This window comes from Granulicella sp. L60 (assembly GCF_009765825.1).
In the GTDB taxonomy this organism is placed as follows: domain Bacteria; phylum Acidobacteriota; class Terriglobia; order Terriglobales; family Acidobacteriaceae; genus Edaphobacter.
The window spans coordinates 644,141-701,811 of the sequence record NZ_LMUR01000015.1; the positions used below are offsets into that span (position 1 = coordinate 644,141).

Consider the following 57,671-nt stretch of genomic DNA (forward strand, 5'->3'; position numbering starts at 1 on the left):
TCGGTAGAGCCGGAACGCCAAACTCCAGACTTACAGCTGCGTCACACTGGAGACCGCGAGGCGATAGCCTTCATCGCGGACATTCTCGATCAGGTCCTGGATTTGATGCTCTTTGAACTTCAATCGCAACCGATAGAGCAGGCTCTCGAGAGTAGCGGAAGAGCGGCGGATATCACTGCCCCACACCTTCTTCATGATCTCCTCGCCAGAGAAGACTTTGAGCGGGTTTGAGGTTAACATGTCCATTACCTTGGTCTCTCGGACATTCAACTCGATTGAAACATGTCCCACGGAGAGCTTGCGCTCTTCGCGATCAAGCCGAAAGTCTCGCGTGCCAACCCATCGATTGTGGGAAGGTCTCGGGTGGAGGAGCCGCTCGTCTCGCCTGAAATGGGCTTGAATCCGCGCGAGCAGGACTCGGAACGAGGCACTGCGTTTGACGATATATTCATCCGCGCCGGCATCGAGGGAAGCCATCTGAACGAAATCATCGCTGAGTGCGGAATGGATCAAGATCGGGACGTTGATGCCCGCGGCGCGGAACTGCCGTACCAGTCCGGCTCCGTTGGCAGGGTGGGCAGGGGTATCTGCATCTTCTTTGAGGTTCAGCTCTACGATGATTAAGTCAAAATTCGAGGTCTCAACCAGCCGTTGAGCCGAAGCCACATCCTCTACAAGCTCAACATGATAGCGGGACTTCTGTAGAGCCTTCTGTAATTCCGCACTAATCACTGGTTCGTCATCGACCAGGAGTAACGATTTCATAGAACCCCAAACTGGGAGGTGTGCTGTGAATTCAAATGCTCTGAGGGAAGAAAGCGAAACATTGCCAATCTTTGTAGCCAGTATAAACGGATAAGTTGGCAAGTCCTTCAGTAATACTATGCCAGTTTTGCCAGTTTCTTTGCGCCCTTCTCTTTATCATTCATCAGCTTTTCAAATCATTTTTTCACTAAACCGGTTCAACCAGTTCAGAAGTGTTCCGGCAAACGACTTTACTGCCTGAGTGAACAAACATGCAATAAGAAATCTGATGTACATAATCTGACATCCGATACAAGAATTGACCAGATGCCGCCGTGGAGAGAAGGGCAAAAAAGCCGCAGGTTAGCGCTCATCTTTGGTGAACGAATTGGGTCGGTATGCAGATATCGTTCCGTTCCCCAGCGTCCACGTTTGCTGCAGCGAGGATCAAGCCAAACCGATAGGAGATCTTAGCGAAGTAGAACGCAATTGCGGCTCTGAAACGCGGCAATCGTCGACTAGGGGCCAGCCGACAGTCCCGCCCTCAAACGTCCGCAGGCCTAGCCGCAGATCAACGCACACCTCCCAGATCTACGTCAACCAGTGACCGGCCGTACAGATGGTTACAGAAGTTGATCCGCCCTCCCTCGGAACGGAACAACGCATGAAGCACTATAGTGCCTCTCCATGTAGGCACTATAGTGCCTTCATTAAGAGCGGTCAAGTTCAAAGATCGAAGGATGGCTCATCGCATACCCCCGGAGGGCCCCACTCTTGAGCAGGCGATTGGTCAAGTTTTGAGGAAAGAACGATTGAACCGAGGACTCAAGCAGGTCGAAGTCTCTGCTGCAACGAATTTTAGCGTGCGTTCCATCGGAAAGATGGAGAACGGCAGGCAGAGCATGACGATTCGATCGCTGGATGCGCTCGCGATGTTCTACGGCCTCCCAATAGAAGAAGTGATTATTCGAGCGAAACAGCTCCGGGATGATTCTCTTTAGTGTCGTTCGCTTTGGTGGGGCACTATAGTGCCTTATTTTCCCATACATATCCGCAAAGATTATCGTGTGAGTAAAGGCGACAAAAAGAAGCTGGCCACCCTGGAGCAGGCCTGCGGTCAGGTAATAATTCACCACCGCGAACGATTGGGCCTATCCCAGATGGACCTCGCGGTTGCGACGGGCTACAGTCTGCGCTATGTAGGTGACATTGAACGAGGAACAAAGAGCGCAACTTTGCGCACTATGAACGATCTCGCCACACTGTTCAGCGTTCACCTCGGGTCTCTGATAACCGATGCTGAGAAGCTATTGAGCAGTAAGGAAAAGCAAGCTAAGCCGCGTCCAGCCAGCAAAAGAAAATTTTTATTGCGGCACATCTAATGCAAATTGCCACGTCCCTCCGTGGAGAGGTTAGCATTCAGCGGGCGCCTATTTTATTAAACGTGGCGACTCGCGTGCGCTTGATAAGGCCGATCTCTAACTCCTCTTCGGAAATGAACTCAAATCTGGCTTGCTCCTCGACGATACGGACGGCAGCCGAGGGCTGCGGATGCGAAGAATACTGAAGATATTCAAAATTGCTTTGAAGGCGGGGTTCTCTGGAATACACGAGTGGGACCTCTTTGCCGACCACATATCTGAGTGCAACCAATGCGGTGCAATGCAGACATGAGCACCGATGATCGCCAGACACGCGAAAGTGGCGTCTTCCGCAAGATCGCGCATGGGACACGGACGCCTTCTACGCTTCTGTGGGCCTTCATGATCGCGAAGAGCGTTGCGCTTATCATGACTAACCTCGCTGACGTCTCGTCAGATTCGGAATGGAATCCCTGTCAGTCTCTCGGCTTCGGTCCATAGGTGTTCATTGGAGGTCTCTGCGGCTTCGCCAGTTGTTCAGATGGCAAGGTGGCTCCGGGTCGTGTCTCGACAATTCTCGACAAATCGGCTGACCGAATTAGGCTCGAATTTCGTCGCCCGGAGAGTCAAATCCTAAGTAGACAAAAGCTTGATAAATCGAGGGACAATGGAACAGCCTTGTACGATTTGGATCAAAGATTATAGGGGTCGATCCGGCAACTTGGGATCGAGCTGCCGCCCATTTGCACAAAAGAGCCTATTTTTACTCTTTCTAATGCTCCTGTTGATCCCCGTCCTGACGTTTCCAGGAGCGGTTGTACGAGCATGCGGTCAGACTCCATCCCTGATTGCCTCAACCGCCGCTTCCGAGGAACCGGATTTGCCCGATGCTCCATCAGCTATCCCTGATCCTCAGCAGAGCGGTCAGCTAAACATTCCACTGCTACCACTGGGGAACAATCAACCCTTACAGTCAATGGACTTCGGAGGAAAATTCAGATACATCATCGAGCCCAATTTCGGTCCCCGCAGCCTCATATTGAGCGCTTTCAATGCCGGGATCCGCATGGCGAATGTGCCCGACCATTACTCTCATGAGTGGCACTCCGGCGCTCAAGCCTACGGTCGCCTCTATGGAGATAGCTTTGCTCGTAACGGCGCTGACAGCATCGCGCGCTTTTCTACTTCTGTCCTGCTGCACGAGGATCCCCGCTATCACCGTTCCCAAAGCACCTTCTTTCCCCAGCGTTTGGGTCACGCCATTGCCTTTACCTTCGTGGATAGGACGGACGGGGGCCGTCCCACAATCGCCGTGTCGAATTTCGCCGGCGCCGCAGCTGGCGGTTTTATAGGCAATGCATACCTTCCCGCTGGCTTCGATGACCTGACCCACGCGGGTCAGAGGTCTACCGTTCTCTTCGGCGGGAGAGCAGCTCAGAATATCGCTGCTGAATTTGCCCCGGAGCTCGGCCGCTTTCTGATGAAGGTCCATCTGCCCCATTTACCGATGCCTCCAGTCTGGTGGACAGGTGATAAGTAACCCAATTTCGCCTGTTTACTCCCCTCAGCGGGAGGGGTGTGACCAAAACCAGGGTGCCTCTGTTCGGGCTGCTTTGCCGCGCTTGCAAGATTGAACTGGGCGTCTTCAGAAAGTCTGAGATCTGCGATAGGTGAGGATGAGCCCCTATAAGCGCGCATACCGTCAGCTGAGTCAATTACTGACGACAAGCCGACATCCCGGTACTAATCCGACAAACGCCTAGCAGCAGGGTTGGTGAAGAGTTATATCTGACCGCTATGGATTTGCTTCCTGCCTGATTCAGGAGATCCCGGCAAGCGAACTCGAACTTCAGTCCCGATACCGACCTGACTCTTCACAAGCAGGCTTCCGCCGTGACGCTCCACAATCTCGTATGAGATGTAGAGGCCGAGCCCATTGCCGAGGTCGCCCTTCGTGCTGTAGAACGGCTCGAAAAGATGTCGCAACGCTTCGTCGTTCATTCCGTGTCCGTTGTCCCGAACTTTGATCTCCGTCATGTCGCTATCTTGCCTGGCACTGAACGCGATTTGCCCCCCTACAGGCACAGCCTGAATCGCATTCGATACCAAATTTGCCATCACCTGGAGTATTTGGCCGAGCGTTCCGTAAATGGAGACTTCTTCTCCGCCTTCGATTAGAGCGTTGACCTCCCGGTTTCTTATCTGGCCAGCGAAGAGTTGCAATACGTCTTTGAAAATATATCCGGCGGTTCGAGACTCTGGGGTTTGAGCGCTCTCCTTCGACCATCGAAGCGTCTGTTTGGTAATCCCCGAGATTCTCTGCAGCTCGCTTTCTGCCGATTCAATGTACCCGCGAGCGGTTTCATCTTCTTTGACTCGATCGTTTAAGAGATACAAAAGGTTAATGATGGCCTCCAGCGGATTGTTGATTTCGTGTGCGACCACGCTGGTCATTCTTCCTGTAAGGGCGAGTTTTTCTGTCATTCGCAATGCCGCTTCGCGTTGACGTCGGTCGGTAAGGTCTGTGCAGGTGCCTGCCCAACCAGCTCTCGTACCATCGGCGCGAAAGTATGGGACGGCACGAACCAGGTTCCATCGGTCGGCATCCTTTGACGGCGGGTGAAATTGTACTTCCAGCTCGAAGGGAATGCCCTCTGTGACAGCAGCCGTCCAGAGCTTACCAGAGCGCTGTTGATCTTCTAACGCGAGGTTTTGCTGTTCAAACCAACGACCTTGACTGTCAAAACCCTGCTCGCCCCATTTCTGATTTACAAAGGTGAGTTGACCATCATCATCGGAGGTCCAGACGGGATGCGGCAAGGCATTGGTTAATTGCAAGAAGCGTGCCTCACCGAGTTGCACGGCTTCTTCCGCGCGCTTCAGACTGATGGTCATGATCGCCCCGCGAAACTCAGTCGCTGATTCGATCTCAACTTCAGTCCAGGGCTTGCTTCGACCTCGAACAAGTTCGCCCCAGATTTCAAATGATTTTCTGGGGTTGAGCTTTTGATTCTTATTCTGCAGCTTCTCAGGCTCCCCGGCCCACCGCACCGTTTTTATTACCTCAGGCCGAAACCACATGAGGTAGCTTTGACGGACGTGAGAGATTCGAATGGCCAGCAGGCCACTCGCAACCTCGCTGAACTCCGATGCCCAATCGATCTGGCTGCCAAGATGGCGGCTTTCAAAGACTTCGAGATCCGGCCTGCTATCCATCCACTCCGCCAGCCTCTTTAGATCGGAGTCTGATGGCGTGATCCCGGCCACAGTAAATTGCCCATCCATCACGAGCGCCGCACCTTCCGCATCTGTGATCTGGATCAAATCCCTCATCTGATCGGTCATGGCTGCGAGATAGTTGATTTCTGAAGCCATTTGGGTCAACATTCGGCGTTGCACTGCGTGGAAGTGAACCGTCTGGTGCAACCTTGCTGAAGTAGCTAGGCTCATCAATTGCGTAGCAACCAGCCGGGTCAGCAAATCGCACGCGCTGCGCACCAGATAAGGCACCGTACGCGGTTCTGCATGATGCCCGCTGATAAGTCCCCAAAGTTTTCCCTCGCAAATGATTGAGACCGACATCGAAGACATCGTTCCCATATTGCGCATGTACTCAAGATGAACAGGAGAGACACTCCGGAGGATCGACATGGAAAGGTCCAGTGTCCCTAACGGTCGTTTACCGAGCCCATGCAGGGGCGATGGAACATAACTTGCATCCGGAATAATCCGGACTGTATTGAGGATGTAGAGATCGCGGGCCTGTTGCGGAATATCGGAAGCTGGAAATCTAAGATCGAGGTAGCTGGGGAGGGTTCCATCGTTTTGCTCGCAAAGCACGGTGCCGTGGCCGGCCTCATCGAAGCGATAAAGAAGAATGCGATTGAAGCCAGTAAGATCTCCTATCTGTTCTGTGATCGCCTCGCAAAGCTCCGTTTCACCCCGAAGGTTATTGAGCTTGCTCACGAAGTTGGTGAAGACCTGGTTGGTCATCTCCGGGCTGACGAGGCGATCCGTAACCTCAAATTCGAGGATGCGTTCGCCGTTGACACGATGGGTCACGATGCTGAAGAATCGCCCACGCATCTGAAACGAACCCAGGTAGGTAAGGAGCCCTTTGTCACTGCTGGAGTGGAGGAGGGCGCTGAGAGCTCCAAAAATCTCGCGTTCGAGAATGGTCTCGAGCGGCGTACCGAGGATCAATCCTAACGGAACTTCGAGAAACTCTTCAGTGTTTTCACTCGCGCCGACAACATGTTCGGCGCGGTCATCCAGCAGCAAAAGGAAGCCATGACGTTGAATACTTCCTGGGATACGAATTGGCTCGTCGGCGCAGCTCTGACCAATCCGACATAGGCCATCGGTCACACGTTTGTCGCCTGCGCGGCTAACTTCCATCCATGGCCGATTTCCTCTGCATCCACATCCAAAAAGTCCTGAACATCGCTTTGGCAGAGACCACCACGGCGTCTGTCTGTTCGTCCGGTATCCGTAGCTTCAACATCTCACAGAACTCCTTCCACATCGGCCCAGTTTGACTGCCATGGCCGCGAAAATACGAGCTACCCTGACCCTCGCCCAGATGAAGTGCCACCTCGACGTGACGGGCGATAAGCTGTCCGCCCAAAGTCGATCCTTCCATGACATACATAGTCCCAAGAAGGCCGGGCAGACTGTTCATCTCCGGCAGCATGGGACGCCCGTCATTTTTCTCAGCTACACCGAACCACGCCAGATCTAGTTCCAGGAGAGGACGTCTCTGTCTTGTGAGGAGTGACGGCTGGAGCCATTCCGGGCCAATCTCAGCAGCTCGCTCTTCCCAGGTGGCGACCACTCCGTAGAGACGTTGGAGACATTGAACATACTCGGCTAGGTTGAGCCCTTGGTGCATCAAGGGAACGGAGTCTTCTACGTTGTGGTGGTCGGCTTCAGTCTCCTGCCTCAATTTTTGTATGTCCAAGTCGCGACGCTCCTCGAACATACATTTGAAATGTACAGGTGGACTAGTTATACGCCTTTTTACCCTCCGCAGACTTCCAGAGCTTTCGTCGGCATTTGCAAAGGCAATCTTTTGGCTCATCTGCGCGAGAATCGATGAACTTAGATTGATGGGAAAAATCAGTACCGAGAAACGCCGTTCTCGTCAGTTGAGAATTGCTTCCGAGAAGCCGACTTGAACGAAGCCGCTGTGCGGCGGACGCGTTCGCGTGTGGCGAGTTGAGAGTGGTGGCGTTGAGTTAGCGTGTGTCGCAGAGAAGGAGGTTCTCTGTGACCCAACTACGTCAGATCATGCTTGAAGAGCTGGAGCGTCGCAACTACGCCCAGTCCACCATTCGCACCTACATCCGCACGGTTGAGCATTATTCGCAGCACTTCCATCGTTCACCCGAGGAGCTTGGCCTGGAGCATATCCGGGAGTACCAGGCGGCGATGTTCCGCACCTGGAAGCTGGCCCCGAACACGGTGGCGCAGCGACTGGCAGCGTTGCGCTTTCTTTACATCCAGGTCCTCAAGCGCGGCTGGAGTGCCGCCGAGACCCCGTACCCGAAGAAGGTGCTGCATCTCCCCGAGATCCTCACCCAGGCGGAAGTCGCGCGCCTGATCGATGCGACCGAGACTGCGTTTCAGCGCATCCTGGTGATGACGCTTTACGCCACGGGAGCACGCCGGGCAGAGGTCGCGGCCCTGAAGGTGAGCGACATCGACAGCCCGCGGATGGTGGTTCACATCCGCGGCGGCAAGGGCGGCAAGGACCGGGACGTGATGCTGAGTCCGGCGTTGCTCGAAGCTCTGCGCACCTACTGGCGGGGACTTCGGCACAAGCCAACGACGTGGCTGTTTCCGGGTAACCGATGGCATACGTCGAGCCGTCCCGTCACCACCAAGGTGCTGTGGACGGCGTGCCGGCAAGCCGCTGTTCGCGCAGGCCTCGCGCACAAGAACATCCATCCACATACGCTCCGACACTGCTTCGCAACGCATCTTCTCGAAGCCGGTGCCGATCTCCGCACGATCCAGCTCCTGCTCGGTCATCGCGATCTCGAAGAGACCACGATCTATCTGCACCTCTCAAGCAAGCACCTGAGTGCAACCTCCAGCCCGCTCGATGCGCTTGCACTTGCAACACACGGAGAAGCCTTACGAAGCGTCTAAGCCGCTCCTCTGTGGAGATGGCAGACGTCGTTCGTTATGCCGGGCAGGGCTTCGTCGAACGTAGCCGCAGGTGGATCAACGGACAGCATGAGAAGGTGCTGGCTGCGATCGTGCGTTGCCGCACGGCTGCTCTCGGCGGCCATCGCGACCAGTGCTCGGGCTGCGGACATACGGCCATCTCCTATAACTCGTGCCGCAACCGGCACTGCCCGAAGTGCCAGGGCAACGCCCGCATCCGCTGGCTCCAGCAGCGTGAGCGGGAGTTGCTGCCAACCCGCTACGTCCATGCGGTGTTTACGATGCCGCGTGAACTGGCTCCGCTTGCACTCCAGAACAAGCAGGTGATCTACGGCCTGCTGTTCCGGGCAAGCGCCGCCACGCTCCTGGAGGTCGCACGCGATCCTCGGCACCTGGGCGCGGAGATCGGCTTCTTCAGCGTGCTCCATACCTGGAACCAGCGCCTGCAGCATCATCCGCATGTCCACTGCGTCATCGCCTCCGGCGGTCTGGCACCGGATCACGGCAGTTGGATCTCGTCACGCCGCACCTTCTTCCTCCCGGTCAAGGTGCTTGGACGTGTCTTTCGCGGCAAGTTCATCGCCGGCCTCAAGGCCGCGTTTCATCAAGGCAAGCTTGAGTTCCATGGACACCTCGCATCGCTTGCCGAGCCACGCAGCTTCACCGCCTGGCTCAGAGTCCTGTTCCGTCACGACTGGGTCGTCTACTCCAAGCGGCCCTTCGGCGGACCGGAACACGCACTGCGCTACCTTGGCGCCTACACCCATCGCGTCGGCATCTCGAACAGCAGGCTGGTCGCCTTCGCGGAAGGCCAGGCCAGCTTCCGCTGGCGAGACTCAGCCCATGGCAACAGGAAGCGCGTCATGAGCCTGCCGGCAGACGAGTTCCTGCGTCGCTTCCTCCTGCACCTGCTCCCACAAGGCTTCGTCCGCATCCGCAACTTCGGCTTCCTCGCCAACCGGCAACGAGCGAAGCTCCTGCCGCTCTGCTTCAACCTGTTAGCCACCTCGGCCGATCAGACCAGAACTGAAGACACCGCCGACGAACCCAGGCCATCCGTGACCCTGCCCATATGCCCACTCTGCAGCGGAACGATGCGCGTCGTCGAGCGGTTCTCCTCACTTCAACTACTCCCTCGCTCCCCACCGCAGCAGGAAAGAGCCGCCGCATGAACACGCAACTTCAGCCTCGCACTCAAGTCATGCAAAGGCATGCCCGACCCGTCTGCGTCCTAACTGACTCTCACCCTCGGCGGCTGCTCCATCACGCTCCTAAAACCACACGTCGGAGCGCATCGAACTCAGCCCACACCTCTACTCAGCCTCTTCAGCGACTCCGCAGAGCTTCGCTACCAGGACTCCAGGCCAACTAACCCATCCAACTCCCATAAGCAGCGGCCCCGGATAAAGCGGCTTCCTTCAAGTCGCTGCATCCGAACCGCCCACCTAGACCCGTGCCACAACACGCGTTCAACAAAGGGCGGTCCAGATACAGCACTAAGACTTGTGAGGACTAATATCCCTTGCATATTTTAGGCGACGGTCCCGTGCTCCTTAGTGAGCAATGGACTCGATGACCTCGAAGAGATTGCCCCAAGGATCAGCGAAGAACGCGACGCGGAGCCCCATTGCGGGTACATCGTGTGGCTCGCTGGCGATGGTCACGTCGCGGCGTTTCAGTTCGTCGATGACGTCGTCAACGCTGTCGACGCTGAAACCTGGGTGATGCCACCCGGACATGTTGTAGCTGTCATGCAGATCTTTATAGGCGGGGCGTTCCACCGCGCCGGGGCCGGCCATCAACTCGAAATGAAAACCGTCGTCCCCGGCAGGATAAAGAAAGCCGAAGCTGAGCCCGGCTACGGACACTGTTTGCTTCGACCGAAAATCGAGCTTGTCGGCATACCAGGCAATCGCTGCGTCAAAATCCGGCACGCGAATGGCTGCGTGGTTGATCTTCAAAGAAGCAAGAGAGCGGGAGGCTGGTGGCGTGCTCAGTGTGGTCATTATTTTTCCTTGGGAACGTCGTTATCGGCAGATTACAGCGCCTTCGTTTTGAGCCAGGAGCGCATGGCTTCGATCACTTCTACCTTGCGTTCGAGAGGCAGCCAGTGGCCCGAAGGCAGACTGGTCACGGTAATGTCTTCACACGCATGACGCATTGGCTCGCCGGAGCGGTTGTGCGTGATATCGCAGAGGCCGTCGAAGTTGCCGTTGAGAAACAACACCGGCTGGCGCAGCCTGCCGCCATCCGGCGCCTCGTGCGCGTAATCGATGTTGGTGCTGTCGTTCAAATACCAGGAGTTTCCGGGCCGGAATCCGGTGACGCGAAAGGCTTCGAGCAAACTGTCGAAATCAGCCGAAGGCCAGAGCGCGGCGTCAGGCATCACCGTTGGAGCACGATGCGCCGATCCGAACCAGCCTCCATTGCGCGTAATGACGGCAGACCGGTACACCTTGCCTACGGAATCAGGGATCCCACTGCGGTATATCGCCGCGAGGCTCGCCGGGATGTCCGCATCGAAGTCCGTGACCGTTTGGTCGAAGTGGGTCAGGTAGAACCGGTAATAGTCCCACTGTCCGTCTGGATATTGATCGGCGGGATAGAGCTCACGGTCGATGAGCGGCACGTGATTGGGTAGCGCGAAAGCGTCCGGCATATACGGAACGGAGATGAAGACAACGCCGCGGCTTCGCTCGGCGTGATGCGCAGCCAGCGCGCCGACAACGGGACTTCCAAGGTCATGTCCAACCCAGATGGCCGGGCTTGCGCCCAGATAGTCGTGCAGCTCGACCATATCGTCTACGATCTCTTTCAGGGCATAGGCGTCCGAGGCGGTAGGCGCAGACGACCCACCATAGCCACGCATATCCGGCGCAATGCAGTGCCAGCCTTCGGAGGCGAAGGCCTCCATCTGTGCGGCCCAAACCAGGCCAATCTCGGGCCAGCCGTGAAGGAATATCATCAATGGCCCACCGGCAGGTCCAGCCTGCCAGTAGTGCGTTGTGTGACGTGGTGAACTCAACGTGGCGTCAGTGAGTGGGAAGGATGTTGCCATCGCAAGCTCCTTAGGCGGGGTTCACCGTGCGCAGGAACTTCACGAGCTGTTCGCTGACTTCGGCGGACGCCTCGTGTTGTATCCAGTGGCCTACATTGTCGAGTTCCAGATTCCCGACGAGACCCGGAAGCCCGGCACGTAGCTTTTCGGCAGGGGGATAAAGTGCGCTCAGGCCGTCGGCTTTTCCGGAGATGTAGAACGACGGCTGGGTAATCTTTGCGCCTTTCCATGCGGCGGACAGATCGAAATAGAGCTCGGCGGCACGATAGTAATTCAGCGCACCGTGAAAACCGGTGCGCTCAAATTCCGCTACGTTGTGTGCCAGGTAATCGGGTTCTACCCATGAAGGCAGTGGCCCCGGAGCGGGACGATGAAGGCTGCGTGGTGGGTCCAGAGGGTTCCATCGCGTGTCGGCCGGAGCGGAGCCGGATGCCCAGTACAACATCCCTGGAATCGTGACAGCAGCATCGGCCCAAATCCGATCGGCTTCCGGTTTGATCTGTTCAAACATGTAGAAGTCGTTTTCGTGGCCTGTTGTCCGCATTCGCTCGAAGACGCTGACATCACCGCGCGGAAAGTAAGGCACGGCTAGGCAGAACACCGCTTTGAATCGATCGGGACGCATCATGGCAGCATTCCACGCATGGGTTGCGCCCCAGTCGTGGCCCACGATCACGGCGCTGGGAAGCTTTAGAGCATCGAGGAGCCCGACCAGATCGCCCGCAGTGTGCAGCGGCGTGTATACGGCCGGGTCTGAGGGCGCTGAACTGTGTCCGTACCCGCGCATGTCAGGTGCAATCGCTCGATAACCTGATGATGCAACGGCGTGCATCTGTCGGCGCCACGTATACGCGGTGTCTGGAAACCCATGGCAGAAGAGCACAGCTGGACCGTTCCCGAGCTCTGTCACGTGCAAGGAGATGCCATTCGAGGCGATCTGGTAGTCCTTCAGTTCCATCTGTCCTCCGCTCTATGGACTCATCCTAGATATTTGCTTGAACTAAAGCAAATCGTAGTCAATCTGCTTTTGACAGAGCTAACGTCGATACGGTGATATGAGCTATGCAGCTAGACCACGTCGATCGAGTCGTCCAACAATGGAAAGCAGAACGACCCGAGTATGATCTTGCTCCGGTTGAGATCATCGGGCGAGCGGGCCGCATCATGGAGCATGTCGATCGCGCTCTAGAAGCGAAATTCGAAGAGTTTAAGATTTCAAGAGCGTCATTCGATGTGTTGGCCGCACTTCGTCGCAGCGGTAAACCTTACAAACTGACGCAACGCGATCTGATGCGCAGTCTTTTTCGCACATCCGGGAGCATGAGCCTGAGAATCGATGCCTTGCAGAAGCAAGGGCTGGTGAATCGGTCCCCTGACAGTGAAGACCGTCGCTATGTCTTCGTTACTCTGACTGCCAAGGGCGTGGACCTTCTGGAGACTGTGATTCCGGCGCATCTTGAGAATGAAAGCAGCCTTGTCGCGGGGCTTAGTCGAACGGAGCGAGCCCAGCTCATTGCCCTGCTGCGCAAGTGGTTGGTCAGCCTCGAAGAGGAGGTGGCTCACGGTCGTCAGCTTTACCTGGGCATGACTCTGCTCGACTCCCGTGCGTCGACGAAATTGCGACGCGCTGTTGGGCTGCCCGATATCCCAGGCTTGCTTGTCAATAAGGTTGCAGCGGGCAGCCGGGCAGAAGAGCTCGGCTTCCGCAAAGGTGATCTCGTCACTTCCGTTGAGAGACAAGCCGTTACGTCTCTGGTGGACCTTCGCAAGATCCTGAATCACTCCGAATCAAAGACGAAGAAGGTTCAAGTGGTTCGCGGAGTCGAAACGGTGGAATTCAAGCTCACGAGTTCTTCGATATAGAAAGGACGCTAGAGGCGTCATTTCTTTGCTGATCGATGCTCCGCAAGCTCGGCCCACCTTCAAGCCGACATCAAATCCAGCCTTCGTCGCACAACAGATTGTTGACTTGCGTCGAGGTCTGGATCTTTTACTGGCCAGACCCGACGTCGATGCGGCGAGAATCGCCTATGTCGGACACAGCTTGGGATGCGGGTAAGGGAGCGATTCTCGATGCTGTAGATAAGAGATTTGCTGCTTTCGTTTTCATGAGCGGCCCCCAATCGCAAATGGAGTACGTTCTTTCCTCCGATTCGCCACGTATGGCTCTATGCGAAAGACCACCGATGTGGCGAAAGTGGAACAGACGATGAAGACGAACGCATGGGCCGATCCTGAATCGTATGCAGATAGTCTAGGTCCCGCACCAGCGCTGTTCCAGTACGGGCTGCATGATGAAGATTGGGTGCCCTTACAAGATGCGAAAGACTACATTGCCAGGAGCTCCGGGCCGAAGACGGTTCAATTTTACGATGCGGATCATGCGCTGAATTCCAAAGCGACCGTAGATCGGGACGAGTTTCTCCATAAGGCGCTCACGCTGAAGCCCTGACAACATTCTGATTGCGATTCCAGCATCCTCAGGGAAGTCTCTGGAAACGCGCTTCCAGAAAATGGATGATCGATGGCGGTGAAGCCGACATAACATTACTAATCTGGAGTCTGGAAGCGAATTGACGAAGGCGCGCAGATTGAGATCAATGCGAATTCACGTATGTCGGTAGGTCCGCTTTGTTGTTCTCGAGCTGTCTCTGATCTCCGGCAAACACTTGCTGATATGCGCGGCTTGCAATTCTCATTTCCATAAATGAGGCTTTATCTGAGAAATGGGCGGACGACGATAGGTTCACGGTCGAACGGCATCGTCATCTTAACGGCCTATTTACGAGCAACAGCCTTTTCGGATGGAAGTTGCGATGTATCCCAGCCTCCCCCCACGGCTTCAATGAGTTGAACACTGCTCGTCATCTGCTGAACGTACAGGGTGATTCCAGTTTGTTGATTGCTGAGGAGGCTTGTCTCCGCTGTAAAGACATTGAGATAGGTATCCACGCCGGTCGTGTAGCGAATCTTGGACAGATCGTAGTAGCGCTGCGCTGCAGCGATAACTTCCTGTTGCTCTCGTCGTTGCTGTCCTAAAAGCCGGTCTCCGGCGAGATAATCTTCGGTCTGCTGGAACGCTGTCAGAACTGTCTGGCGATAGGCAGCTGCGTCCGCTTCGTACTGAGCTTTGTACTGATCGAGGAGACCCCGGCGAAGACCTCCATCGAAGAGCGTTTCGGATGCGGACGGGCCGACCGAGAAGAACCGGCTAGGCCAGGTGAACAGCTTACCGATATTGGAGCTCTCCAAGCCCACGTCACCCCCGATGCTGAAGGCTGGATAGTAGGCGGCAGTTTCGACTCCGATGAGGGCGTTGGCCTGGGCCATGCTCCGTTCAGCCGCCGCGATGTCGGGCCGGCGCTGTAGGATCTGCGAGGGCACACCGATGGGGATCACAGGCACGCTTGTCGTCAGCGATTGCTTGGGCATGGAGAAGGCGGAGGCGGCCTGCCCAGTGAGCAGGGCGATCGCATGCTCATACTGAGCCCGAGCGATCCGGAGGTTGGTTGTGGCGGCGATGGCAGTCTTGAGGCTGAGCTCGGCTTCGGCGACCGACTGTTCCGTATCGACGCCAGTTCTACTGCGCACCTGTGTGAGTCTGAGATTTTGCTGATACGCCACGACGGTCTTGTCGTACAGCTCGATCAGGGCATCCTGGCCGCGCAACTCGAAGTAATCCTGGGCAAGGCTCGCCTGCTGGCTGAGCCGTTCGTTGGCGAGGTCGGCAGCGCTCACTTGAGCAGCGTTCGCGTATTCCCGGACAGTATTACGAATGCGTCCCCAGACGTCGGGCTCCCATGAAACATCGAATGGCAGGCTGAAATCGTTGCTGTTCAGGTTGACGCCGGGAATGTTTGTCTCTTCATTGCCGGAGGTGCGGGCCCGCGTATACGAAGGCCCGACGCTGACGGTCGGGTAGTAGGAGGCGCGTGCCTGTTTGACCTGGGCCCTGGCTGCCATGAAGTTTTGGAAAGACTGGGCGATGTTCTGGTTGGACGTGTTGAGCTTCTCTTCGAGTGTGTTGAGTTCGGGTTCTTGATAGAGCTCCCACCAGTTGCCGCGCAGGGTGGCATCCTGCGGCGTGGCCGGAATCCACGTGGTGCCGTCGGAGGACTGCTGGGGGACGGTTTCCTTGAAGGCGGGTGGTGCCTGGGTTACAGGTGCGGTGTAGCGCGGGCCAACGACGCATCCCTGCAGGAGCAGCAAAGATGACGTGAGCGCGAGAGCGCTGAAGAAGGCGGGTATTCGAGGCCGGGATGTTGTTGCCTTGAAGAGACTCATGCTGTTTTCCTAACTGGCGGGATGGCTCGCTACGAGGGGGGTTGGGGTATCGGCGAGGCCGCGTCGACGCTTAATCCACTGGCTGAAGTGATCGAAATAAAGGTAAATAACCGGGGTTGTATAGAGAGTCAAAATCTGGCTGAAGAGAAGACCGCCGCAGATTGCGATGCCGAGTGGGCGTCGCAGCTCGGAGCCAGTGCCGGTGCCGAGGGCGAGTGGCAGCGCACCGAAGAAGGCCGCGAGTGTCGTCATGAGAATAGGCCGAAAACGCAGCATGGCGGCCTCGAAGATCGAGTCTTCGGTGCTCATGCCCTGCTCGCGCTCGGCGAGGAGGGCGAAGTCAATCATCAGGATTGCGTTCTTCTTGACGATACCGATCAGCAGAAAGATACCTATGACCGAGATCACGTCCAATTCACTGCGAAAGACCAGCAGAGCAAAGATGGCGCCAACCCCTGCCGACGGAAGCGTCGTGAGGATGGTGATGGGATGGACGAAGCTTTCATACAGCACTCCCAGGACAATATAGATCGAGAGTAGCGCAGCGACGATCAAAATCGGTTCGGTCGAGAGCGAGTCGAGAAAGGCCTGGGCGGTTCCGGCGAACTGTCCTCGCACGGAGGCGGGTGTGCCGATGCGCTGCTGCATCTGGTTGATGGCCGCCGTTGCCTGGCCAAGCGAGGTGCCGGGCGAAAGGTTGAAGGAGATCGTCACCGACGGGAAGAAGGACGAGTGATTCACGGCAAGCGGTGACGTTGCGGCCCGAGCCTTGGTGAAGGCCTGTAGCGGTACGGACTTCGGCCCCGACGAGTGGATGTAGGTGGAGTTGAGAGTCGAAGGATCGCGGTAGAACTGAGGAGCAGCCTCCATGACGACGTAGTACTGATTGAGCGAGGTGTAAATGGTCGAAACTTGAGCCTCCCCAAACTCGTAGTACAGCGACTGATCGATGAGCTGCGGAGTGACGCCGAAGCGTGAGGCAGTAGGTCGATCGTAGTTCAGCAACATCTGGAGACCGCCGTTCTGCTGGTCGGTGGTAACGTCCTTGAGCTCCGGCATCTTCAGCATCTGCTTGTAAGGGGCAGGCCCCCAGGTTCCGAGGTCGTCGACGGTGTCGCCCGACAGCTGGTATTGGTACTGAGCGTTGCTCTGACGGCCGCCTACGCCCAGATCCTGTGCGGCCTGCAGAAACGTCGAAGCTCCGGTCAGGGCAGCGAGCTTGGGGCGGAGCCTGTCGACGACCTGGCTTGCGGTTACATCGCGTTGGGAACGGGGCTTGAGCGAGAGAAAGATAAAGGCGCTGTTGCTGGCACCCCCACCACCACCGGTAAAACCAGCCACGGTCTGGACCGCGGGGTCTGCAACGATGACCCGTTGCACATCAAGCAGCGAGTCGCGCATGGAGGGAAAAGACGCATCCTGCGAGCCCTGAAGACCGCCGAAGATCAGGCCTGTATCCTGCATCGGAAAGAGGCCCTTGGGGACGTAGATCAGAAGAAGTACATTGAGTGCAAGCGTCGCGACCAGGCTCAGGACGACCAGGATTGGATGCTTCAGTGTCCAGCTAAGCGTACGGCGGTAGCCGCCGAGAAGGCTCGTGAATGCGCCTTCGCTGACCCGATAGAAGCGGCCATGTTCCTCCAGACTCGCCGGCTTCAGCAGGTATACGCACATCATGGGCGTTACGGTGAGCGAGATGACCATAGAGACGGCAATCGAGATGCAGAGAGTCATAGCAAACTCGTGGAAGAGACGCCCGATCAGTCCGCCCATAAATAGGAGGGGAACGAAGACGGCGATGAGCGACAGGCTCATCGAGAGCACGGTAAAGCTGACCTCTTGTGCGCCCTTGAGGGAAGCGTCCCATGGCGAGAGACCTTGCTCGATGAAGCGTGTAATGTTCTCCATGACAACGATGGCGTCGTCGACCACGAAGCCAGTGGAGACGGTCAGAGCCATGAGCGAGAGATTGTTGACGCTGTATCCGAGCAGGTACATGCCGGCAAACGTTCCGACCAGCGAGGTAGTGACGGCGACCGCCGGAATCAATGTTGCCTGTGGGCTGCGAAGGAAGATGAAGACCACCGCCACGACGAGGAGAATTGAGAGAACCATGGTGCTCTCGACGTCATGGACCGAGGCTCGAATAGTAGTTGTCGTGTCGATGGCAATCTCGAGCTTGTCGGCGACCGGGATTGAGGCACTGATTCCTGGGAGGGCCTTCTTGATACTGTCGACGACCTTTATGACGTTTGCGTTGGGGAGCCGATAGACGAGTAGCACCACGCATGGCTGACTATTCGCATAGCCAGCGGCACGCGTGGTCTGGGTGGAGTCGGACAGCTGCGCTACGTCGCTGAGATGTACGATCGCTCCTGTATTCGAATTCGTACCGATGACAAGGGGAGCATAATCCTTCGCCTTCATGATCTGATCATTAGCGTTGATGTCGGCAGTGATGAAGTCGTCGCTGATCTGACCCTTGGGCCGATTCGAGTTCTGCAGTGATAGGATCTGCGCGACATCGGTGGTGCCGATGCCGTAGCTATTGAGCTGCTGCGGATTGAGATCTATTCGAACCGCAGGCAGGGAGCCGCCCACGACCTGGACCTGACCAACACCGGAGAGCTGGGAGAGCTTTTGCTGGACGATGGATGAGGCGGTGTCGAACAACTCACCCTTGGTATGGATAGGAGACGTCATGTAGAGCACTGCGGCCGGGAAGGCTGAGGAGTTGACCTTCCTGTAGGTCGGATTCGACGGCAGGTTCGAAGGCAGGTAGGTGCGTGCGGCGTTGATGGCTGCCTGCACGTCGCGTGCCGCTCCATCCACATCCCGGCTGTAGTCGAACTGCAACGTGATGCCCGTGGTGCCGAGGGTGCTGGTCGAGGTCATTTGCGTGACACCGGCGATGTGTCCGAACTGCCGTTCAAGAGGGGTAGCGACAGATGACGCCATGACCTCGGGACTGGCGCCGGGAAGCGTCGATGCCACGGTAATGGTGGCGAAGTCGACCTGCGGCAGCGACGCCACCGGAAGTGCCTGGAAGGCGATAGCACCGGCGAGCGTAATCGCGATCACCATCAGGATGGTGGCGACCGGCCGTCTGATGAAAATTGCTGAAAGATTCATGGCTGCTCCGCCGGCTGGGGATTCGCGAATGTCTGCTTTGGCGTACGAGCGAATCGTTGCGCAAGCCGGTCAAAGAAGACGTAGATGACGGGTGTGGTGTACAGAGTTAGAACCTGGCTGACCAATAGGCCACCGACCATGGCGATGCCAAGAGGGCGTCGTAGCTCGGAACCTATGCCTGAGCCGAATGCCAGGGGAATACCGGCGAACAGGGCGCAAAGCGTGGTCATGAGGATGGGCCTAAAGCGCAGAAGCGATGCCTCGAAGATCGCCTCTTCCGGGCTCATACCACGGTTGCGTTCGGCGTCCAGCGCGAAGTCGACGATCATGATGCCGTTCTTCTTAACGATGCCGATCAACAGGATGATGCCGATGATGGCGATCACATCGAGGTCCTGATGAAAGAGACGTAGAGCTAGCAAAGCACCGACACCTGCGGACGGCAGGGTAGAGAGAATCGTGATGGGATGGATGAAGCTCTCGTAAAGGACACCGAGCACGATGTAGACGGCCACCAGGGCGGCAAGGATGAGCCATGCTTCGTTGCCACCGATGGTTTTATAGGCTGCGGCCGTTCCTTGCAGGCTACCGTCGACGCTCGCTGGCATCTTCAACCGGTCTTTGGTCTTCTCGACGGCGTCGACTGCCTGACTGAGCGAGTAGCCCGGAGCGACATTGAAGGAGATGGTGACGACGGGGAACTGACCCTGATGGCTGATTGTCAGGGGTGAGGACGTTGTCGTGAAGCTGCTGACCGCCGAGAGCGGAACGGGGGTCGCCAGAGAAGCGGACGAGTTGGAGGAAGAGCCGGAGCCGGACGAACCACTACTAGATTGATTGCTTGAAGAGCTCTGACTCGAGGAGAGCGCCGTCGTCGGAGTTGACGAAGAGAGACTGTTGGAGCTTGAATTGGCCGCACCCAGAGTCGTAGTGGTCGAAGAAACAGTAGTGGTGTTCCCAGTCGGGCCGGCCGTGCTATTAGTCAGGGCGCTGATCGGTGAAGATGAACTCAGCCCCCCGTTCGATGAGGGGTTAAGTGTGCCTACGGTACCGCTCGAGCTGGAGGACGTGCGGCCTGAAGTGCTTTGCGCGGCCGAACCTGAGTTGGAGTTGCTGGATCCCTGGATGTAAATATCCTCGAGCTTCTGAGGAGTCCTCTGAAACTCCGGAAGGGTCTCGAGGATGACGTGGTATTGATTCGACTGTGTGTAGAGAGTGCTGATTTGCCGTTGTCCGAACGCGTCGTAGAGAGTGGAGTCGATCTGATCGGGCGTGATGTTGAGACGCGAGGCGGTGGGCCTGTCGTAGCTCAACTGCACGCTGAGGCCGTTGTTCTGTTGATCTGTTGCAACCTCGGTAATCTGCGGCAGCTTGCGCAGCTCCGTCAGCATCTTCGCAGTCATTACATCGAGCTCCGCTGCGTCCGCATCTTCGAGAGCATATTGATACTGCGTCCGGCTCACGCGATCATCTACCGTGAGGTCCTGTACAGGCTGCAGGTAAAGGTGGATTCCAGGAATCTGGTCGAGGCGTTTCTGCAGGCGGTCGATTACTTGAGTCGCTGTGAGGTGACGCTCGGCTACGGGCTTGAGGTTGATCTGAATGCGTCCACTGTTCAAGGTGGTATTTACGCCATCGGCCCCGATGAACGAAGAGAGGCTTGAGACCGCCGGGTCTTTGAGAATGACCTCGGCGAGCTGCTGTTGTTTATGCGACATGGCTGGGAACGAAATGGATTCCGGCGCCTGGGTGATGCCCTGAATGATGCCGGTATCCTGGGCCGGGAAGAATCCCTTGGGGATCTCCACGTACTGGAAGATTGTCAGTGCCAGCAGTGCGGCTGCGACGAACAGTGTAGCGGTTTCGTATTGCAACACCCATTTGAGAGTGCGACCGTAGGCGGCAATAATGCGTTTGAAAAGATCTTCAGTCCAGTGATAGAAGCTGCTTTGCTGGTTTTCGGGAGTATGCTTCAACAGACGCGCACTCATCATTGGCGTAAGCGTGAGCGAGACGACGGCCGAGATCAGAATCGTTATGCTCAGGGTAACGGCAAATTCGCGGAACAGGCGCCCTACCACGTCTCCCATAAAAAGGAGCGGGATGAGTACGGCGATGAGCGAGACGGTCAGTGAGATGATTGTGAAGCCGATCTGCTCCGCGCCCTTGAGCGCCGCTTCCATCGGTCCCATGCCTTCTTCAAGGTAGCGCGAGATGTTTTCGATCATGACGATGGCGTCGTCGACAACGAAGCCGGTGGAGATCGTGAACGCCATTAGCGTAAGGTTGTTCAGGCTATAGCCAAGCAGGTGCATCACGGAGAAGCTTCCGACCAGCGAAAGCGGCACAGCAACGGCAGGAATGAGAGTTGCCTTCAAACTGCGAAGAAAGACAAAGATGACCAACACGACTAATCCGATGGTGAGAATCAGTTCGAATTCCACGTCTGAGACTGAAGCGCGGATTGTATTGCTGCGGTCCGTCAGGACGGTTAGCTTGATCGAGGCTGGGAGCCCTGCCTGAAGTTTCGGAAGGAGCTTCTCAACCGAATCAACAACAGCAATTGTGTTGGCTCCGGGTTGGCGCTGAATGTTGAGGATGACTGCAGGTGTCTGATTCATCCAGCCGGCGAGCTTCGAGTTTTCAATCCCGTCCTGGACCTTCGCGACATCGGTCAACATCACTGGCGCGCCGTTCTTGTAGGCGACAACGACGTCACGGTAGCCTTCGCCGGATAGCAGCTGATCGTTCGCGTTGATCTGGAAGTTCTGCGCCGGCCCATCGAAGCTGCCCTTCGCCGTGTTGGCAGTAGTGCTGGTGAGCGCAGTCCGGAGATCTTCAAGATTGATACCGTACGATGAGAGTGCGACAGGGTTGGCCTGGATGCGTACGGCCGGTTTTTGACCGCCGCTGATCGTGACCAGACCGACACCGCTCAACTGCGAGATCTTGGGCGCGAGCCGCGAGTCGACCAGGTCTTCCACCTTTGAGAGCGGAAGAGTCTTCGACGTAAGAGCGAGGGTGAGGATCGGGGCGTCGGCAGGGTTAGATTTGCTATAAACCGGCGGTACGGGAAGGTCGGTGGGTAGGTATCCCTGCGCGGCGTTGATCGCGGCCTGTACCTCCTGCTCTGCTACGTCGATGTTGAGATCGAGTGAAAACTGCAGCACAATGACTGAGCTTCCGTCCGAACTGGTCGAAGTCATCTGCGTGAGGCCGGCGACTTGACCGAACTGGCGCTCGAGCGGAGCCGTGACAGCGGAGCTCATCACCTGCGGGCTTGCCCCCGGGTAGAACGTCAGCACCTGGATGGTCGGATAGTCAGCCTCGGGAAGCGCGGAGATGGGCAATGTCGTATACGCAACGAGACCGATAATAAGGATCGCCGCCATCAGGAGAATTGTGGCGATCGGCCGAAGAATGAAGATCCGTGAAGGATTCACCGGCTGCTCCCGGACTGACCGCCCAGGGTCTTTCGGTCGGTCGCCGGCTCCTGTGCTGGAGCTGCCTCGATCTTGACGGCGGAGCCGTCCTGCAACTTATCGAAGCCGGTGGTAGGCACGACCTCGCCGGGGTTTATGCCGGTCACGGCTGCGACTTCATTCTCGTTCGTCAGCTCCTCAATGTTGCGAATCTTAACCGCGTTGTCCGAGACGATATAAACGAAAGCCTGGGTGCCATTGCGCTGGACCGCTGCGGTTGGAACAAGCACGGCGTTCTGCAGAGTTTTCACCAGCAGCCGAGCGTTCACAAACTGATTGGGGTAAAGCCTAAGGTCGGTATTGGCGAACTGTCCCCTGAAACGGACAGTGCCGGTCGTTGTGTCGATCTGGTTGTCAAGCGTAAGCAGCTTGCCAGTTGCGATCTTGGTCTGCTGCGAGCGATCAAAGACGTCTACAGCGAGAGCACTTCGATGCAAAATCTCACTTCGCACCTGATCTAAGTCATCTTCTGCGACATTGAAAACGACGGTGATAGGCTCCAGTTGGGTGACCACCACGAGAGGGTTCGAGCCGCCAGAGAAGATGACATTGCCTGGGTCAATCAGACGAAGTCCCACACGGCCGTCGACGGGAGATGAGAGATGGCAGTAGCTCAATTGCACCTCTGCATATTCCACCTGTCCGATATCGTTTTGAACGGTGCCTCGGTTCTGTTCGACGAGTTGTATCTGATCTTCGTAGGTCTGTCGCGAGATGGCTTGTTGGGAAGATGCATCCTTGTATCGGACGAGATCCATCTCGGCCTGCGCGAGTACGCCGCGATCGTGCTGCAGGGTTCCCTGGGCTTGTTTCAACTGCGCTTCATAGGGACGAGGATCAACATCGATGAGTGGATCGCCGCGATGCACCATCTGGCCTTCAATATAGTGCACTGCCATCACACGGCCGTTCACTTGGCTATAAAGGTTGACTGTTGTCAGCGGGGTTACGGTACCAAGAGCCTGAACGTAGTAGCCGATTGGGCCAAGCCGCGAAGTAGCGGTTTTGATCGTGGCGATCTCCGGAGCTTCAATCTTGCTGGCAGCGTCCGCATTCCCTTTCCTGACACCGCTCACTACAGAGGCGACGACGATGGCAATCACGATCAGCGTCAGCAGCCATGGCCAGATGCGCCGTCTCGCAGCGGTTGGTCGCCCCGCGCTCGCGGGCAGCGGCTCAAGATCAGATGGCTGTTGCTGTAAGGGATCGGAGTTGCTCATCGTGTCGTCGCTATGTTCCATCGTTCGTCCTTTTATATTTCGGATAATCGTTCACTGCTCGGGAATGAGACGTTGGCCGGTTCAGACTGCCGACTTCGTCCCGCGCTTTTGCATCTCTTTGTCCATTCGTTTTGCGACGGACTTTGCGATGCTGTCTGCGAGCCCGAGGCTGTCAGAGTCGCTCCGATCACTCTTCTTCATCTGCGCCTCGAAGATGGTCTTTTCCTTCACATCCTGGAAATTGATGTCGAAGGCGAGTGATGTCGTACCTAGGAACATACCCAGCGGGCCGGTCGACGCACGCAAGGCGCGATTGCCTTTTTTGAAACCCCTGACGGTCACGCGCAGTGTCAGGTCGGTACACCCAGGTCCAGAGGAGAGATCTCCTGTCCGCAGAAAGCTGTAGCTCGGGTTACGTGCTTTTAGCTGGTCGTAGAGCTGCTCATAGAGAAGAATGCGGTACTCATCCGGCAGGTCTATCCCACTTACCGAAATTGGGGCGAGGAGAACCGATTTCGCTGTTTCGCCACCCTCAGCACAGGCGGATGCCTCACGCTTTACGGGAGGAACAAGAGTCGCGATCAATTGCTGCCGGATCGCGGCGGCCTTTTGGAAAGGGACGGCGAATACAACACCGTGATACCCGCCATGCTCATCAAGCGATTCGATCGTGAGCAGATCCACCTTACCGCTTGTCATGGCTCCCAGTGCAGCTCCTCCGCCGTAAGGAATAACCTTTCGGACAACTTTGCCGGTTGTACCCCAGGGTTCGGTTCGTTGATCGCCGACAAACACGTTCATAATTCGAGCTCTTGGTATGACTGCCCTAGCATCCTCACTCGAAAAGATCACAGAGTTTGGGCTAAGAACGAGGGTGCCTCGGGCATTGGGCTTGAGCTCAGTAAGACCTGCGACATGAAAGACACCGGGGAGACTTTCTGAAGCGACAACCGGGTCTGTGCTAGGGACTTGTTGAATTCCCTCAGCATGAGCAAGGCTCACACATGCGACAACGAAGGCGATGCAAAAGCTCATTACACGACGTGACATCAGAGTTCTCCACATAGAAACTGCATTGCGAGTTAGACTAAATGCGTACTCGTACGGATTCAATAAAGAATGAACTGATCATTAGGTGGGTCTGTGAAGATGGCTGAGTAGCAGGCGAGAGAACTCGTTTCAACCCCGACTGGGATGGCTCGCGTCGAAGTCGCTTTGCGGAGATAGATTGTTGCAACGGAGGTATTGATGCAAAGTGCCAAGACATCAGGGAAGATAACAAAGCATCAAGTGAAGACTGAAGCGACGTTGCGGGTTCTGCTAGATGCTGCGGAGACAATCTTCGTCCGAGACGGATATGAACGAGCTCAGATCGAGACAATCGCAAGTGAGGCTGGTCGAACAAAGGGCGCAATCTATGCCCACTTCCGAAGCAAGGAGGACATCTTCTTCGCCTTACTCGAACAAAAGGCAGCGAGCCGGGGCGACGAGTTTTTGAAGGCGACGAAGAATGAAACATTTGAGCGAAAGATGGAAGCCATCAAAGAGATCTTTCTGAATGCGGTCGAGGATGAGAATTGGCCCATTCTGATGTTGGAGTTCAAGCTTTTCGCACTACGGAACAAGGATTCCTTGCAGCGGGTTCGGGATCTTTACCAACTCCTCTACGCTAATATTGGTCGGCATCTGCTCGTACAGGCGGAAAGCTCAACGAAAAAAGATAGAGACAAGATGCAGATTGGAATTGCGATCCTAAGAAGTATTCCTAGCTCGATCGCACTCGAGAAACAGTTCAGTTCGGTATTAAACTCCTCGGCTCTGACCCGAGATGTTCTCGGAGACGTGTTCGATTCATTGATGAATATCCGGCATAAGCAACGCAAACTACGATCTGAGAAAAGATCAGTGCCACGGAGGTCTCAGTAAAGGGCAACCAGAGCCGTGGACCAACATCCCTTTGACGTCCAGATTGTCAGATTAGGACGCGGTAGATTTGTCGAGATTTGTCGAGTACTGAGCCGTGTGAGGATGTTGAGTCATCTGGACAGCAGTGACTCAATTCATTCAGATTCGAAAAGCTCTCTATCTCTTCGCTCTTTGCCTCTCGGTAACTCTGGCACATGGTCAACAGATCTCAGCACCGGAACCTCAGCCGGCAAGCATTACTGGAACCGTCTCTGATACGGATGGAGGGATGATTCCCGGCGCCGCAATTGCAATCGACGAGGATGGTTCAACCGATCACCGTACAGCTATCGCGACCTACGATGCGTCTTTTGCTTTTAGCAACCTTCGTTCGGCGGTCACATATCACCTAACCATCAGCGCGAAAGGATTCGCAGACTGGACCTCGCCAGGAATTGTTCTCAGCCCGGGCCAACAAATGGACCTGACAGACATCAAGTTGAAGGTCGGAGCAGTGGAAACGACAGTAAGTGCGGTGTTTTCTGAGCAAATCGCACTTCAGCAGGTTCGGGCGGAAGAGAAACAAAGAGTGCTCGGGATCATCCCTAACTTCTACGTGGTGTATGACAAGCAATTTGTACAACTCACCCCGAAACTCAAATTCCAACTTGCCTTTCGGGCTTCTACTGACGTCGTCAGTATTGCGGCCGCTGCATTCCTCGCAGGTGTCGATCAAGCAGCCGACACGCCAGCGTATGTTCAGGGCGCGAAAGGCTATGGCCAACGCTTCGGCGCCGCCTACGCCGGCGCAACCTCCGATATCTTGATTGGTGGCGCCCTCTTGCCTACGCTGCTCCATCAGGATCCACGATACTTCTACCAGGGAACAGGCACCAAGAAGTCGCGGGCGCTGCATGCACTTTCGGCGCCCTTCATCGCCAGGGGAGACAATGGTCGTTGGCAGCCCAATTATTCGAGTATCGGTGGCGACCTGGCCGCGAACGCACTGTCGAACCTGTACTATCCGCCAACGAACCGTGGCGCCGGTCTGGTCTTCAGCAATGCTCTCATTACGACTGGCGGCCGGATGGCAAATGCTTTAGCGCAGGAATTTCTCCTACATAAAATAACGACGAAAGCGAAAGACCAGAATTAGGTATGAGTCAAGACCAATCGTCACGTGAAGCAAAATGATATCCACGTTCGTATTTAGATCCAATCATGCTTCCTTTCACTGCAAAGGATGAGTAATGCCACCTGTGCGGCCCCCGCTCCGCCGAGTCCCGGCGGCTTGTTTTGTAATCTTCAACACTCGGTTAGTTAGAGTGTCAGCAATGTAGATATTTCCGATAGCGTCCACTGCCACGCCCCGAGGACCATCTAGGTCACTCCCAACAGTTGTTTGCGTGCCGTATGTACCTGTGCTGCGATTCCAGGGAAGCTCAATGACTTGATTATTGTTCGGTTGAGTGATGTAGAGGCTTCCGTCTGGGTCGACCGCTAGATCGTTGGGATTGGTCAGACCGTTGTTTTGCTGATTGGCCACTATAGTCTGAGTCGTGCATGAATTCGTTGCGTTGCATTCTGTAGGAACCTCTACGACACTGCCGTTGCCCGTGTTTGCGATGAGAAGCTTTCCTTGCTGGCCAATTGCCACGGCTTCCGGATCAAAGAGATTGATACCCACTGTCGTCTGTGGGCCGTAGCTTCCGGTTTTGTGATCCCATGGCACTTCGATGACGCGGTTATTCCCCGTGTCGGCGATGTAAACAGTTCCGTCGGGAGCGACTGCCACGCCCTTTGGGCCAGCCAGACCGAGACCTACGATCTTTTCTGGGCCATACGCCCCCGTACTGTGATCCAGGGGGATCTCTATCACGCGATTATTTCCCGTATCAACAATGAACACACTTCCGTTTGAATCCACCGCGACGCCGCTAGGGCTAAACAGGCCGCCGATCAATATCGTCTGCGTTCCATAGCTCCTGGTGGTACTGTTCCAGGGTTCTTCCACCACTCGATTGTTTCCGGTATCGACGATGAAGACGTTTCCGTTGCCGCCGACCGCCAATGCTCCGGGCGAGCTTAAACCATTGTTCTCATAGTTGGCGACGATTGACTGCGAAACATTCGTCGGGGAGCCCTGAGCAGTCGCGAGCGGGCTCATAATTGACAGTGTTCCCAGCAGCAGCATGCCTTTGAAAACGCACACATCAAGCGAAATAGACCGAACGATAGACTGGCGCAATAGCATGGCACGACCTTGGCAAGTTCAGATTTGGCATCGTAGGGACAGCTGATATCTCTGACTCTCCGTCTTTCGGTTGGTCATCGGCCCAGACTCTTCTCATTTGTCGAGAAACGTCGTCCTGCGATTCTCAAGACTGGCTTGGTGCTGTCGCGCATGACTCAGGCAATCCGGGTCCGCCAGATCCCCGGTACCGTCCAAGAGCACGGCCGACTACAGAATTATGTCAATAGTCGTTGCGTTAGGGTTGCAGGCTCAAGCCACCGGGGGCTCGATAGCAGTCCATTCTCCAAAAGCGTTTGCGTGAAGACTCTTCCTTTATTCGCAGTGACGGCCAGCTTGGCGATCGCAAGAACGAGACTGGGCTCCAGAGTTTCCGATCACTCGTCGCGAGAAGCAATTTAACCTGCTTCGGGGCTTGGTTTACATCTATGCTTTTGTTCAAGCGCCAAGAGCGCTATTTCGTCTTTGTCTGTTGCGAGAACCTCACGGCACCGCAGACATATGGAGTCCAGACCGCCCCTCCCACCTTTGGTCCACGAGTGCCTGAAGTTAGCGCTGGAGTTCTCGGTCGATTGATTACGGACAACAACAAGCGACGGGACTGTTGGATGTTTCGAGTTCTTTCTACTCATCTTCTACGCCGATCAATGTCACTCCCACGCCGTCGAGACAGTCTCATGTCTTATTAGATCCATAAATCCACGTCCGGTAGTCGTCGAAACTCATCACTCGACATTTTTCGACAAAGCATGCGAGGACCAGCCGTCACAACTCATTTCTCAAGAGGGTTCGATTTTTGAAGAATCGGCCTCGAAGCCACTGGAGCGACACGGTTGATCTGAACCGAATCGCTAGCCCCTGTGCTGAACTCGTGCGTAGCACCTGGTTGACCACCAAATTCACGAACCACGTGAGGCACGAGCATAAAGACAAGCTCATCCGTAGTTTTGGTTACGGATTGAGTGCTGAACATATATTTAATGCCAGGGAGCTCTCCAAGGCCGGGCCATCCGGAGACGGCAAGCGCAAGCTGGTTCTGCACCAACCCAGCCATGATGCTGACCTCTCCGTCCTTCATGCGGACTACCTGTTCGGCCTTATCCTGGCTGATGACCGGCTCGGCAACCCCACTGATTGTGTCGGTCCCGGTCTGTGAAGAGATCTCCACATGAATCTTCATCGTTACATCCCGATTGTCGTGGATCGTGGGGGTCAGCTCGATGTTTACTCCCACATCGATGTACTGAAATTGTGTCTGCACTGATGAAGCCGAGGCAGTGGTGGGCGTTGAGAATGAACCCGTGGCGATTGGAATCCGTTGTCCGATGTTGAGCGATGCCTTTTGGCCGTCGATGGCTCGAACTCTAGGATTCTGAAGGACTCGCGTATCCGTGTCGGTCAGCAGCAACTCTGCCTGCGCCTGTCCGATCGTGTAGCTATAGGAGGAGGAACGTCCGACCTGATTCAGCGTCGACGAAGTGGTAGAGCCGCTGCTCGTGGTGTTTGAGTTTTGTGTCACGCTAAAGGAGGTCGGAGGCGAGATTCCCATCGCGTGAACTTTCGTGCGACTGACTTCCATCACGTAGATATCCACGAGGACCTCTGGCTTGGCGAGATCAAGACTGGCGATGAGTTGTCTCGCAAGTAGAATTTCGTCTGGTGTTCCTCGGACCACGATCGCGTTCTGACCTGGGACCGCAAACAACTTTGCGTCCTGCGCAAGCACATTTCTCAAGGTCGTCACAATTTCGTTGAGATCGTTCTGTTGAGAGACGTTCGAAAGATAAAACGTCCGGACCGCAAGCTCCTCCAGTTGTTGATGCTTCGCTCGCGTATCCTGCGCCACATAGATCGTATTGTGCGTAATTGGTATCCAAAAACTATTCGAGAGCTTTGCGAGAAGGTTGAGCGCTTCCCGGTCGGTAATGTCTTTCACAGCCATCGTCACCCTCTTCGACGTGAAGTCAGGATCGATCAACACACTGACGCCCGCCATCTTGCCGATGGTCTCATAGAGAATCCGTGTCTCTTCGGTCATGTTCATCGATACCGGCTCTGTCGGCAGTGGATCGAGATGCGTAGGCGGCCCCGGTCGGTCGAGGTCTTCCGCACTGGGGCCATCGTCCACAGCGTCTCCCTTGTCCTTCTTTTCCAACTCCTCCTTTGTCCTTTCGATCTCCTGCTCGGCAATAGCATTACCGGGGTCGATTTCGAGTGCGCGGAAGAACTCTACCAACGCCTCCTTAGAGTGACTTTGCTTTTGCAGTTGCTCTCCACGACGCACATGCACCATGGCTACTGTAGTTCTCACGCGCGCAACCGAAACCTTGAAACGCATGTCTGTAGGATCCTTATCCAGAGCGAGCCCATAGGCCAGGTAAGCGGAGTCAAGATCGCCTCTTTGTTCTGCGGCCATGCCACGCTTATACAACTTATTCGCGGAATCGGCATGCAGTGATGCTGGCTGCACAAAAAGACAAAGCAATAACATCCCCGCTGCTTCGCAACGGGTTTTCCCTAACAACATATATTTATCTCGATTCTGGCACGGAGGAGCTGAACGATTTGCGTCGGCGGCCAGCAGACTACTGGAGATCCCAGCATGAGCTGTCTGGCTGCTCCTCTAATCGTTTAGACGCACTGCCTTCGTCTGTGCTCAGGATTCAAGGAACTGCTATGTCGAGAAGTGTCGAGTTCTGCGTGGGTGAGGAGGTCAAAGACGTCTATACCCTTGAAGGAAGCGACACTTGGCTCTCAATCGGCACCCTATGCATTTGACAGTTTTAGTTATGTGCCTTTGCCCGATGCAGGCTCAGACGCAACATGACCCCGGCAAGTCCAGGCAATCCCATCTTAAGTCGACTCTACAGCCGCGCTCTCCATTGCGGAGCATGCACCTGTCCGGAGATGCGGCCCATGTGATCGAACGCGCCTTTCAGCTCTACGATATCGAGGTAGTCTTTGTGGCTCCTATACGAAACTTATCAAGTCCGATACAGGTCAACCTGAGAGATTCCGATGTGGCGGCCACGGGACGGGTGCTTGAAGTGATGGCACATTGCTTCTTTGTGCCAGTCAACACTCACTTAATCCTTGCCGTACAGGACGACAAGGAAAATAGACTGAAGTATGAACCTGTTGTGACAGAAACCATCGAGATTCCGAATCTTCTGGCCAATGATGAACAGGAAAAGAGTGAGATTGCTGCCATCATCACCGGAGTGTTCGGACTCAAAGGGGCGACTCTGCGTGGAAATACCGTTATACTTCACGCGACGAAAAAAGAGATCGTTCAGGTGGTGGACACCCTAACTCAGCTTTTTCAGCCTGCTCCCCAGGTCCTCCTTGAAGTGAATGCGTACATCCTCAGCCGAGGACATAACAGAAATCTAGGGTTACAACTTCCGCAACAGGTCACCGTGTTCAATATCGACACCGCAGCCCAAAGCCTCATCTCCAGCAACTCTTCCGTGGTACAAGCACTGATTGCGGCTGGTGACGTCAGCTCGGGCGATACTCTCGGCATTGCAGAGGCTCTTATCGCTGGCGGATATGGTGGCAGCTCTGTCCTGAGCAGCCCGTTTGGCTTCTTCGGAGGAGGAATCACATCCAGCGGGCTACAGTTCGACTCATCCAGTCTCAACACAGACCTATCCGTCTCGAACAGTCAGCAGCTCCAGAGCGTCATGCTCCATCTTGCAGACAATCAATTGGGAACACTCAAACTCGGTCAGCGGTATCCCATCATGACGGCATCAACGGTCGTTGTCGGCGCAACGACGTCGAACGGAGCTCCGTCGATCGAGTATGAAGACCTGGGTCTGATTCTTGAGATGAGACCCCATATCGGGTCTGATGGTGAGGTGTTGCTTCATGTTCATGAAACCTTCCGCTCCTTGGATGGAACGAGCCTGAACAGCATTCCCATCTTGGACAATCAGGAGTTCGTCTCCGATCTCTCTGTTCCGAACGGCGTCACCACCGTTATTGTAAGCAATCTCAGCGTTTCCGAGACCCGCACCGTGCAGGGCCTGGCCACTTCGATCCCGACGAACGGAATCAGAAACCTACAGAGCTCCGATTTAGTGGTCACGATCACCCCGATGTTGAGCCGTTCAGCGAGGCCGCCGAGCAGGTAGTAACAGAGGACTCTTCAAGTGCGAGCACCCGGGATCGTGACAGCTCATTTCTCGATGAACAATGCCTCGACCTAGAGTTGAACTCATTCGGGGACGAAGTACTGATTCGACGCTGAATTCCGCCGTTATCCCATCTCGACGGCTTGGTTGTCAGTCCACAGTCAGCACCATGGATGTAGTTGCCGCGATGCTCGACACGTTTGTGTCAGTTCCTGTAATCGTCAGCGTGTAGGTCCCCTTCGCAACGCTGGAACTGCTGCTTGAAGAGGATGCAGAGCTGGAGTTGCTGCAACCCGACAAAAACGCGCCGATCCCCGTCACTACAAACATTGCGCAAAGGAGACGAAGAACGCGAGCACGTCTTCCAAGAAATCCTCCAAAGATCAGCGCCGCAAAAACCAAAGTTGTGGGTACGCCGACGGGGTCATGCATCACGGTCTGCGCTATCGGTGAAGACAGCCGGTGACGTTTACCTGTACTCTCCACGGAAGAAGTAGTCGGACAGTCTGACGCGTTGGTATAGATCGTCATTGTCGCGGTGACGGGACTGGTTCCGGTGACCGTTGCGCTTGTAAGTTCATAGCAGGCATTGTTGAGTGCCGAACCTGTCGTAGAGATTGTCCATTGCACTGTGCCCGTGTAGCCATTCGCCGGAGTAATGGTGATGGCGGAAGTTCCGGAGCTACCCGCTGTGACTGTTAGATTGGTCGCCGCGAGTGTGAACGTTGCGCTCCCCGAACCGCTGGTCCCGCCTACATTCACCACAAGCGAGGCCTGCGATCCCGCGTAGGTGGAATCGCCTGAATAGCTTGCCTGGATCACATGATTGCCGGACGTGGTCGAGGAGAACGTATAGGTCGCTACACCGCCAGCCAGATTCAGGGGCGAACCCTCCGTCGTGCCGTCGACCACCAGTGTGACTGACCCCGTTGGTGTGGTGGTGAATCCTGTAACTTCCGGCGCAACGGTGATGGTGACGATGTCGCTCGCGCCTGATGCTGGGATGGTCGTTGCAGCCGACACGGTGGTGTTCGTGGCCTGCAATGCAGCCGAGGACGTCGTCGGCCATGCATTCAGCAGGTTGCTGAAAGCAATCGAACCGAGCCCGCTGGCCAGGTCATAGCCGGTAGTCGCCGCATACTGCGACTCGCCGGAAGATTCGCAGTAGGTCGTGCCAGCGTTGCACTCGTTGCCACCGCTTGTAATATCGTGAAAGACCGAAGCGTAGGTTGTCGCATTCGCGGCAAGCGAGTAGAGCGTCGAGTTCACTACTCCCTGACCGGTAGAGTTTAGCTTCTGATTGATCATCGCCAGCATTCCGGCAAAGATCGGCGCATCGAAGCTCGTACCTCCCGCCGCAGTCAGGTACTCATTGTTGCTGTCGCGAAATCCATTGGAGCAGCTCCCGGTGATACCTGTGCTCGTCGTATCGCTGGAACAAAACAGATAGGGTGCGTTTTCATCCGAAGCGTCGAGCGCGATATCTGGTATAAGACGGTAACTGCCCGACGCAATTCCGCTCACGCCCGTTTGCCAGCTCGGTCTTGCTGTCAGCGTACTGATGCCGCCGCCTCCCGAGTTCAGACCATTCTGCGATGAATCATCGTTCCAGACCTGTTCCGGGATATAGGAAAGTGCGGAGCTGATGACGTCGCCTCCGCTCGCTTGAGTCCAGTAAGTCGAGTTTCCAGCGGCAACATCCGCGGCCGGAAACTCCGTTCCTCCCATGGCGGTCACGTACTGGCTGCTGGCCGGGAAATCCACCGCGAGCGCTTCACGCTGGGTTGCGGACAAACTCGTGTCCTCGTAGCAATCGGTTGAGCCGTCATCCCCGGCTGCTGAGACCACGCTCTGCCCCTGGGATGCGGCTTGTGCGAGGATGCCGTTGTACGTGGAGTAATCGGTTGAGCTCATCTCGGTCTCGCATTCGCCGTAGCTTGTGCTGATGACAGGAGCAATCCTTGAGTCGACCGCATATTGAATCGAGTCCCAGACGCTGGTGTTCTGGTTGCTCCCAACATACACGAAATAAATCGACGCGCCCTTCGCGATTGCGCCGGAGTACTCGACGTCGAGGTCCGACTCTGACTCATCTCCCGAATAGACCGTTGACGTTCCGGAGTTCGGCACCAATACCATCGTGACGTCCTTTACCGGCAGCCCAGCTGCATTCTGGAAGTTTGTGATATCGGCTTGGACGATCGAACTCTGGCCTACGATTGCAATCGTCTGGCCTTCACCGGTATAGCCACTGTTGTACGCGGGCTTGATGTCATAGATGGTCACTACGTCGCTGGGTGTCAGATAGTAGCTTCCTGACTGACTGGATGTGAACTTCGAAGTCGAACTCGCCTGCGGACGAGCGTACCGCACTCGAGGCTTAGGACGAAAGCTCGACAGGTTCGTTACTGTCTGGACCACAGACGCGAGTGCGGAAGGCACTGTGATATCTGTCGAGGGGGCGAAATGCGTTTCGGTCCCGGTCGTATAGTTATGGATTTCGATGCCGAACGCTGTCTCAACTTGCCCCACGGTCCCCGAAAACGAGATACGGTTCTTGCTTTGCGAGACCCCATTGACGGTGAACCCCTGCTGGGCGAGCCACGCCTTCACTTGAGAGATGTCGGCATCAGCGACGCCAAAGCGCGCGGAGAACTGTGCAGGAGTCAGCCAGCGGTGGTATTGGGTCGAGGAAGGAGTCTGCTGTGCAACGATCAGAGATTGAAGATCCGTTTCCTCAGCGGCAGTGCGACTCAGAACGATGCTCACATCGCCAAGCTGAGTGCCGGAGGAAACACGTCCGACATCCTGCATTTGGCGGGTTACCGAAGGATGGGAATTCGCGATGGTCGCTCGCGAGGCATCATTGATCGGTTCAGCGATTCGCGATGCGGGCTGTTGTCCAAATGCCGCAACCGTAAAGAAGACCATAAGGAGCGCGTTGCTTGCGCCCTTCCACTGAGAGACTATAGCTCGGACTTCTCTTGAAGTCGTTCTCCAGTTCACCACGGCATCGATTTTTGAACACACCATATCCTACAAAGCCTCTTCATGCTTCTCTGTGGCCAATCATGTTCTTGCGAGATCGACGAATCGTTGCAAATCTCTCGTTTACTAATTCAAACAGTGAGGCATGCGTGCGGACGACTGCGACCACAATTGCCAATCCCAATCGTGCCGGCCATAGCATCTCCTCAAAGCCACTTTTCGCATTCTGCCCATTACGCGGCTTTGATATCCGTGACAGATGTCCCTCTATTCGACGAGGATCCACGAATGAAGTAGCAACGATTGCGGAAACTAGACATTTCTCGACAAATCGTTACAGCCAACTCAGAAACGAATTCACAAAAGTGGGGGCATAAGTGCGAGAACAAAATGGAGTCTTGTTGCGTGGTTCGCCCTGGCAAAAATCCGACGACGCTCGCCAAGACGAAATGAGCCCGGGGGGAAGCCATCGCCAGCCATCAATGCGTGGAAGGAGTGTCAATAGACCCCAATGCTGAGCTGTTCGGCGACGTTGTCGGGTCGGTAGAGGAGAACCTTAAGCACTATGTGTGATTTCCCGACAATCAAATTCTCTACGAGGCTTTGAACTCATTCAGGGACGGGAAACTGAAGGGCGACATGATCGTTTTCCGGTTAGCTTCGTCTTTCATGAGGAGAGTCCATTCATGGCGACAGAACCACTAACGAAGAGAGGAAACGACAGTTCTCGACAAACGTTTGCAGTAAAGAAGCGCGACAATAGAACTGTGACCGGCCTTCGCCTCGAAACCGCCCGTGAGATGTCGCCGCTTTTGTTGATTGACGACGACCGCTCTCTCGCATCGTTGCTTGCAGAGTACTGCGGACCCGCGGGATTTTCGATCACCTCTGCGCTTAGCGGTGAAGACGGTCTTCGGATGGCTCGACAAGAATACTTTCTTCTGATTATCCTCGACGTAACGTTGTCGGGTATCGACGGCTTTGAGGTGCTCAAGCGTCTCCGGCGTTCGTCTCAGATCCCCGTTCTCATGCTCACGACACGAGGAGCCGCAATGGATCGGGTCCTTGGCCTAGAGAACGGCGCCGACGATTATCTTGCGAAGCCGTTTCAGCCGGAAGAGTTGGTCGCGCGGATCAAAACAGTACTGCGGCGGACTCATCCGGAAGAGCAGGTAAAACGTATAGTGCTCGGAGATATCAGCCTGGATACGATGGATCGCTCGGTGACGTTGTCCGATCAGCCTCTCGAGCTGACAGGAGCGGAGTTTCATCTCCTCAAACTACTCATGAGTCATCCGGCGAAGCCGCTGTCCCGCGAAGAACTCATACCTCGAATCTTTGGTCGTGACTCGACCAGCATAGACAGAAGCATAGATAATCTGGTCAACCAACTACGGCGCAAGCTTGGAAGTCATGCGGACGGCTCCGAGAGAATTAGAAGTATCCGGAACATCGGATACTGTTACGTCATAGACGCAGACGGAGCAGACGCTTCGTGAGGATATTCCTGCGCATCATGGCCGGATTCTGGCTTGCACTACTCATCGTCATAGCGGCAGTCGCGTTTATCCCCCGGATCTCCGCGACATTTGAAGACGAACGGTCAAGAAGCATTCCTTTGGAGATTCTTGACGTATGCGCAAAGCAAGCCGTGGAGTTGTACCGCCAGGGGGGAGCTAATGCCCTCGAAGTACAAGATGCGGGTTGTTATGGTGGCTCTCTCGTTTCAGTCACGGGCTCTCCGGACTTGGATTTGGCTCGAAGACCTCTTTCGCGGGAACAGAGATCAGTCGCTCGACGCACGGCCCACGGCGCGAATCTTGTGGTGCAAGAGATGCTGACAGAAACCACGATCGGGCTACGCTTGGGCCCGGGATCTCCAGATTATGCCTATGTTGTGACAATACCCACGCAGAGACGAGCCTCAGTGATGTGGCATACCAATAATTTCTGGCTGCTCATATTGAGCTCGGGGCTGTTCTCCTATGTCCTTACCTCTTACGTTGTTGGCCCGGTCACCAGCCTCAGCCGCGTTGCGGCTCAGTTTGGTGCCGGTGACCTTAAAGCGAGAGCCGCATCGCCGCTTTTGAGACGTAAGGATGAGTTCGGAGAACTGGGGAAAGTGTTCAATCACATGGCTTCTAAAATCGAGGTGCTGATCAGTCGGTATAAGAGTTTCCTGGCTCATGCCTCGCACGAACTCGGCTCTCCACTTACAAGACTGAACATCGCCCTGGCTTTGGCAAAGCGTAAAGCCGGTCCTCAACTTCAACCTGAACTCGACCGCATAGGGCAGGAAGCAGATCGGATCAACAATCTCGTGCATGAGCTGCTCCTGTTAGCCCGCCTTGAAAGCGATAACGAACTTAGCCGCACACCGGTGTCGTTTGACGTTGGTGCACTGGTGGAAGAGATCCGTGCCGAAGCGATGCTGGAAGCGAAACAAATCATGAAAACAGTGCATTTGGACCGCCAGGAATCGTTCGGTGTTCGAGGCTATCCAGAGCTGCTGCGTCGAGCCATTGAGAATGTGCTTCGTAATGCGCTTCGGTTTGCACGGGAACAGGGTACGGTCCAGATCTCGTATTTCCAAAAGTCCAATTTAGCCGTCGGTGTGATCTTGATCGAAGATGACGGGCCCGGCGTTCCGCTCGGCAAAGAACAAGCTATCTTTGAACCGTTCCTAACTCTGCCATCTGAGAATTCGGAGAATGGATCTGGCTCGGGTCTCGGTCTTGCCATCGCAAAGCAGGCCGTTCTCGTCAACGGAGGGACTATTTTCGCGTACTCGTTGACGGATCGGGGTCTGGCGGTCTCCATCGAATTGCCCATCGAAGTAATGACACAGGCTTCAGCCTAAATCGGACGTCTCAGTCCATTCCTGCCTTCCCGTTGGACCAATGTGCTTTGGTCTTCAAGAGTTGAATTGGGAAACGCTGTACGCGAAGTTCCTGTCGTATCTTTTGAATGGACAAGGCCTGCCCAGTCAAGACACAGCAGGGATTGCGCATCGTACGGGCCGTGAGATCGATCGTTATGAAAGCATCGTAAAGATGCCCATGGTCTGCCTTCTTCTCGATGAGATTAATTGAAGGTATTCCAAGGAACTGAAGGACGGGCTCCGATTCCTTGATCGATGAGACCTCGAAGATGTAGGTGTTGGGTTCATTTCCACTTGCAATATCGTGAAGTGCCTTTGCGGTTGCAAATGAAGTTTCATCGCCGAAGAAGATCACCGGGTCTTCAATGAGCGTAAGATCGAGTGCATTCCTAAGTTGCCTGATATTGCAGATGTCACCTTCATCCAGTCCCGCTGCCCACAAAGACCCCGGCCCTCTGTCGTGCAGGAAAAGAATAAATTCGGCAGAGCCCCTTATAGGATCCCACCTCATGGGCGTATAGGAGCGCGTGGTCAGATTCCCGACATTGAATCGGACGACCTGGCCAGGCAACCAGGCTGCTCCTTTGAGGCTCTCGCCGGTTATCTCCAGGCATTGCAATCGTTCGCTGAGGAACCGCACCTTGGAAACCGTGACCTGACGGAAGATGACTCTTTCGATCGCGGTCGACATGAATTTGGGAATAGGGATCATCGACGGTATCTCCTGGCCTTAGTTAAGATGGACCTTTGGTTCAACCGACATTCCAGCCCGCAGTTGATCCAGGTCTGCTTGGCCACTCTGGAAATGAATCCGTACAGGGAGACGCTGAATGACCTTGACGTAATTACCGGTCGCATTTTCAGATGGAAGAACGCTCGCGCGGTCGCCTGTCGCAGCAGGCATATCCTCGATATATCCATGAAATGTTCTGGCCAGGGCGTCCACTGTGATGTCCACGGACTGGCCTGGATGCATCCTGCGAACCTGAGTTTCTTTGAAGTTGGCGACTACCCACGGATCCCCCACCTGAGCGATCATGAGGAGTTGCCCTCCCGCTGAGACACGGTTCCCCAGCTCTGCGCTGCGCTGCAGTACAACTCCGTCAACAGGTGCGACCACATGGCAATATGAGAGATTCAACTTTGCCTGCTCAAGCTTCGCAGCATATGACTTGAGGCTGGCAAGCCTGCTTTCCGTATTCGCTTTCCTGATCGCCACCTGTTTGGGATTATTCTCCAGCGTTTGCCGCTGCTTGGCCTGTTGCTCGAGGAGCTGAGCTTGCCGTTGTTCGATGAGTTTTTTCTGTGATGCCACGGCGGCTGCCGTGGCGTCAACGTTCGCGGAGTTAGACTTTGCCGTCGATAGATATTGATCATAGTCAGACTCTGCCAATTCCTGCTTGTCAACCAACTGCTTATAGCGTTCAACATCCTTCAGGCTCTTGGTGTTGGTCGCCTCCGCCTGGCGGAGCTTGGCTATATCCGAATCGTAATCGTGCTCTGCAGCCTGAAGCGCCGCCCGTGCGTTCAGTACCTCGGCGTCATTGGTCGAAAGATCGCTGCGGTTGCTCACTTCCGTGATCGAAACATTTGGAGATTCGGCATGGAGTTGTGCGAGTGCCTGGTCGTAGTCGGCCTGAGCTTGCGCCAAATCGATCTCTGCGTCCTTTGTGTCCAGGTCGACGAGTGGTTGACCGGCATGGACCCTCTGATTGTCTTCTGCGTAGACAGCGGTGACAGTGCCCCCGACACGCGCAGCAATGGGGTTCAAATGACCATCTACCTGAGCGTCGTCGGTGTTCTCGTAATTACGTGAGTGAAGCCACCAAACCAGACACCCCGCAAGGAGAAACAAAACGACCACGACGGCAATCAGAATGCCTCGTGCACGTTTCTTGGGATCGGGCGGCGATGGTGGCGTTCCATTCTCTGACGGATGCTCGGAGTCATGGCTGCTCTTTTCATTCATGTTCTCGTTACCGTTTTGCTCTGGCATGTCATTTTCCTTTCAGGATGTCGGGTATGGTAGCTTCCGCCGTGCCCATCGCGCGGGCAAGACTAATCTTTCCAAGGTTCAGGGAATATAAGCTGCTGATGTAATCGTGCTCTGCGGAAGCTAGCGTCTCCTGCGATTGAATGACCTCGACGGAGTCCGCGACACCGGCTGCGTATCGGTCCAGAGACTGTTGCAGCGTATTCTTCGCCAGACTGCGATTGCTCTCTGCAACCTGCACTTGCTTTGTGGCGACCTGAAGATCGACCAGAGCACTTCGAACGTCGTCCTCAACCACGCCACGTTGGTCGCTTGCCTCCGCCTTGCGCTGCCGCAGGGAAGCATCCGCCTGCTGAACGTCCGACCTTGTTCGTCCGCTGTTGAAGATCGGCACCGTGAGCGTAGCCGTTGCGGAGAAGACGCCGGCGCCCTTGTCGGGATTGACCCCCTGCAAACCGTAATAGCCGTTGATTCCCAGGTAAGGTAGATACTCTGATTTGGAGGCGTGGTAGGCCTCCTCGGCAGCCTTCACCTGCAGGGTCGCCGCCTTCAGGTCGGCCCGTTGACTCAGAGCCGAATGGATCGCCTCGTCAGCAGCGGTCAGCGCGGGCGCCTCTGTGGAAAGCTTTTCTGCTAGATTGAGCTCTCTGCCAGGATCAATGCCAATGATGCGGGCCAGTTGCATCTTTTGCTTAATCAGGTCGCCGAGCTGGGAACTGAGTCTTTGTTGTTCCGTCTGCAATTGGACGAGGCTGCGGTTTGCGTCGATGCTGGCCTTGGTTCCCGCTCTGGTCTGGTCGGCAGCCTGCTTATAACTGGCTTCCGCGTATCGAACCTGAATCTCCTGTGACTCCACGAGTGCTGCCGTCGCGAGGACGCGGAGATAGGAGCCACCTACCGCAACGCTGATGAGTTCGCGTGCATCCCGCAAGTTCATCAGCGTTGCCTCGCGATTGGCATCTGCCGAACGGAGATTGTGGAGATCGGTGAGACTGAGTTGCTCCGTCACATTTCCCTGCAGGCTGTAGTAGTGGTAAGGACCTACTACGGTGGGCAACGATACATTTCCCCCGAAAACAGATGAGGAGAGACCTTGTGTTTGGAGGTCGACCTTCGCTCCGTTCTCAGAAAGCGTCGCGTAGATGTTGGGCAGCAACGCACTCAGCGCGCTGAGCCTCTGTGCGCGCACCTGTCTTGAGGAAGCGTCGGATGCAAGTCCAGCGAGGTTATATCTCAGGCCAAGCTCGATCGCTTTGGGAAAGGTCAACTCGACCTCACCGTCACCGGGAAGATTGGCCTCTGAGCTACCCGAATAGTTACCTTGAACCTGGATGGTCGGGTTGACGGTATTTACGCTCGAACTTGAGCTTCCGCTGGCAGACTGTTGCACCGTGACACCCGAGCCGCTCTGACTACGTCCCGAGAGCTGCACCTGCTGGGCCTGTGGTGTCTGCGAAGCCGAGGATGACGATTGCCCCCAAGCTCCAATGCACATGCAGAAGGCCAACGCGCAAGCAAGGACTTGCGTTTTCTGTCTTGTCGACTGTTGTAACGAGTACCCCTTCATATATTCCTTCCTCAATGCATCACGATTTCTGTACTTGTGTTTTTTTTCATCATGAATGCCCAGGGAGCCATGCACAGGCATGCAAAGGCGAAAAAGAAAATGATGTCGATGTAGGAAAGGACGCTGGCCTGCTGCTGGACCTGTTGATAAAACTGGCTCAGCGCCTGGTTGTGCGCTGCGCCGGTCGACGTTCCGCTCGCAAGATGCTGGTTCGTCATCGCGGTAATCCTGCTCGTATAGAACACGTTGCCCTTTGTAGTGTGGCGTACGAGCGCGTTCTGGTGTACCTGCCGATGACGCGCGAGCATCGTAGTAAGGTAGGCCGTTCCACACGAACCTCCAATATTGCGTGCCAGGTTGGTCATGCCGGAGACGTCATTGTTCTTGTTGGCTGGAACTCCGACGTAAGACATGGTGCTGATTGGGATAAACACGAACGCTATTCCGAAGCCCTGCCAAAACTTAAGCTGACTTGCGTAGCCCATATTCATCTGGAGGTTGAGCCCGGACATGTAGAACAGGCTAGCGGCGCTGGCGACGAAACCGATGGCAATGAGCCAGCGGACGTCGACTTTCGGCGAAATGATTCCGACGGCGACCATGGCTATCATCGTCGCGACACCACCGCCGATCAGAGTGATGCCTGACTGCTCAGCGGTGTATCCCATCACTTCCTGGAGGAGATTTGGGAGTAGCGTGTTGACGCCATAGAGAGCGGCCCCCATGACAAACATCATTCCCATAGCTACGGTGAAATTTCTGTTGGTAAAGAGTGTTAGATCGAGAATGGGACGTCGCTTCTTCCGGGCCAACCACAGCTCCCATAAGATCACTGCTACGAATGAAACCAGAGAGATGACTGCGAAGGACGCGATGAAACTGGAACCGAACCAGTCATCCTCCTGCCCCTTATCAAGCACAACTTCCAGTGTTCCGAAGGTCAGAGAAAGTAAGCCAAATCCCAGATAGTCCAGGCGGAAGTTAGTGCTTCGCGCCTCACGGACCTCTTTCTGAATCGCAGGCGGATCTTCCACTAACCTATGCGTAAAGAAGAGCGAGATTGCGACGATCGGAAGATTGATAAAGAAGATCCACCGCCAGTCGAAGTTGTCCGTAAGCCAACCCCCGAGGGTTGGCCCCACGGTGGGCGCGAGAACGATGGCCATTCCATAGAGTGCGAACGCCTGGCTTCGCTTCTCCGGCGGAAATGTGTCGGCGAGAATGGACTGCTCGGAAGGTGCCAGGCCCCCTCCGCCAGCACCTTGTAAGACGCGGAAAAATAGCAGTAACGGTAATGTCGGTGCTAGGCCGCAGAGCAGGGAACTGATGCCGAATAGGGCCACGCACGTCATATAGAAACGTTTACGACCTATAAGGCTGGAGATGTAGGAAGCAATCGGAAGAACAACCGCGTTCGAAACCAGATAAGAGGTGAGAACCCAAGTGGCCTCGTCCTGCCCGGCACCCAAGGATCCCGCGATGTGCGGCAAGGCTACGTTGGCGACAGAGGTGTCTAGGACCTCCATAAATGTAGCGAGGCTCACAACGATCGCAATCATCCATGGGTTGTGCTTCGGAGTCCAACGCTCTTCCATCAGTTTTCCCTTCTATTTGTTTCAACCACGTTTGATATCTGATCCGCCACGTGTTTCGGCCCGGGAGTTTCGCGGTGGTGGTAGTGCTCTCGATCGTTGCGTCCGATACTTCGAGGCTGCAATCGACCATCACTTCTCCTGACAAGAGTCGAAACGAAACGGTACAGTACTATGATGCCGCTAGTTGCGGTAAGATTCCTGATGTTGCAGATTGTTTTTGGAGAATGAGTGAGAAAAAAAAATACGGTTGTTAAGGCGAACGAGTCAAACGGGTCTATCGATGAACGGCTGCTGTCAGCGGCGCTCGACGTCTTCCTTGAAAAAGGGTTCGCAGCGGCGACGATCGATGAGATTGCTGGAAAGGCCAAATCATCCAAGCTCACTCTTTACAACCATTACGGAAACAAAGAAGGACTGTTCGAAGCCGTGGTGCGGAGGCAAAACGCGGCTATGCTGGAGGTCGTGACTATGACCCTGCCGATCGGAGGCCCTATAGAAGAGTTCCTCCATACGATGGCTAACCGCCTTTATGCGAGCCTTCTTCTGAAGGAGACCGTTGGAATGTTAAGGATTTTGCATGCCGAGGCAGAACGGTTTCCAAAACTCACTGAGTACTTCGATAAGGCGGGCCCCACAAAAGCAAACCAACTTCTCGCGGCGGAGCTGGAAAAGCAGATGGAGCTCGGAGTTCTAGAAATGGCCGACCCAATCTTGGCTGGTGAACAGTTTTTTCATCTCTCGCTCGGTGAAGTGACGCGGCGCCTGCTCTTAGGCACTCGGCCAGCCCTGAGCAAGTCCGAGACACAGAAACGAATCGCGGGTGGTATCGCTGTTTTCCTCAAGGCTTATGCAAAAACTCAACGCGCCGATAGGTGAGTCCCGCATGGCCCTCAATCCGGCAGTGCCACGCGGACGGTTAGCTCTCGGCCGCAGAAGGAGATACGCACTTCAATCATTTTTCGCCGTAGGCAGCAAGGAACATGCGTACCGCATTCCGAACGCGGATCTCTTTCTCACGTTTTGTGGGCAACTGCCCAAGAGACAAGACCATCCGGCGCATCGGTTCTCCCATCAAGGCATCAACCAGCTGCTCCGCAGCGATGGTAACGTGTTCAATCTGCAGATGTCCGTCCCGAATCTTCTGTCGTAGGTATTTGACGAGAACCGCTTCAAGGCGCCCATATCCATGCTGCTTGAACATTCTGCCGATCTCCGGGGAATTCTTGGCTTCCATATAGAGGATACGGACGAGCGATACGGAATCAGCTGTCAGACTGACTTCGAGCACATGCATTCCGAACGACTGCAGCGCATTTTCGAGAGTCGAAGTTGTTCGAAGAAGCTCCGCTAGCGGCTCATAAACTTGATCGGTTCGTGCCCGGATCATCGCTGCGAAGAGAAGCTTCTTGCTTGGATACCGGCTGTAATATGTGCCCTTGGACGCTTTCGCTCGGTTGGCCATTTCGCCAACGCTCGCAGCGGAATAGCCGTACTCGAAGAAGACCTCCGCGGCAGTGTCTAGGAGTTCCTTCTCCCTTTCATCCGAGAGGCGAAATCGCAAAGAGACTTCTTGTGACTTCAGGCGAGTTGTCTTAGGCATTGTTTAAACCTAATGCGTTCGAGGCAATATAAGTTGCATCAGCGCGCCAAATGCTTCATCTCAACCAGTGTAGTACTGTGCGGTACGATACGGTAAGCAGGCAGTCGTTTTATAGAGGAGCAGAAATGTCAAAAGCAAGAATGCTTGTCGTAGCTCTTATCGTCTTGGTAGGAGGTGTCGTGGCCTTCGCCGTGCACAGTCTCACCGCTAAAGACATTGCCATGCCGCAGGTCGGGCAGCAGGCGCCAACTTTTGTCCTGCCCTCGCAAGATGGCACGCAGATCTCACTGGATAGCTTCAAGGGTAAGTGGGTGGTGCTCTACTTCTATCCGAAAGACATGAGTTCCGGCTGCACCCTCGAGGCCCACAACTTTCAGCGCGATCAGGACAAGTTCACCAAACAAAACGCGGTGATCGTGGGTATTAGTGTCGACACCGCCGAGAGCCATAAGCAGTTCTGCACCAAGGAAAATTTGACCTTCCGGCTGTTGGCCGATCCCTCCGCAGGCGCGGTTATAGCCTACGGTTCGCTCGCGAGCTTGGGCCCACTCAAGATTGCCAAGCGCAACACCTTTCTAATAGATCCGACCGGCAAGATCGTTAAGGTCTGGACCGGAGTCAAGTCGCAGACGCATAGCCAAGAAGTGGTGGCCGAACTGGCGACCGTCGAACAGAAGGGCATGTAAAGAGAGAATGAATCCGATCTTCGACTCTTTATTCGAGGACTGCGCCGCGCTCGTTGCGTTGCCGGCGGAGTCGGCGGCCACAGCCGCTAACCAGAGCAAGACGGCTGCATGGTGCGCTCTTTATGCCACATTGGAGAGCGTGCCGAAATTTACAAGCGTCAGGCGCTCAGACCCTACCCAAAGCTGCCTAGCAACCGTTCCGTCCAGCGCGGCTTTAGGAATAGGTGTATATAGTCGGATTCCCCTTTACACCCGTTAGGCCATCTGGGCCGTAATAACCACCGGCCACCGCTTCTGGCGCAACCGCCGCATACAGCGTTGGCAGAGCTCCGCGCGCCGCGTCTTGCGCGAATGCCTTTATCATTACAATTCAGTTACTTCGGCAGCCCCCCAAGATGATTCCCCAGATTTGTTGTTGCGTATTTAGGATCTGCTGAGAATCGGCGACCCGACCGCAGTCAACCGCCGTTGCAATTCTGCGAAAAACAACGCCCGCCAGCCTAGATTGCGCACACGCCTGGCTCATTGGCTTATAGACACGCTCGCTCTGCAGATTATCGAACTGAATCTCACCATGATTGCTTGCCGCGCTCGACACCATCACTATGCGCGAAGGTTACGGTGTTGGCCTGGCCCACTCAAACCTGGAATGGGTTAGAGCTGTGTCGATTACTGCCTGGCAGGTTTCGCGCTCAAGATGCCTTGGAAGCTTTCGCGGTATTGCAGGAAGACAGGCACCCAGAGGACGCAACTCACTAGCAAAGTTGCAACTCCTGGGGCAAGCGTTAAGTGAAACGCGAGAATGTTGTAGAGTTCTGCAGCAATCAATATGAGCGCGAATGGAACAAAGAAGCCGGAGAGCAACAACAGTCCACCAAGGAGTTGAACCCCGAAAACGAACGCGTCAAAATGCGATGCAGTCATGACAGCAAAGAATTGTATCGCCAATGGATTCGCGGGCGGAGGTTCATGGATAAACCTAAAAAAACCATTTAGCCCACTAACCGTAAACATCAACCCCAGCAGATAGCGCGCGATGATCGAAGTAATCTTCATGCGTGCCCTCCCTCAACCGTCACGGCGTGCGTCTGTACAAGCTGCAGATGCGGTGCGAGAAACGCATCGCGGTCCTGACCGTGATTCAGTGCCATGGTTCCACCTGCCGTGAGGAAGGTCGCATCCGTAAGGCCAAGGAAACCGAACAGGGACCGCAGATACGGCTCCACGAAGTTGAACGAAGCCATCCGGGTCTGGGCGTCATAGATCCCGCCGGTTGCGATGACAAACGTCGCTTTCTTGCCGATGATCAGTCCTTTCGGTATTCCCTCTGCATAGGAGAAGGTCTTGCCGACACGCGAGATCTGATCGATCCAGAGTTTGAGCACCGAGGGAACACCGAAGTTATGCATCGGCACACCGATGACATACTCATCAGCCTGCTGGAGTTCCTGGATCAAAGTGTCTGAAAGCGAAAGCAAATCCTTTTGCTCTGAAGTGCGCGCCTCCTCTGGTGTATATACGGCCCCCACCCACTCCGCAGTGATTGGCGAGATTGCAGTTGCGTTGAGGTCGCGGTCCACGACCATACCATCCGGGTGCGAAGCCTTCCATTTTGTAACGAACGCTTTGGTTAGCTCCCGCGAAACCGATCGGTCATAAAGAGGGCTGGAATCTATATGAAGCAGCGTGGGCATTGTGACATTCTCCTATCGACAGGTGTCGAGTAATCAACATCTGTCTATCTTATACAATATACAAGTGTCGCTTATGCGTCGGGCGTCGCAAAAGAGTATTCTAAGAGACTGCGATGCTAAAGCCACCCCACTCACAGCCTGCGATCGAAACGACGGACCCCCGAGTCCAGCGCAGCCGTCGCATGCTTATGGATGCATTGGTCAAGCTGCTGACTGAAAAGGAGTTCGCAGACGTCTCTGTCCAAGAGATTGCGGATGAGGCGACGCTGAACCGCGCCACCTTCTATCTGCACTACCCTGACAAGGACGCTCTACTACAGGCAACGACGGAAGCTCGTTTCCGCGAACTCATTGCGCGACGAGGCCTCTCGTTCACCGACTGTGACGGAGCACTTCGCGCCATTGCCCTAGGCGTGTGCGACTACCTTGCTGAGACCACGAGTTGCCCGTCTCAGTTGAGCCAGATGCCCCTTGAAAATTCGGTTATTTCATTAGTCGAAGGAATGTTTCAGGAGGGCGCTTCCGCTCACGGGGTAGAGCCGAGCGCCGAAGTTGCACTACGAGGCACCGCCGTTGCTTGGGCAATCTTCGGAGCCGCGCGTCACTGGTTCCTAACTACAGAGCGCTTACCTGCCGAGGAAATGGCTGCCAAAATTGAAGTGATGGTAAAGCCGATGCTTCTCAACGCTTCCCATTAGCCAAACTTCCGCCCTTACATAGAGGCCGCCGGTTTAACCTCCTGGAGCATACAAACCACTGTTTGTTAGCTGTAGCCCGATTGGATTTCGACACTCCATTGATCGTTGCTTTGATATCGAGAACCGCTCCCAGCACATCTGGGCGCCCCGGGTGAAGACATCATCTTTCTTTCGCGAGTCGGCGGAGGATTCGACAGGGTTCGCCGCGATGGCAGCCTTAGCCCCATGCCGCCACGCCCGCAGCTTATCTCACCGCTTTTAGCAAATTGGACAGTCACCCAGGCGGGGCTTTATTTCTCTGCTGCCCGTGTCGGTGAGCCGATCCATATCTATCGTTATAAAGGTGGGCAACTGACCAACTTGGGCACGACGCCAGGAGAGTTGGTTGACGCATCGCCCAACATCGCAATCTCTCCTGATGGCCATTGGATGATTGTGGCCTAAGTGGATCATTTGAGGAGCGAGATTAAAATCCGTCAAACTTATTGATCCTTACTGGTTAGCGGTGCCTTTCAGAATCGTCGTAGTGAGAGTCAGACGTTCCATTAGCTTTTCCACGGTGCCTTCCTGTCTTAGTGATTAAAAATGGCTGTGATGCGGCAGACCAACTATTTATATAACTCATAGCCTATTGAAAACAAGTGGCTTGTCTGTTGCTCTAGCTACCGGGGCGAACCTGTGTCTTGACTTCCTCAGCCCGGTCGCCGCAGAATCAAATTTCTGATAGCGAACAAAAGACGAATATTTCATGCGTAACGCAGCCAACCTACGGGTACAAGTCGAAAGCATGCTTGAGTCTCGTATTCCCTCTGCGCTCACGCCAAAGATCAAACCTCCACTAGAGTCGATGTCCTGCGGAATAAGTGATATAGATCGATTTAAGGCTTTTGGCCGCGGCACTCTTGTCGAAATCTGTGGAGCTCCTTCGACCGGGAGAACAACTTTGCTTCATGGTTTGCTCGCCCAATGCACCGCGGGAGGTGAGGCTGCGGCGGTAATTGATACGTCGGACACTTTTGATCCTGTCTCCGCCTCGCAATCCGGGGTGGTATTGAGGGAAGTGCTCTGGGTGCGTTGCGGAGTGCCACGAAACCAGGGACGCGCTCTTTCTCGCCTCGATCAGGCTCTTGGCGCGATCGACCTCTTACTGCAAAACGGAGGACTTGGTCTGATTGCGCTCGATCTGGCGAATGTCCCTATCAGAGATGCGAGACAAATTCCTCTTTCCGCTTGGTTCAAATTCCGCCGGGCAGTGGAGGACACACGAACGCTCCTCGTGGTACTTGCGCAACAGCCGAACGCCGGCAGCAGCAGCGCGACCATGCTCGATGTGTCGCAGTCCAGCGTGGAGATCGAGGAATCAGACAAACCATCCGTAGAGAAACATATCGATGGTGATTGCTTAATCAGGACTTTGCGCAACCGTGCGGAAGTCCTGCGTGGACAGATGACCAAGCCGGTGCGCTCCGTCCGTACGATCGGCGAGTTTTCTACCAGCCTCTACTCCTATCGCTAGAGGTGTGACGTGTTGTATGCCGGTGTGCATCTTCCGAACTTCCCGGCGCAAGCAGCTTTGCGCAACGATGCGGAGGCACGCCAGAAACCTTTCGCCGTCGTCGCCGGAACGCCGCCGCAGGTTCGTGTCGTCGCTCTGAATTCTCATGCGAAGAAGATGGGCCTCTGGGTCGGAATGACAAAGGCCGACGCGGAGACGCAGAGCAGTGTTAAGATCCGGGAGCGACTAGTTCGTCTCGAATCGCTGGCACACGCAGCTTTGCAGGATTGCCTGGCCGGTTTCTCGCCCTGGTGTGAAGATGTGGCTCCCGACCTCTTTGTACTCGACATCAGTGGCCTTTCGAACCTGATGGGAACACCAGTTCAGATTGCAAAGAGTATACGAGAGCAGGCCCGGACTTTCTCGCTATACATAAAAATAGGCGTAGCCCACAACATCGATTCGGCCATTCACGCCGCCCGCCTGACAAAGAATGTCCTGGTGCTTCCCACCGGAGGGGAGGCGGAGATTCTCCGGGATGCCCCTCTTGAAATTCTGGAGGCCACCCCGGAGATTCTGGGAATACTCCATCGCTGGGGCATCCGGAGGTTCGGCCAGCTTGCGGCATTGCCGGAGCTGGCTCTGAGCGAACGTCTTGGACAGGAGGGATTACGTTTACAGCGGCTTACCAGAGGCATTTCTACGCGGATTCTTTCTCCGACCGTCCCCTCTATGGCCTTTGAAGAAGAGATGGAATTCGATCATTCTGTCGAGGATCTCAAGTCCCTGGCCTTTGTCTTCCATCGGCTTCTGGGACAGCTTGTTCTTCGCCTGGCCACTCGCGCTCTCGCGGCGGGTGAAATCCATCTCACACTGCATCTTGATCTGGCGGCCGATGGCGTAACAGCCAAAGAGCCATTCTTCACCCGAACGCTGAAGCTTCCGGTCCCGAGCGTCGACGTCACGCTGCTGCTGAAGCTCCTGCAACTTGACCTTGAAGCTCATCCGCCGGGCGCTCCGGTCATGAAGGTTGTGCTCCACATTGAACCGATGAGGCCCCGCGTTGTTCAGAACGGTATGTTCGTTCCACAGGGGCCCGAGCCGCAACGGCTGGAACTGACACTGGCCAAGCTGAGACGAATCGTAGGTGAGGATCGAGTGGGCTCACCTGAGCTGATGGATAGGCATCTCCCGGTCCCTTTTCGCATGGCGAACTTCACCCCGAGTAATTCACCCTCGAGGAAATTGCCCGCAGAAGTAAGCCAGACGGCTGTACGCATCTTTCGTCCAGCTTTGCCCACATCTGTCGAGAAGGTCCGCGGGACTCCGCGACGGGTACGGTTTTCGGGAAAAAGCTATCAGGTATCTCACGCGTCCGGCCCCTGGAGGCGCTCCGGCGAGTGGTGGACGAGAGGTCACTGGGGCAGAGATGAATGGGACCTGGTTTTAGTAAGTGGCGATAATAAGCGGATCGTCGTTCGCGCATACCGAGACCTTGTGACAGGTCATTGGTCCGTCGAGGCGGAGTACGACTGATGGCATACGTCGAACTCCATGCTCATTCAGCGTTCAGTTTCCTGGCAGGTGCTTCTGAACCAGAAACACTCGCCGAGGTCTGTGCTGCGAGAGGCATTTCAGCCATTGGATTGCTGGATCAGGATGGCTTCTATGGTTCGCCGCGTATGCATATGGCGGCACAAAAGCTGGGACTGAAGGCCCATGTAGGCGCGGAAGTGTCCGTTGAAGACGTGCTCTTTGGAGAAGCTGGACGTTGCCGATACTCCCTCCTGGCTGAGACGCGGACAGGCTATCAAAATCTCTGCCGGCTGATCACGACTTTTAAGCTGCGGGAGAACCACAAAGGTGAAGGTGCGGCGACCTTCAGTGAGCTCGAGGAACATGCAGGCGGCCTGGTCTGCCTGACGGGCGGGGAGGAAGGGCCATTATATGAAGCCCTCCAGAGAGGTGGCTACGACGAAGGATTGAGAACGGTCGAACGAATGGTCCATAGATTTGGCCAAAAAAATGTCTTCGTCGAACTGCAGAAACACCGCAATCGGCAACAGGCAGCTCGCAACAGAGCCTCTGTCTCGATCGCGAGAAGCCTTCACTTGCCTCTGCTTGCAACGAATGGCGTACTCTATGCAACTCCACAGGAACGCGAGATTCAGGATGTCATGACAGCCATCCGGCTCCATACCACTCTGGAAGGAGCAGGAACAGCACTGCAGGGGAATGCCGAACGGTATCTCCGCTCCGGAGAGGAGATGGAGGCCCTGTTTGCCGATCTTCCGGAGGCAGTACAAAACACTGTGCAACTCTCTGATCGTCTGCAATTTGAATTGAAGGATCTCGGGTACGAACTGCCCCGCTATCCTGTGCCGCAAGGCGAAACGATGATGTCCTTCCTGCGCGAGAGAACACGGGAAGGGTGGAAGTGGCGTTATGGAACCAGTACAAGTCAAAGCCTGAAGGAGCGTGCGCATAGGCAGGTGGAGCGCGAACTCGCGCTCATCGAAAGGCTGGATCTCGCCGGCTACTTCCTGATCGTGTGGGACCTGGTGCGCTTTTGCAAAGAGAAAAGGATTCTCGCGCAGGGGCGCGGTTCGGCCGCCAATAGCGCTGTCTGCTATTCGCTTGGCATCACCATCGTCGATCCGGTGGGAATGGATCTTCTGTTCGAACGATTTCTGAGTGAACAACGAGGTGAGTGGCCCGATATCGATCTCGACCTCCCAAGTGGAGATCAGCGTGAAGAGGTCATCCAGTATCTCTACAAGAAATACGGCCAGCGTGGTGCCGCCATGACGGCCAATGTCATTACCTATCGAGCCAAGTCAGCTGCGCGCGAGGTCGGCAAGGTTCTCGGTCTGGCAGAGAAGACATTGGAAGAGGTCTCGTCGGCGGTCAGCTCCTTCGAATGGAAGGCTCCCACTGACACACTTGAGGAACACTTCCGTCAGGCTGGTCTTGATCTTACGAACCCCACGATTCGTACCTATCTGAGTCTCTCGACGAGGATGCAGGACCGGCCTCGTCACCTCGGTCAGCATTCGGGAGGCATGGTTGTTTGCCAGGGACAGCTTGATTCTGTCGTCCCACTTGAACCTGCTTCCATGCCAGGACGTGTTGTGCTGCAGTGGGACAAGGATGATTGTTCTGATTTCGGGCTGATCAAGTTCGATTTGTTGGGCCTTGGCATGATGGCGGTGATCGACGAGTCTCTTTCGCTGATTCGAAAGGTATACGAAGAGGACATCGATCTGGCGCATCTCCCGCAGGACGACCCGGATGTGTATCGAGCCATCCAGGAAGCGGATACGATCGGCGTCTTTCAGATTGAGTCGCGTGCACAGATGAGTGCATTGCCTCGGACGCGCCCGAAGTGCTTCTACGACATCGTTAAACAGGAAGCAATTATTCGTCCCGGTCCGATGCAGGGTGAGTTTGTGAACCCCTACATCGAGCGGGTACTGGGCCGACAAGCGATCACCTATCCTCACCCGTTGCTCGAACCCATCCTTGCTCGAACGCTTGGAGTACCGCTCTTTCAGGAGCAGATTCTAAAAATTGCGATGGTTATGGCTGATCTTTCTGGGGGTGAGGCCGAACAACTTCGCCGTGCCATGGGCAGCAAACGGTCGGTCGCCAAGGTGCAGGCAATGGAATCTCTGATGCGTGATCGCATGACGGTCAAAGAAATAGTGCCGAAAGTTCAGGACGAGATCATTCGAATCGTACAGGCAGTCGGCCATTACATGTTCCCGGAGTCGCATGCCGCGAGCTTCGCAAGTCTCACATACGTGAGTGCATATCTCCGAGAACATTATCGTGCCGCGTTTACCGCGGCGATCCTGAATCAGCAACCAATGGGCTTTTATTCGCCGGACTCGCTTGTCAGCGATGCGCAGCGCCATGGGCTCAAAGCGCATTACATCGACATTAACGCTTCAGAGTGGCGCTGCACGCTCGAGTTGTCGAATGATCTGATTTCAAAGCCGCAGTTGCGTGTCGGATTTCGGTATGTGCGCGATCTTCGAAGATTGGCAGGTGAGGCGATTGTTCACGCTCGCAATGCGGGTGGACCATTTGTCTCCGTGGCCGACCTTTGGCAGAGAGTACCTGAACTTCGTGGAAATGAATTGACCGCGCTTGCCGAAATCGGAGCTTTGAATTCGACCTACGTCTCGAAATCAGACGGACATCGCCGCACGGCGTTATGGGATTCTGCCCGCGCGATTCAGTCACCCGGGCCCCTGTTCGCGTATTTGGAGAGTGAAAACTCGAATGCGCCACTTGATCGGATGACTAATGAAGAGCGTTTACTCGCGGACTACCAGGGTATGGGCATGACAACCGGACCGCATCCATTGTTCTACAGCCGAAGCGAACTCAATGGAATGGGAGTAACAACAGCGGTGCGGTTAAGATCTGTTCCCAACGATGCCCCTATAACGATCGCGGGTTTCGCCGTCACGACACAGCGCCCGGGAACGGCAAAAGGATTTCTCTTTCTGACTCTTGAGGACGAAACAGGAAGTGCAAATGCTGTGGTGACGCCGAAACTCTATGAGCAATATCGCATCCTGCTCAACAGAGCGAGATATCTTCTCATAAAAGGAAAGATGCAGAACCTCGACGGTGTTCGTACGATTCGGGCGAAGACCATCCATTCACTGAATGTAACGAGTGTCGCAATGGCATCGCGCAGTTTCCGCTGAGGAGGGAAGAGAAGGATCGGATCAACGTACTCTTAGCAGTAACTGCGCAGTTTATGGTGTGTCAGGCTGATGCGAAAACGAACGTATCAGCATCTTCTGTGTCAGCTTATGCTCTGACGCGAACCGTCACACGTTCCTGGATACGTTCGTAAAGTCGAATCTCTGCTTCGTGCGCCATCTCAACCACTACAGCAAAACGCTGTTCGGCATATTCATCGGGAAACCACTGGCGTTCGCATCGCACGACGAGATAGTAGGTCTCACCGTACTCAGCAGCAGGGTTCCTGTCCATCACGAAAGTTCCCCGCTGAAGTGTACCCCTCTCTCTGATCGTTGGTCCGATGTCGAACGGGCAGTCGTATCGACCGCCGAGTTTGGGATAATCACCTTCCGCTTCGGTGCGTTTACGATAGTGTTCTCGCACCCAATCGAGTGCCTTGCCGCGAACAAGGCGGAAAGACATCTCCACTCCCAGGTAATCGGAACGGCTGTGACGTGTCGGAGGATCAAATGCCAGAGTAACGCGAATTTGACGTCTGCCCTTTGTCTCAGCAAAGTCCGCGGGAATAGGCACTTCGTACACGAAGAGATGATCCATCGCCATCTGCGACTCGGCGAAGAGTACCACGCGATTCGTGTCTGACGTAGCTGCGGTTACAGGATTCGCTATTCCATAGCCGCAGACATGAGAGAGGGTCTCGGCTGATATCCCTTGCAGCCGGGTGAGTGAGGGCTCAGGGACCTCTGCAGAACTAACGAGAAGAGCACGAAGCAGATTAGCGCTGGCTAGAGGGAATGCATGCAGCACCATCGCGGCCTTATGCGCCACCAGGGGAGCTGCATAGGATGTTCCCACCGCTGACGTAAACAAATGATCCAAGTACTGGTGATGGGTCGTGATGATCTCGCTCTCAGGCATAGGAATGAGGCCCTGCACCAAACCGTCGTACAGTTTATTGCCCCCGTCATCGCAAAGCTCCGGTTTGATCCCGCGATTGACGCCTGGTCCGACGCAGGTGAATGGCGCGGGTTCTCCGACGTCCGCTATCGGTCGGGTACTTACGTATCCAGGCCCATCGTTTCGCACTGCCGCAGCATGCGCAACGGCTCCCACAGTCAATGCGTTTGCGGCAGTAGCCGGTTCGTAAATGCGATTCCGACCGGCCATCAAATAGGCTGGATAGTTGGTGTGGTGTTCTTCCGGATGGTTCGTTGGAAGGTGAGCATAGTTGCCCGCGGACACAACGAAGAGAATGTCCAGCTCTCGCGCGAGCTCATCGAGAATGGCTGTCCACTGACCTACTTTTGTCCCGCCATATTGTGCGTTGCGATCGCCAATAGAAAGATTGAAGATACGACAGCCAATGCCGTGAAGTCTCCGCACCACTTCGCTGACTTGCGATGCAATCAACCTTCTATCATCCAGATTGCCCTGATCATTGACGACCTTGCCACTCGCGATGCGGGCAACTGCTTGAAAGACACCATTCTCCAGACAGTCTCGGATGTCTCCGTAAGCTGCTATCCCACTGACTCTGGTGCCATGGCCATAAATATCATTCAGACCTAATGTCTCTGGTTCGCTGGTCTTTGCAACGACAATTCCGGCCAGTAAAGGATGAGCGTCGTTCACTCCCGTATCAAGAATAGCCACGATCGGCGCGTCTTCATCGGGTGGTTCCACGTTGCCCAGGTTATCGACCGTGGTCTCAAGAAGCGTTGCTACATCGAGATCGACCTGAGGCGGGAGGTCTACCACTCGAACAACAGGCTCCTGGAGCAGATAGCGAATGACTCTGCCCGGTGCATTCACACGAAGTGCTGTGAAAGTGACACCAATGTATTGGTCGGTGACCTCCCCTCCTCGCGCTGCAATCTCTTCGGCAAAACGGAGGGCGTGAGCTTCGCGTTCAGTCTGGGAGGCGAAGTCCCAAAGTTCTATGTCCAGAACGAAACCGCGATCTTCTGCGAAGGTATCGATTCTATCGAAGCCTTCCTCGCGCAAGCCGCTGCCGATCCTGTCTTCGGGACGCAGCGGACTAAACTCATCGATTGATGCGATCAACGCATTATAGGAAGGGTGTTGTCTGCCTGCACGAGGTCCTGCCGCATATGCGTCAAGCCTCGTAGTGAAAGCTGCCAGATCTGAATCTCGGTCGAACAACACCAGAGCATTATTCTCATCGTGTCCGAGAACAGTTAGACCCGCACGCGTCCATTCCTCATCTGAAACAACGCCCGAAGTTCGAACTCGTACGATAAGAGCGGGATTGACATACTCAGCACGTAGCCGCGTATGGTTCTCGATGACTTCATCCACGGCTTGTCGAACGCGGACGGACTGCTCACCGACATCTCGTCTCGGAGGATTCCCGAAACCTTGGCGCTTGCGGCGCTCCATATCAGCTTCTGCACGAGGGAGGGGAAGATGGGATAGCTCTGGCATGACCCAATTGGCTCGCTAGCTTTGATGTTGTTGCGCGATGTCCCCTCTTCGAGATTCGAGTGCGATGCTTCGCAGTAAGCGTCGCTTCGTTACCACCTTCTGGCCGCTAAGAATGGAACGCCGTATGGCATTTAAACAGACGCGTTCGATATCAGCGTGTGAGAAGCCTTTGAGTTCACTTGCGACTTCGGACGATTCAAAGTCACGACCGAAGTTCCGGAATTTGAGATTGAGAAGACGAATGATCTCGTTTCGGTTCGGCCTCTCAAAGAACACGACTTCATCAAAGCGTCTCCAGATAGCTGGATCGAGTTGACGCTCATGATTGGTCGCAGCGATGACAAAACCCTGACCGCGAAACTTCTCGATCAGCGTCAGAAGGCTGTTTACGACACGTCGCAGCTCACCGTTCAGTGTCTCGTCGTCTCTCAGCCTTGCAATGGCATCGAATTCGTCCAATAGGAGGACGACAGGCTGTGCCGCCGCATAGTCAAAGATCTTTCGCAGGTTGGTGGCCGTCTCGCCGAGAAGAGAGGAAACCAGTACATCCATACTCGCGACAAGCAGAGGCAACTTCACTTCATTTGCGAATACTTCCGCACAGAGCGTCTTGCCACATCCGGGAGGTCCGCAAAACAATAGCCGGGAACGGGGACGCAGTCCATGCGCACCGAGAGTGTCGCGCTGACGAAACTCGTTTACGAGCGAAAGGAGCAGATGCTGATTTGATCGGGTGAGGATCAGATCAGATGCCTTACGTTCAGGGATGATCGTCTCGACGAGGGGAAGTTGCTTTTCTTTTTCGAACGGTAGGACCGTGAGTCTACGAGAACCATCTCTCGCTGGATCAGACACGGGTGAGCCCTGGGTCAATTTAGCGTGGCCTAGATTTCTCCGTAACGCGCTTGCCAGAACACGGTTGTTCTTCGATTCTTCGTCGCGGATAATCTCCGTCGCAGCCTTTTGGAAGGCATCGCTATCCCCGTGGCTGTAGCTATAAAAGAGCTTTTTAAGCAGCTCGCCCCGTGGCATCTCGATTCCTCCTGATCTTCAAGCATAGCAATCATGCCCGCAACCTAGTATGCACCATTTGTAGTGCATTTGTGCGAAACTGGTCCCTAATTCATTATAGCGAAAAAAAGGCGAACATTGCTCTCCCTGAACCGCGGCATTCCCATTGGTAGTTTAGCGCTTCCATTATGTCAGGACGAAATCTACTGGCTGCAGAAAGTCCGGCACCTCTTTGGCGTTGATCGACTCCAATAGACTGATCTCAATCGTTCGTGCCAACGCAAGCAAAGGCAGCGCGTTGGCATGGTCTCCGAACGGGTCTTCCAGTTCGTCTCCCAGGGCGTCGAGCCCAAAGAACGCGTATGCAACCAGGCAAGTAAAGAGGGGTGTCGCCCATCCCATAGTACTGGCCAGCCCGAATGGCAGCAGGAAGCAATATGCATATGACGTCCGATGAATCAGGAGTGTGTAGGTGAAGGGCGTTGGTGTGGAGCGGATGCGTTCGCACGCCACCTGGAAGGCAGCAAATGCCGTCAACTTCTCTTCCAG

At 55.2% G+C, this 57,671-nt stretch carries 44 protein-coding genes (1 of these 44 cut by a window edge); 20 read left to right on the top strand and 24 right to left on the bottom strand.

All coding sequences use genetic code 11. The features are described 5' to 3' along the window. Positions 1-30: 30 nt before the first annotated feature. Positions 31-765, bottom strand: coding sequence for a response regulator transcription factor (locus tag GSQ82_RS09915; RefSeq protein ID WP_158792090.1), 735 nt, complete (start codon positions 763-765; stop codon positions 31-33). Positions 766-1,484: 719 nt separating this feature from the next. Here GSQ82_RS09915 and GSQ82_RS09920 point away from each other — a divergent pair. From GSQ82_RS09920 to GSQ82_RS09935, 4 genes are all read left to right on the top strand, one after another. Then, the gene (locus GSQ82_RS09920; RefSeq protein ID WP_256370069.1) at positions 1,485-1,745 is read left to right on the top strand and encodes a helix-turn-helix domain-containing protein; all 261 of its coding nucleotides are present in this window, start codon (positions 1,485-1,487) and stop codon (positions 1,743-1,745) included. Between the two features lie 27 nt (positions 1,746-1,772). After that, on the top strand, positions 1,773-2,126 hold the full coding sequence (locus tag GSQ82_RS09925) for a helix-turn-helix domain-containing protein (protein WP_158792092.1): 354 nt from the start codon (positions 1,773-1,775) through the stop codon (positions 2,124-2,126). Positions 2,127-2,414: 288 nt separating this feature from the next. After that, complete coding sequence (locus GSQ82_RS09930) at positions 2,415-2,606, top strand: hypothetical protein (RefSeq protein WP_158792093.1); 192 nt, start codon at positions 2,415-2,417, stop codon at positions 2,604-2,606. Between the two features lie 379 nt (positions 2,607-2,985). Next, the gene (locus tag GSQ82_RS09935) at positions 2,986-3,645 is read left to right on the top strand and encodes a hypothetical protein (RefSeq protein ID WP_158792094.1); all 660 of its coding nucleotides are present in this window, start codon (positions 2,986-2,988) and stop codon (positions 3,643-3,645) included. A gap of 242 nt (positions 3,646-3,887) precedes the next feature. Here GSQ82_RS09935 and GSQ82_RS09940 read toward each other — a convergent pair whose 3' ends face one another. Together GSQ82_RS09940 and GSQ82_RS09945 are read right to left on the bottom strand one after the other, a co-directional pair. Next, positions 3,888-6,503, bottom strand: coding sequence for an ATP-binding protein (locus GSQ82_RS09940; RefSeq protein WP_158792095.1), 2,616 nt, complete (start codon positions 6,501-6,503; stop codon positions 3,888-3,890). Further along, the gene (locus GSQ82_RS09945) at positions 6,493-7,065 is read right to left on the bottom strand and encodes a biliverdin-producing heme oxygenase (protein ID WP_158792096.1); all 573 of its coding nucleotides are present in this window, start codon (positions 7,063-7,065) and stop codon (positions 6,493-6,495) included. The genes GSQ82_RS09940 and GSQ82_RS09945 overlap by 11 nt, the downstream gene beginning before the upstream one ends. Before the next feature lie 308 nt (positions 7,066-7,373). Between GSQ82_RS09945 and GSQ82_RS09950 the strand changes: the two genes are divergently transcribed. After that, complete coding sequence (locus GSQ82_RS09950; protein WP_158792097.1) at positions 7,374-8,258, top strand: site-specific integrase; 885 nt, start codon at positions 7,374-7,376, stop codon at positions 8,256-8,258. Between the two features lie 17 nt (positions 8,259-8,275). After that, a complete protein-coding gene (locus tag GSQ82_RS09955; protein WP_158792098.1) occupies positions 8,276-9,448 on the top strand; it encodes an IS91 family transposase in 1,173 nt (390 codons plus the stop codon). A gap of 381 nt (positions 9,449-9,829) precedes the next feature. Here the strand turns inward: GSQ82_RS09955 and GSQ82_RS09960 are convergent, their stop codons facing one another. From GSQ82_RS09960 to GSQ82_RS09970, 3 genes are read right to left on the bottom strand one after another with little or no spacing between them, the layout of a single operon-like run. Next, positions 9,830-10,282 carry a VOC family protein gene (locus GSQ82_RS09960; RefSeq protein ID WP_158792099.1) on the bottom strand — a complete coding sequence of 151 codons (453 nt, stop codon included), beginning with the start codon at positions 10,280-10,282 and terminating at the stop codon, positions 9,830-9,832. A gap of 32 nt (positions 10,283-10,314) precedes the next feature. Beyond that, on the bottom strand, positions 10,315-11,334 hold the full coding sequence (locus GSQ82_RS09965; RefSeq protein WP_158792100.1) for an alpha/beta fold hydrolase: 1,020 nt from the start codon (positions 11,332-11,334) through the stop codon (positions 10,315-10,317). 10 nt (positions 11,335-11,344) lie between these two features. Beyond that, the gene (locus GSQ82_RS09970) at positions 11,345-12,292 is read right to left on the bottom strand and encodes an alpha/beta fold hydrolase (protein ID WP_158792101.1); all 948 of its coding nucleotides are present in this window, start codon (positions 12,290-12,292) and stop codon (positions 11,345-11,347) included. A 104-nt stretch (positions 12,293-12,396) separates the two neighbouring features. On the opposite strand from GSQ82_RS09970, the gene GSQ82_RS09975 reads away from it, so the two are divergent. Further along, positions 12,397-13,197 (top strand): MarR family transcriptional regulator, encoded by an 801-nt coding sequence (locus GSQ82_RS09975; protein ID WP_158792102.1) that lies wholly within the window; start codon positions 12,397-12,399, stop codon positions 13,195-13,197. A gap of 307 nt (positions 13,198-13,504) precedes the next feature. Continuing rightward, on the top strand, positions 13,505-13,786 hold the full coding sequence (locus GSQ82_RS09980; RefSeq protein ID WP_158792103.1) for a hypothetical protein: 282 nt from the start codon (positions 13,505-13,507) through the stop codon (positions 13,784-13,786). Between the two features lie 326 nt (positions 13,787-14,112). Here GSQ82_RS09980 and GSQ82_RS09985 read toward each other — a convergent pair whose 3' ends face one another. Genes GSQ82_RS09985 through GSQ82_RS10005 form a run of 5 tightly spaced genes read right to left on the bottom strand, consistent with a single transcriptional unit; the run spans position 14,113 to position 24,253 of the window. Then, a complete protein-coding gene (locus GSQ82_RS09985; RefSeq protein ID WP_158792104.1) occupies positions 14,113-15,618 on the bottom strand; it encodes an efflux transporter outer membrane subunit in 1,506 nt (501 codons plus the stop codon). Between the two features lie 9 nt (positions 15,619-15,627). Next, positions 15,628-18,750 (bottom strand): efflux RND transporter permease subunit, encoded by a 3,123-nt coding sequence (locus tag GSQ82_RS09990; protein ID WP_158792105.1) that lies wholly within the window; start codon positions 18,748-18,750, stop codon positions 15,628-15,630. Further along, on the bottom strand, positions 18,747-22,193 hold the full coding sequence (locus tag GSQ82_RS09995) for an efflux RND transporter permease subunit (protein ID WP_158792106.1): 3,447 nt from the start codon (positions 22,191-22,193) through the stop codon (positions 18,747-18,749). Before GSQ82_RS09995 ends, GSQ82_RS09990 begins: the two co-directional genes overlap by 4 nt. Further along, on the bottom strand, positions 22,190-23,473 hold the full coding sequence (locus GSQ82_RS10000; RefSeq protein ID WP_254061548.1) for an efflux RND transporter periplasmic adaptor subunit: 1,284 nt from the start codon (positions 23,471-23,473) through the stop codon (positions 22,190-22,192). Before GSQ82_RS10000 ends, GSQ82_RS09995 begins: the two co-directional genes overlap by 4 nt. A 60-nt stretch (positions 23,474-23,533) precedes the next feature. Beyond that, complete coding sequence (locus GSQ82_RS10005; protein ID WP_158792107.1) at positions 23,534-24,253, bottom strand: hypothetical protein; 720 nt, start codon at positions 24,251-24,253, stop codon at positions 23,534-23,536. 447 nt (positions 24,254-24,700) lie between these two features. On the opposite strand from GSQ82_RS10005, the gene GSQ82_RS10010 reads away from it, so the two are divergent. Further along, positions 24,701-25,378 (top strand): TetR/AcrR family transcriptional regulator, encoded by a 678-nt coding sequence (locus GSQ82_RS10010; RefSeq protein ID WP_158792108.1) that lies wholly within the window; start codon positions 24,701-24,703, stop codon positions 25,376-25,378. A gap of 268 nt (positions 25,379-25,646) precedes the next feature. After that, positions 25,647-26,513, top strand: a complete 867-nt coding sequence (locus tag GSQ82_RS10015) for a carboxypeptidase-like regulatory domain-containing protein (RefSeq protein WP_254061549.1) — start codon at positions 25,647-25,649, stop codon at positions 26,511-26,513. 75 nt (positions 26,514-26,588) lie between these two features. On the opposite strand, the gene GSQ82_RS10020 is transcribed toward GSQ82_RS10015, so the two are convergent. Both GSQ82_RS10020 and GSQ82_RS10025 read right to left on the bottom strand, forming a co-directional pair. Next, complete coding sequence (locus GSQ82_RS10020; RefSeq protein ID WP_158792109.1) at positions 26,589-27,524, bottom strand: SMP-30/gluconolactonase/LRE family protein; 936 nt, start codon at positions 27,522-27,524, stop codon at positions 26,589-26,591. Between the two features lie 856 nt (positions 27,525-28,380). Beyond that, positions 28,381-30,024, bottom strand: a complete 1,644-nt coding sequence (locus GSQ82_RS10025; protein ID WP_158792110.1) for a secretin N-terminal domain-containing protein — start codon at positions 30,022-30,024, stop codon at positions 28,381-28,383. Between the two features lie 502 nt (positions 30,025-30,526). Here GSQ82_RS10025 and GSQ82_RS10030 point away from each other — a divergent pair. Next, positions 30,527-31,747 carry a type II secretion system protein GspD gene (locus GSQ82_RS10030; protein WP_158792111.1) on the top strand — a complete coding sequence of 407 codons (1,221 nt, stop codon included), beginning with the start codon at positions 30,527-30,529 and terminating at the stop codon, positions 31,745-31,747. 150 nt (positions 31,748-31,897) lie between these two features. On the opposite strand, the gene GSQ82_RS10035 is transcribed toward GSQ82_RS10030, so the two are convergent. After that, a complete protein-coding gene (locus GSQ82_RS10035) occupies positions 31,898-34,780 on the bottom strand; it encodes a protease pro-enzyme activation domain-containing protein (protein WP_254061550.1) in 2,883 nt (960 codons plus the stop codon). 641 nt (positions 34,781-35,421) lie between these two features. Here GSQ82_RS10035 and GSQ82_RS10040 point away from each other — a divergent pair. Both GSQ82_RS10040 and GSQ82_RS10045 read left to right on the top strand, forming a co-directional pair. After that, positions 35,422-36,234, top strand: a complete 813-nt coding sequence (locus GSQ82_RS10040; protein WP_254061551.1) for a response regulator transcription factor — start codon at positions 35,422-35,424, stop codon at positions 36,232-36,234. A gap of 431 nt (positions 36,235-36,665) precedes the next feature. Then, positions 36,666-37,595 carry a HAMP domain-containing sensor histidine kinase gene (locus tag GSQ82_RS10045; protein WP_158792112.1) on the top strand — a complete coding sequence of 310 codons (930 nt, stop codon included), beginning with the start codon at positions 36,666-36,668 and terminating at the stop codon, positions 37,593-37,595. Between the two features lie 10 nt (positions 37,596-37,605). Here the strand turns inward: GSQ82_RS10045 and GSQ82_RS10050 are convergent, their stop codons facing one another. The 4 genes from GSQ82_RS10050 to GSQ82_RS10065 are packed head-to-tail and all read right to left on the bottom strand — an operon-like array spanning position 37,606 to position 42,771. After that, a complete protein-coding gene (locus GSQ82_RS10050) occupies positions 37,606-38,328 on the bottom strand; it encodes a siderophore-interacting protein (RefSeq protein WP_158792113.1) in 723 nt (240 codons plus the stop codon). Between the two features lie 18 nt (positions 38,329-38,346). Then, positions 38,347-39,612, bottom strand: coding sequence for an HlyD family secretion protein (locus GSQ82_RS10055; protein ID WP_158792114.1), 1,266 nt, complete (start codon positions 39,610-39,612; stop codon positions 38,347-38,349). A gap of 1 nt (position 39,613) precedes the next feature. After that, entirely contained in the window at positions 39,614-41,176 is a 1,563-nt protein-coding gene (locus tag GSQ82_RS10060; RefSeq protein WP_158792115.1) for a TolC family protein, read from the bottom strand. A gap of 11 nt (positions 41,177-41,187) precedes the next feature. Beyond that, positions 41,188-42,771: a DHA2 family efflux MFS transporter permease subunit gene (locus GSQ82_RS10065; RefSeq protein ID WP_158792116.1), complete on the bottom strand. Its 1,584-nt coding sequence runs from the start codon at positions 42,769-42,771 to the stop codon at positions 41,188-41,190. A 228-nt stretch (positions 42,772-42,999) separates the two neighbouring features. On the opposite strand from GSQ82_RS10065, the gene GSQ82_RS10070 reads away from it, so the two are divergent. Further along, positions 43,000-43,647 (top strand): TetR/AcrR family transcriptional regulator, encoded by a 648-nt coding sequence (locus GSQ82_RS10070; RefSeq protein WP_158792117.1) that lies wholly within the window; start codon positions 43,000-43,002, stop codon positions 43,645-43,647. Between the two features lie 76 nt (positions 43,648-43,723). Here GSQ82_RS10070 and GSQ82_RS10075 read toward each other — a convergent pair whose 3' ends face one another. Then, positions 43,724-44,371: a TetR/AcrR family transcriptional regulator gene (locus tag GSQ82_RS10075; RefSeq protein WP_158792118.1), complete on the bottom strand. Its 648-nt coding sequence runs from the start codon at positions 44,369-44,371 to the stop codon at positions 43,724-43,726. A 125-nt stretch (positions 44,372-44,496) separates the two neighbouring features. On the opposite strand from GSQ82_RS10075, the gene GSQ82_RS10080 reads away from it, so the two are divergent. After that, on the top strand, positions 44,497-45,057 hold the full coding sequence (locus tag GSQ82_RS10080; RefSeq protein WP_158792119.1) for a peroxiredoxin: 561 nt from the start codon (positions 44,497-44,499) through the stop codon (positions 45,055-45,057). A 669-nt stretch (positions 45,058-45,726) separates the two neighbouring features. Here GSQ82_RS10080 and GSQ82_RS10085 read toward each other — a convergent pair. Together GSQ82_RS10085 and GSQ82_RS10090 are read right to left on the bottom strand one after the other, a co-directional pair. After that, the gene (locus tag GSQ82_RS10085; protein ID WP_158792120.1) at positions 45,727-46,113 is read right to left on the bottom strand and encodes a hypothetical protein; all 387 of its coding nucleotides are present in this window, start codon (positions 46,111-46,113) and stop codon (positions 45,727-45,729) included. Continuing rightward, on the bottom strand, positions 46,110-46,751 hold the full coding sequence (locus GSQ82_RS10090) for an FMN-dependent NADH-azoreductase (protein ID WP_158792121.1): 642 nt from the start codon (positions 46,749-46,751) through the stop codon (positions 46,110-46,112). The genes GSQ82_RS10085 and GSQ82_RS10090 overlap by 4 nt, the downstream gene beginning before the upstream one ends. Before the next feature lie 188 nt (positions 46,752-46,939). Here GSQ82_RS10090 and GSQ82_RS10095 point away from each other — a divergent pair, with 188 nt between their 5' ends. The 5 genes from GSQ82_RS10095 to GSQ82_RS10115 all read left to right on the top strand — a co-directional run bounded on the left by GSQ82_RS10095 (position 46,940) and on the right by GSQ82_RS10115 (position 53,665). Beyond that, complete coding sequence (locus GSQ82_RS10095) at positions 46,940-47,449, top strand: TetR/AcrR family transcriptional regulator (protein ID WP_254061552.1); 510 nt, start codon at positions 46,940-46,942, stop codon at positions 47,447-47,449. 225 nt (positions 47,450-47,674) lie between these two features. Beyond that, a complete protein-coding gene (locus GSQ82_RS10100) occupies positions 47,675-47,893 on the top strand; it encodes a hypothetical protein (protein WP_158792123.1) in 219 nt (72 codons plus the stop codon). A gap of 304 nt (positions 47,894-48,197) precedes the next feature. Beyond that, a complete protein-coding gene (locus tag GSQ82_RS10105; protein WP_158792124.1) occupies positions 48,198-48,965 on the top strand; it encodes a hypothetical protein in 768 nt (255 codons plus the stop codon). Positions 48,966-48,974: 9 nt separating this feature from the next. Further along, a complete protein-coding gene (locus GSQ82_RS10110; RefSeq protein WP_158792125.1) occupies positions 48,975-50,480 on the top strand; it encodes a DNA polymerase Y family protein in 1,506 nt (501 codons plus the stop codon). Beyond that, on the top strand, positions 50,480-53,665 hold the full coding sequence (locus tag GSQ82_RS10115) for a DNA polymerase III subunit alpha (RefSeq protein ID WP_158792126.1): 3,186 nt from the start codon (positions 50,480-50,482) through the stop codon (positions 53,663-53,665). Before GSQ82_RS10110 ends, GSQ82_RS10115 begins: the two co-directional genes overlap by 1 nt. Positions 53,666-53,771: 106 nt before the next feature. On the opposite strand, the gene GSQ82_RS10120 is transcribed toward GSQ82_RS10115, so the two are convergent. From GSQ82_RS10120 to GSQ82_RS10130, 3 genes are all read right to left on the bottom strand, one after another. After that, positions 53,772-55,985, bottom strand: coding sequence for a S8 family peptidase (locus GSQ82_RS10120; protein ID WP_158792127.1), 2,214 nt, complete (start codon positions 55,983-55,985; stop codon positions 53,772-53,774). A gap of 141 nt (positions 55,986-56,126) precedes the next feature. Beyond that, positions 56,127-57,143, bottom strand: coding sequence for an AAA family ATPase (locus tag GSQ82_RS10125; protein ID WP_158792128.1), 1,017 nt, complete (start codon positions 57,141-57,143; stop codon positions 56,127-56,129). Positions 57,144-57,308: 165 nt separating this feature from the next. Continuing rightward, positions 57,309-57,671, bottom strand: partial view of a bestrophin family protein gene (locus tag GSQ82_RS10130; protein ID WP_158792129.1) — the end only. It continues 528 nt past the right edge of the window; the window shows 363 of its 891 coding nt (coding positions 529-891); the start codon falls outside the window, past its right edge; the stop codon is at positions 57,309-57,311.

Coding starts and splice junctions, on each gene's coding strand:
- GSQ82_RS10050 (WP_158792113.1), bottom strand. CDS start 38,328: ATGATCCCTATTCCCAAATTCATGTCGACCGCGATCGAAAGAGTCATC.
- GSQ82_RS10115 (WP_158792126.1), top strand. CDS start 50,480: ATGGCATACGTCGAACTCCATGCTCATTCAGCGTTCAGTTTCCTGGCA.
- GSQ82_RS09940 (WP_158792095.1), bottom strand. CDS start 6,503: ATGGAAGTTAGCCGCGCAGGCGACAAACGTGTGACCGATGGCCTATGT.
- GSQ82_RS10065 (WP_158792116.1), bottom strand. CDS start 42,771: ATGGAAGAGCGTTGGACTCCGAAGCACAACCCATGGATGATTGCGATC.
- GSQ82_RS10040 (WP_254061551.1), top strand. CDS start 35,422: ATGGCGACAGAACCACTAACGAAGAGAGGAAACGACAGTTCTCGACAA.
- GSQ82_RS10025 (WP_158792110.1), bottom strand. CDS start 30,024: ATGGCCGCAGAACAAAGAGGCGATCTTGACTCCGCTTACCTGGCCTAT.
- GSQ82_RS09915 (WP_158792090.1), bottom strand. CDS start 765: ATGAAATCGTTACTCCTGGTCGATGACGAACCAGTGATTAGTGCGGAA.
- GSQ82_RS10010 (WP_158792108.1), top strand. CDS start 24,701: ATGCAAAGTGCCAAGACATCAGGGAAGATAACAAAGCATCAAGTGAAG.
- GSQ82_RS10080 (WP_158792119.1), top strand. CDS start 44,497: ATGTCAAAAGCAAGAATGCTTGTCGTAGCTCTTATCGTCTTGGTAGGA.
- GSQ82_RS10095 (WP_254061552.1), top strand. CDS start 46,940: ATGGATGCATTGGTCAAGCTGCTGACTGAAAAGGAGTTCGCAGACGTC.
- GSQ82_RS10055 (WP_158792114.1), bottom strand. CDS start 39,612: ATGCCAGAGCAAAACGGTAACGAGAACATGAATGAAAAGAGCAGCCAT.
- GSQ82_RS10020 (WP_158792109.1), bottom strand. CDS start 27,524: ATGAGCCCGCTCGCGACTGCTCAGGGCTCCCCGACGAATGTTTCGCAG.
- GSQ82_RS09970 (WP_158792101.1), bottom strand. CDS start 12,292: ATGGAACTGAAGGACTACCAGATCGCCTCGAATGGCATCTCCTTGCAC.
- GSQ82_RS10085 (WP_158792120.1), bottom strand. CDS start 46,113: ATGAAGATTACTTCGATCATCGCGCGCTATCTGCTGGGGTTGATGTTT.
- GSQ82_RS10035 (WP_254061550.1), bottom strand. CDS start 34,780: ATGGTGTGTTCAAAAATCGATGCCGTGGTGAACTGGAGAACGACTTCA.
- GSQ82_RS10005 (WP_158792107.1), bottom strand. CDS start 24,253: ATGAACGTGTTTGTCGGCGATCAACGAACCGAACCCTGGGGTACAACC.
- GSQ82_RS10125 (WP_158792128.1), bottom strand. CDS start 57,143: ATGCCACGGGGCGAGCTGCTTAAAAAGCTCTTTTATAGCTACAGCCAC.
- GSQ82_RS09920 (WP_256370069.1), top strand. CDS start 1,485: ATGGCTCATCGCATACCCCCGGAGGGCCCCACTCTTGAGCAGGCGATT.
- GSQ82_RS10000 (WP_254061548.1), bottom strand. CDS start 23,473: ATGGAACATAGCGACGACACGATGAGCAACTCCGATCCCTTACAGCAA.
- GSQ82_RS09990 (WP_158792105.1), bottom strand. CDS start 18,750: ATGAATCTTTCAGCAATTTTCATCAGACGGCCGGTCGCCACCATCCTG.
- GSQ82_RS10105 (WP_158792124.1), top strand. CDS start 48,198: ATGCGTAACGCAGCCAACCTACGGGTACAAGTCGAAAGCATGCTTGAG.
- GSQ82_RS10100 (WP_158792123.1), top strand. CDS start 47,675: ATGCCGCCACGCCCGCAGCTTATCTCACCGCTTTTAGCAAATTGGACA.
- GSQ82_RS09955 (WP_158792098.1), top strand. CDS start 8,276: ATGGCAGACGTCGTTCGTTATGCCGGGCAGGGCTTCGTCGAACGTAGC.
- GSQ82_RS09930 (WP_158792093.1), top strand. CDS start 2,415: ATGAGCACCGATGATCGCCAGACACGCGAAAGTGGCGTCTTCCGCAAG.
- GSQ82_RS09985 (WP_158792104.1), bottom strand. CDS start 15,618: ATGAGTCTCTTCAAGGCAACAACATCCCGGCCTCGAATACCCGCCTTC.
- GSQ82_RS10060 (WP_158792115.1), bottom strand. CDS start 41,176: ATGAAGGGGTACTCGTTACAACAGTCGACAAGACAGAAAACGCAAGTC.
- GSQ82_RS10075 (WP_158792118.1), bottom strand. CDS start 44,371: ATGCCTAAGACAACTCGCCTGAAGTCACAAGAAGTCTCTTTGCGATTT.
- GSQ82_RS10090 (WP_158792121.1), bottom strand. CDS start 46,751: ATGCCCACGCTGCTTCATATAGATTCCAGCCCTCTTTATGACCGATCG.
- GSQ82_RS09960 (WP_158792099.1), bottom strand. CDS start 10,282: ATGACCACACTGAGCACGCCACCAGCCTCCCGCTCTCTTGCTTCTTTG.
- GSQ82_RS09975 (WP_158792102.1), top strand. CDS start 12,397: ATGCAGCTAGACCACGTCGATCGAGTCGTCCAACAATGGAAAGCAGAA.
- GSQ82_RS10015 (WP_254061549.1), top strand. CDS start 25,647: ATGATTCCCGGCGCCGCAATTGCAATCGACGAGGATGGTTCAACCGAT.
- GSQ82_RS09965 (WP_158792100.1), bottom strand. CDS start 11,334: ATGGCAACATCCTTCCCACTCACTGACGCCACGTTGAGTTCACCACGT.
- GSQ82_RS09980 (WP_158792103.1), top strand. CDS start 13,505: ATGCGAAAGACCACCGATGTGGCGAAAGTGGAACAGACGATGAAGACG.
- GSQ82_RS10045 (WP_158792112.1), top strand. CDS start 36,666: ATGTGGCATACCAATAATTTCTGGCTGCTCATATTGAGCTCGGGGCTG.